Source organism: Enterococcus sp. MSG3299, from assembly GCF_050555765.1.
GTDB lineage: Bacteria > Bacillota > Bacilli > Lactobacillales > Enterococcaceae > Enterococcus > Enterococcus faecalis.
This window is the reverse complement of the sequence record NZ_CP187869.1, coordinates 229,823-287,493: the sequence shown is the minus strand read 5'-3', so window position 1 is coordinate 287,493 and position 57,671 is coordinate 229,823. Positions and strand designations below refer to the sequence as shown.

Genomic DNA, 57,671 nt, shown 5'->3' with positions numbered 1-57,671 from the left:
GGCAGGTACTTCAATTAAACTTTCTACGCCACCTAAACTTTCCGCTAAAGTAAAAATTTCCAACGCTTCTACGAAAGGAACGACTTGCTCATCCTTGGCTAATTCAAAAGAAATCATGCCACTAAATCCCGACATCTGTTTTTGCGCAATTTCGTGACCAGGATGACTCGCTAGTCCTGGATAATACACCGTTGCTACCGCTGGATGCGCTTCTAAAAATTCTGCGATTTTTTGAGCATTTTGGGCATGCGCTGCCATCCGGACGCCTAATGTTTTTAAACTACGTTGGACCAGCCAACTATCATGTGGTCCTAGAACAGCACCAATCGCATTTTGTAAAAAGGCAATCTTTTCTGCGCTTTCTGGATGATTCGTTACGACTAAACCAGAGACTACATCACTATGGCCCCCTAAATATTTTGTCCCGCTGTGAACCACAATATCAGCACCTAACGCTAACGGCCGTTGAAAATAAGGTGTCGCAAATGTATTATCGACAATAGTTAACAACTGATGTTTTTTAGCAAGCTTAGCTGCCGCTTCAATATCTGTAATTTTTAACAGTGGATTACTTGGTGTTTCCAAAAACAAGGCTTTTGTATTTGGCTGAATTGCGGCTTCAATTGTTGATAAGTCGCTGGCGTTTACAATCGTGTAGCTTAACCCATTTGCTACAAATACTTTATCCAATAAACGGAAACTCCCCCCATAGACATCGTCACCTAATAAAATATGATCTTCGGGTCCAAACATAGAAATGATTGCATGGATACCAGCTAAGCCTGAGCTAAACGCAAAGCCATGGCTCCCACCTTCTAACTCAGCGATTAAGGTTTCTAACGCGTGACGTGTGGGATTACCTGAACGAGAATATTCATATTCTTTTGGCTGGCCCACGCCATTTTGTTCAAAGGTTGACGTTTGATAAATAGGAACACTCACTGCACCTGTTGTTGTGTCTTTACTAATGCCGCCATGAATTAATTTGGTATTGAATTTCATAAAAGGTTTCCTCCTAAGAATAAATATTTTTTGATAAATAACGGTCACTACCGTCAGGAAAAATAGTTACAATTGTGCTGCCTGCTGGTAAGCGGCGCGCCTCTCTTAATGCCGCCGCAAACGCTGCGCCGCTGGAGCTTCCCACCAGCAAAGCGCTTTTCTTGGCTAATTGTTTGACCCAGAAAAAACCATCCTCGTCTGAAATGGTATAAAAGCCGTCCACAGGAATCTGTTTAAGAAAAGGCGGCACGAACTCCACGCCAATGCCTTCGATTTCATGTCCGTGTGCAGGTCCGCCATTTAAAATCGAACCTTCTGGCTCCACGCCCCATAATTGCGTCTTACTATTTTGTTCTTTGAGATATCTGCCAACACCTGCAAACGTTCCACCACTGCCTAAACCTGCGACAAAGCTAGTAATCTTCCCGCCTAGGTCTTGAACAATTTCAGGTCCTAATCCTTCGTAGTAAGCAGCAGGATTATCCGGATTTTCAAATTGTAACGGCACGTAACTATTAGGAATTTCCTTGGCTAAGTCTTGGGCACTAGTTATCGCTCCGACAATCCCTTGCTCTGTTGGCGAAGGGACAATTTTAGCACCTAACGCTTGCATCAGCTGTTGTTTTTCCTGACTAAATTTTTCTGGCACAACAAAGATTGTCTTGAGGCCCAGTTGACTGGCAGCTAATGCAAGTCCAATCCCTGTATTCCCAGCTGTCGGTTCAATAATTGTTGTGGCTTGATTTATCTTTCCCGTTTTCATTGCTTCTTTGAGAAGATGCACACCAAGCCGATCTTTGACACTGCCACCTGGATTCAAATATTCTAGTTTCGCATAAATTTTAGTGCCTTCTGGCATAGGATATTGTTCACTTGTAAATTCAAATAATGGTGTTGCTCCGATTGTGTCTAAAATTGACTGAACAATCATAGCGAATTCCTCCTTCTAATACATGTACATAAAACAAAAAGGTGCTGATCGCATCAGCACCTTTTTTGTTTATTTCTGGTTGTCTAGATTCAGAGAGGAATCGTGTTAGGCAATTTTTCAGAAATAACGGAGGTTTTCCCCATCACAAAAGAGTATGCTGCACTATTTTGCACCATACAACAACAGCTTTCCGTTTCTAAAAAAGGGCTAGCTTGTTTTTTCGTCATGGTTGATTTCCTCCTTCGTCATGTGTTGACCAAACTATACCATTTCCCATTTTCTAGTGTCAACGATTCTAACGATTGCTATTTCCTATCACACCAATGGTTTTCTTATAGGCAAAAGAATTAATAGACCAAAAAAAACAGAAGGCTAGCCTTCTGTTTTTCTGCTACTTATTTAGCACGTTTTAAATACGTACCTTCCGCAGTATTGATTTCTAATAATTCGTCTGCTTCAACAAAATCTGGAACGTTAACAACTAATCCTGTTTCCATTGTAGCGGGTTTACCAGAACCAGTTACTGTTGCGCCTTTGATTGAAGGTTGTGTTTCAGTAACACGTAAGATTACCGTTGTTGGTAAAGTTAAACCAATGACTTCTTCACCATAAAATTGAATTTTTACTTCCATATTTTCTAATAAATATTTTAGTTCTTCTTCAATTAAAGCAGTTGGTACTTCATATTGTTCATATGTTTCTAAATCCATGAAAATAGCCATATCATCTTGGCTGTATAAATATTGAACCGGTTTTGTATCGATGTGCGCTTTTTTCACTTTTTCATCTGGGCGCATTGTTGTATCTGTTGTTGAACCCGTACGAACATCTTTTAATTTCATACGCATAACCGTGTTACCTTTACCTGGTTTGTGGTGGCTAGCTTCCATTACTTTAATTAATTTGCCGTCTTGCTCAAAAGTCATACCGGCTTTTAAATCGCTTGCTGCAATCATTGTAATTTCTCCTTTTCTCTGGTTAATTCTTCATTATTGTAGCAAATAACCTAGGATTAATCTAGGAAATCACGTATCTTTTTTAGAAGTTTATCACTCCCCAGACATTGAATTGGGAAATAAAACGAGTTTAACTTGCCTTTTTTCTTGAATTGCGTTAGAATTACCAAGCTTTCATCAATTATTTTCACTTTTTACATAGAAAAAATCAATCATTAAAGGGGGTGATGATATGATACGTCAAACGCTATCTTTATCAAAAACACATGAGGTTGTCTGTCACTAAACATACGTTGGTGAGACAAATTGCCTTTCAGCGTATGTACTCGGTCTATTTGAAAGGAATTTAAAATCATGAACCCAACTATTCAACCTTACCAATTTAACATAATTAAAGAACAAGTCGCTGTGTTACTAAATACCTATACGTCTGTTAACGATGCTACGACTGTCAAAACTGTCCAGGCCCTATGTGTCGAAAAAATCAATGGGTTATTTCCAGAAGAACACCCTGCTGTTACGATTTTGTTGGACAAAGTGATGGATCGTCGTTTAACACGCGCACGTGCTGAAAAATATTTAGATGAATTAAAAGAAACCGTGTTGCCCTTTAAAGAACCTTCAACACCACAAGTCACGAAAGTCTTTCGCAAAGTGAAAAAGTTAAAGATTCCTGAGTGGGAAAACATGGATTTACGGAACAATACCTATGTCGGTTGGAACGACGCTGGGACTCAGAAAAAATTTATCTTAGCTTATCGAGAAAATAAATTAATCGGCGTCCACGGCACCCTTTCACCCACCATTGTTAAAGGTGTTTGCTCCATCTGTCAAACAATCACGAATGTGTCTATGTTCCTAGCTACCACCAAATCAGGCGGCGACGGAACCTACACGAAAAAAGGCAATTACATTTGCCATGATAGCGACACCTGTAACCAACAATTAACACAACCTGAATATTTGGAAGCCTTTATGGAAAATGTTAAGGCTGTGAAATAACAAAAAAGAGCGTGGGACAAAAATCACTTTGGATTTTTGCTCCACGCTCAAAAACTGATAAACGGCGGGAACAGAACCAACTCCTTCGGAAATAAGCCGAAATTCTCCAAAAATTAAAGAGCAATTTTCGGAAATTTCTTCTTATTTCTCGGAGCTAAACGGTTCTGTCCCGACCTCTTTTTTGTTACATCTCTTTCAATTTCCCACGAAATTCTTCAATACTTTCATAACCTTTTGCTGCCATGATTTCTTGTAATTCTTTGGCTAGACGCGCAAAAACTTGTGGACCTTCTTGGTGCAATTGTGTGCCAACTTGTACTAATGTCGCACCACATAAAAGATGCTCAAAAACATCTTTTCCACATGTAATACCGCCCGTTCCAATAATTTTGATTTCTGGTTTCAAACGTTGCGCAAACGCACGAACATTGGCTAACGCTGTTGGTTTGACATATTCGCCGCCCAGTCCACCGAAACCTCCTTTTGGTTTAATGACCACTTCTTCCTTGTCACTGTCAATATATAAACCATTACCGATGCTATTAATACTATTCACGTAAACTAAAGGGAATTTATTTAAAATTTCAGCCATTGCGTCAAAATGTGCAATATCAAAAAATGGGGGTAATTTTACACCTAATGGTTTAGTAAAAAATTGGAAAACTTCTGTTAAAAGCTTTTCTGTTAATTCAAAATCATAAGCAATTTGCGGTTTACCAGGCAAATTGGGACAAGACAAATTAAATTCTGTCACTCCTGTGTATTCACTTTCTTGCACTTTTTTTAAAATAGCGATATTTTCCTCATAATTCATACCAGATACAGATAAAAAGCGTAACTCCTCGGGAAATTCCTTTTGACGTGCAATCTGATAATCTAAATAATAATCAATCCCTAAATTAGGCAAGCCCATTGAGTTAATACTTCCTAATGGTGTATCAAAATACCGAGGCTCCTCATTGCCCTGACGAGGATTAGGTGTTGCCGTCTTAGCGACAAAAGCACCTGCTTGAGAAGCCGCTAACTCGTCCATTTCCTTAATTGTCATACAATGAATGCCTGATGCGTTCATTAACACATTCGCCAATTTATGTCCCGAAAACTCTACTGAAATATCCAAAAGAAAAACCCTCCTGTAAATTGTTTTACTCATAAGCTTACCACCTTCACGTAAGCTTTTTATGATTATAGCATGTTTTTTTGCGTTAGTGTTATTTATATTTGCGACGAGCATTTTTTGTATTTGGTGTTTTTTTGTATTTCTTTTAAACTCTGTTTCATTTGTTCTAGCCACTTCTTTATAAAGTTCTATTAATGTGTTTACAGGTTTAAATTTCAACAGATATTTTTTTCCTAAAATATATATTATTCCTAAGATACATAAACGTATTAACCCTTTACTAAACCAGATTATGTAAAATTCTAGCGAGTCTTCTGGAAAAAAATATAAACTAATTTTATTAATCCAGCCACAAGATTCTAAAATATCTGAAATAACAAATGAACTATAAAGCATTACCGACCATATGACTATTAAAAATTTTGTCCTTCTCCATTTTTTTTGTAAAAAATTTGGTATTTTTATTTCAGTAAGTTCTTCTTGAGCAAAGTAATCTATTCCTTCTTTAGAGTAAAATAACAAAACAAAAGCAGTAAATAATGGTATTACAGTCCACCAATCTCTATCAAAAAAACCTAAACTATACACAACAGCACTTATTTTTAGAATATTTTTCAATTTAATCTTAGGGTCACTTTTTAGTTCATATACTATAAATATTAGAATTATTGATAAAATATAAACTAAGCTGAAATATAGCGTAATTTTGCCGCGTATATTTAAATAATAAGTAACATCTACCAATGCAAAAAATCCCGAAATAATTAAAATCCATATTGCCAAGTCCCCTTTATTCCCTGAAACACTCTTTCTATTTTTCATATACAAAAAAATATAAGTAAACGACAAAATACCGAAAACTATACGATTTAGTCCTTTAGGAATACTCTCAAAAAAATAGTTAAGCGTTCCCCAAAAGACAAATAACAAACCATAGATAACTGTTTGTTTAAAAAATTGAGGTTGTAAGTTTTTCAACATAATTTACCTCCAGCACCTTTTTTTATTAATTTTATCATACCAGAACAAAAAAAGAGCAAGCCTTCACCGCTTGCTCTTTCTAATTATCTTTTTATCGTCCCACAATAAACGTCAATTCACATTCGCAGACCTTTTTATCTTCCACGTAAGCAGTCGCTTTGCCGATGCCGACAAAGTCACGTAATTTGACGATTTCAAAATGTAATTTCAAGACATCACCAGGGACCACTTTTTGACGGAATTTTGCTTTGTTGATACCGCCAATATAGGCCGTTTCACCTTCAAATTGATCCATTTTTAAGATTAAAATCGAACCTACTTGTGCCAATGCTTCAATAATCAAAACGCCTGGCATTGTTGGATTTCCAGGGAAATGTCCTTGGAAAAATTCTTCGTTAATTGTTACATTTTTTGTTGCAATAATCTTTTCATTTGGAATAATTTCATCCACATAATCAATATAACAAATCGGATAGCGATTAGGAATCATTTCCATAATTTCTGTTGCAGTCATTACTTTTTTCATACTAGTTTTCCTCCCATTTCTTCAAGCAAATTACACCATTATGGCCACCAAAGCCAAACGAATTACTAATTGTATAGTCCGCTGTAATGTCACGTGCACCTTCTGTGACATAATCTAAATCACAATCTGGATCAGCAACTTGGTAGCCTACTGTCGGATGAGCTTTTCCTTCTTGCAATGTTTGCACACAAGCGATCGCTTCGATACCGCCAGCCGCGCCCAATAAATGTCCAGTCATACTCTTTGTACTTGAAATTGGAATTTGCGATGCTCGCTCACCAAAGACACGTTTGATGGCCGTTGTTTCCGCAGCGTCATTCGCTGGGGTTGACGTACCATGAGCATTGATATACCCAATTTGTTCCGGTGTAATCCCTGCTTCCGCAATCGCCATTTCCATCGCAGCCGCCGCGCCACTACCGTCTTTTAAAGGAGCGGTCATGTGGCTAGCATCACAGTTGCTGCCATATCCAACAATTTCGCCGTAGATAGTTGCGCCACGTTTCTGTGCATGCTCGAGTTCTTCTAAAACCAGCATTCCTGCGCCTTCACCCATCACAAAACCTTTTCGTTCTTTATCAAAAGGAATCGAAGCCCGAGTCGCATCTTCTGTTGTATTTAAAGCATTCAATGCTGCAAAGCCTGCAATCCCAATTTCACATACTGTGGCTTCTGTCCCCCCAGTTACCATCATGTCCGCTAAACCATATTTAATCGTGCGAAAAGCTTCACCAATCGCATTCGTCGCAGAAGCACAAGCAGTCACGATAGTTTGAGAAGGTCCTTTTGCACCTAGACGAATCGAAATATTTCCCGCTGCCATATTAGCAATTACCATGGGCACGAAAAATGGTGTTACGCGTTTTGCGCCTTTTTTATCCATTACCCGTACTTGGTCTTGTAAGGTAGTCATCCCGCCAATCCCACTACCGACAATCACACCTAAACGAGTCGGGTCAATCGTTGCTTCTGTTAAACCACTCATTTCCCACGCTTCTAAAGCAGCGACCAAGCCATATTGAGAAAATAAGTCCATTCTTTTTTGCTCTTTGCGTTCTAAAACAGCACTTGGGTCAAACTCTTTTACTTCACCAGCCAAAGCTACCCCAGTATCTTCAGAATCAAATTTAGTAATTTTGCCAATTCCTAGCTTGCCATCCACTAGATTATGCCAAAATTCTTTTACGGTATTGCCTAATGGTGTTACGGCACCCATGCCGGTTATGACCACTCTTTTCATACTGTACCTCCGAGTTTATTTTGATTATCAAACTATTATTTCATGCGGTTTCCAGCACTTTTTCTCAAAAAATAAGAAAAATAGTTTGACTTTCAAAGTATTTTGGTTAATAATTCAGACATCAGGAAAAATGTCTGTTTTTTTCAAGATTAGAAAATTGAGAAGATTTTGTTATCATTCTCACACAGATAATACCAGTTGAAATTTTATTCGTCAACTCAATAAATGTAACTTTTACATTTTGATGAAGAAAAGCCTATTCTATCAACAAAAATTTTTTATTAAAGGAGATTTTATATGTTTTTACAAAATAAGAATGTCGTCGTAATGGGTGTTGCCAACAAAAAAAGTATTGCTTGGGGCTGTGCAAAAGCATTAAAAGATCAAGGGGCCAATGTTATTTATACGTATCAAAACGAACGCATGAAAAAGCAAGTGGTTAAATTAGCAGATGAAAATGATTTGTTGGTGGAATGCGATGTTGCTTCTGATGCGTCCATTCAAGCAGCCTTTGAAACAATTAAAAATGAAGTGGGCACGATCGATGGACTAGTCCATGCGATTGCTTTTGCCAAAAAAGAAGAATTGTCTGGAAACGTTAGTGACATCACTCGTGATGGTTTCCTATTAGCACAAGATATTAGTAGCTACTCTCTTTTAGCAGTTACTCATTATGCGAAACCTTTGTTAAATCCTGGTTCAGGAATTGTCACATTGACGTATTTAGGTTCCGAACGTGCGATTCCTAACTACAATATGATGGGGATTGCTAAAGCTTCTTTAGAAACTGCCGTGAAATATTTAGCTTTTGAATTAGCTGCAGATAAAATTCGTGTCAACGGAATCTCCGCAGGAGCGATTAAAACATTGGCTGTGACTGGTGTAAAAGACTACGATCAATTGATTAGTATTTCTAATGAGCGGACACCAGATAAAACAGGTGTAACCATTGAAGAAGTCGGAAACACTTGTGCCTTTTTAGTCAGTGAACTAGCTAGTGGTGTGGTCGGTGACATCATTTATGTCGATAAAGGCGTTCACTTAACTTAATCATTTTTTGTCTTTATTTTCTATTTATACATTAAAAAACAGAGATTGGACAATCTCTTTCACTCATTGATTGTCCAATTTCTGTTCTATTTTTTACTTTATTCTATAATAAAATCGACAGTTTCAATTCCAAAAACAGTTGTTAGAATTTGATTGACTTGTTCAAAAAGTTCTGGTAAATCTTCCAGTTTATTTTTAGATTGGATTTTTTCAGAACCGTTATCGTAGCTTAAATGATTGTACGCTTCTTTAAAGGTTACTGCTGTGTCTTCTTTTCGATAAAGGATATATTCGTCATCTAGCATATCCATTTGCAGCTCCTGTTTAAATCCATTTCTGGCAACAACAGCAGAAACTAGATGAGCAACTGTCAAGCCATCTAACGGAATGTCCACTCCATTCATTGCTAATGTGTAGACGGTATCTTCCACTAAACCACAGGCGTTGCAACCACCACTGGTTAAATCTACTGTACTTGTTATAATTGCCTCTTGCATCGTTTCTTCCCCCATATTGTTTTTTAAAGTTATTCTTTCATTTGTTATTTACGAACGTAATTCACATCATAATCGTCAACTTCAATATAGATATAGATTTTTTTATCAGGCATTTTACTGCGAATGTCTCGTTCAATCGCATTCACAACATCAGGTGCATCTTCTTCCATTGGTTCTACCACATCAATTTTTGCCGCTACTAAAATTTCAGTTGGGCCTAAATGAACGGTTTTTACATCAATTAGTTTTTCAACATCCGCCCGATCAAATGCGGTTTTAATTTTTGCTAAATCTGTAGCGGTCACACTTTCGCCTATAATCAAACTATAAAATTCTTTCGCTAAGAAAATGGCTGCACACATTAATAGTAAACCAATCAGTAAACCACTGATAGCATCAAATGCAGCAATCCCAGTTACCATCGTTAAAAGGGTCCCCACCAAAGCTAAACACAAACCAATAACCGCACAAAAGTCTTCCGTAAAAATAATTAAAATTTCACTGTGACGACTTTCTCGCAAAAATTTTAAGAGCGATAACTTCTCTGTATTCAATTCTTTGATTTCTTTCATCGCTACACGCAAAGAGCTACCTTCCACAAGCAAACCAAAAATTAAAATACCAATGACAATAGCCACATTTTCTACTTCATGAGAGGGATGCAGTAACTTCTGAATAGCCTCCATTACGCCTAACGCGCCCCCACCAAAAAAGAGCATCGTTGCAACAATTGTACTAAAAAAGTATTTTGCACGGCCTTCTCCAAATTGATGTAACGCACTTTGTCCACGAGAAGCGCGCTTATTCCCAAAAAGTAATAACACCTGATTACTACAGTCCACGACACTGTGGATACTTTCATTCATCATAGCGGTACTACCACTTAAAGCAAAACCAACAAATTTACTAATCGCTACTAAAATATTCGCAATCAGTGCGGCAATAACTGCAAACATGCCACTCGATTTTTTTGTCTCCATAATTACCTCCTATATGTAACGTAAAACTAAGATAAACCACCCGTTTATTCATCCATCATTTTACCACTTCTGAGGTATTTGTAAAAAAGAGTTCTCTTAAAATTCAAAAAGAAATGTACTGACTGTTTTAGTTGGCCCTCATTTATCGGTGTCCATCCCACTCTTGATAAAATTCCTCCAGATAAAGTTCCATAAATTGATGACGCTTTTCCGCCAATAAGCGACCATAATTTGTATTCATTTGTTCCTTTAACTTTAAAAGTTTCTCATAAAAATGCATAATGGCAGTATCTTCCCCATTCCGGTATTCTTCTTGGGTTAACTGTTCACGAGGTTGTTTGTGAGGATCGTGAATTAAACGGCCTTTATTTCCCGAATAAGCCATCACCCGTGCAATTCCAATTGCGCCGATGGCATCTAGTCGATCCGCATCCTGGACCACTTTTCCTTCTAATGTAGTAACTGTTTTCCCAGTATTTCCTCCTTTAAAGGACATATTAGCAATAATGGAAAGGATGTGATTCGTTTGCTCTGTTGATACGTTATTTGCTTCCAGCCATTGTTGCACCTTTAGCAAGCCAGCCTCTTCGCTTTCGTTAAATTTTTCATCGCCAATATCATGTAACAATGCTGTTAATATACATAAAAATAAATTTGCTTGTTCTTTCTCTGCAATTGTTTTTGCTAATTGTGTCACCCGATAAATATGCCACCAGTCATGGCCACTTGCTTCGTTGGCTAATTCTTGTTGAACATAACGCGCTGCTGATTGAATAATTGTTTTTTCTTCAAAACTAAGAGATTCATTTTCAAACATCCTAACACTCCTTTATTCTGGATTTAAAATTTCCACCTGGATAATCCCGCTAGCTTTCAGAAACATATTGGTGACAATCGGACCTACAAAAGAAAATCCTCTTTTTTTTAAGTCTTTTGCTACGTTATCTGACAAAAGCTGTGTGCGTGGGACTTGGTATGCTTCTTCATAAATAGATAAAACGGGGACGTTTTTTACAAATTGCCATAGATAATTGGCAAAACTGCCAAATTCTTCTTGTACTTTTAAAATTGCTTGCGCATTTTTAATGGTTGCTTCAATTTTGCGCCGGTTGCGAATCATATCTGGATCAGCTACTATTCGATCGACTTCGTCAGGCAACAGCGCGGCAACTTTTTCCGGCTTCATTTGGCAAAAATTTTTCATGAATGCTACTTTTTTCCCTGCTGCTGCTTTCCAACTTAAACCAACTTGAAAAACACCCACCGTCAACAATAAAAACAGCAAATCATCCTCTCTTGTAGGTTTTCCCCATTGTTCTGTATACCATTGATAGTTGTTCATCGCCGCCTCCTTTTAAGACTGTTCAAATGTTAATAATGCTTGTTTCATTGCTAAACCACCACGGTAACCGGTTAATTGTCCCTTGCTGCCGATGACTCGATGGCAAGGAATGACCATTAATAAAGGATTTTTCCCAATCGCTGTGCCAACTGCTCGAACCGCACGTGGACGCCCAATTTTTTCTGAAATTTCTTGATAGGTTATTGTCTCACCATAAGGTATTTCTTGCAACGCCTGCCAAACTTCTTTTTGAAAGGGCGTTCCTTCGATGTCTATGGGGCAAGCAAACGTTGTCGAATGTTGGTTAAGATAACTTATTAATGCTTCTTTATAAGGCGCAGTTTTCTTTTCAGAAGCTTCTAATTGTGCTTGAGGGTACCAGTTTTTCAGCTCTTCTATCGATTGATTGGCTGAACCTACAAAAGCTAGTCCAGCATCTGTCACACCAAGATAATAGTGATCGTTCTGCCATTCTTGTTGCGCATAATAAATCTTTTTTACCATATGTCTACACTTCTTTCTCGTGTTTTCTTATCTTCATTATAATTCTTTTGGCTTTCAAAATCTTGCGCTCCTATCACTTTTTACTTGTTTTTATTAGGGATTCTTTTACAATGAAGAAAACGGGAGGTGTGCTTACAATGAAAACAACGTATCGACTTACTCAGAAACGTTGGGAAGCCATTCAAAATAATAATACGCAATTTGATGGTGATTTTTTTATGGTGTGACCACAACTAAAATTTTTTGTCGTCCTTCGTGCCCTTCCCGTGTGCCCAACAAGAACCACGTTCTGATCTTCAAAACGGCTCAGGAAGCTTTAACACTTGGTTTTCGTCCATGTAAAAGATGTCAACCAACCGGGCAAGTCGTTCCTAACGAGGAATGGGTTGCTCAAATTAAGCAATTTATTGATCTGCATTCAGCGGAACCTTTAAGTTTAGACTATTTAGCGCAAGCCTGCCACGGTAGTCCCTTTCATTTGCAGCGAACCTTTAAGGAACAGACAAAACAAACCCCATTAGCTTATTTAACAAGCGTCCGAATTAGGCAAGCCCAAGAATTGCTTCTCCATTCACCCCTTACGATTCAACAAATCGCGAAAAAAGTTGGCTTCCAAACCGCAGCATATTTTGCCACCACTTTTAAAAAAGAAACAGGCGTAACCCCCTCTGTTTATCGCAGTAAAAATGAGCCGAAAAAATAACATTTCGGCTCATCGGATTATTTATTGGGGCGTGATTGTAGCCATGCTACAATCAATTGACTGATTTCTGTTTGCTGTTGCTCATTAGAAATTGTCGCTTTGTTGTCTCCTTTTTGGACACCGTAATTACCAAACCCTGCATGGTTACCACCTTTGATAGATACATACTGCGTATCTTTTGGCAAAAACTGTTTGGCTTTTTGGTAGCTAGTCCAATTTAAAACACCATCGTTTGTGGCTGTTATTGACAGAACCGGCAGATCTTGCTTGTTTAGTGCACCTTTTTCGTCAGGATAGCTGGCTAAATAAATCATGCCTTTGATTCGTTGCTCATTTTCCGCTACAAAACGACTAGCCATCACACCACCCAGAGAATGCCCAGCCAAAACGAAGTTTTGTTGTGGATGATCCTTTATAATTTGTTCTGCAGCATTTGGTGCAAGAACCGCTAAATTCAAAGGAAAATGAACAACATAGACATCATAACCTTTCGTAGCAACTTCTTGCGCCCATTCACTATAACTAGCGGGCGCAACCAATGCACCTGGATAAAAAATCAGTGCTGTATCATTTTTTTGCCCGTTTGTATAATAATCATAGTTTTTTTCTTGCGTGGCACTTTGGCTTATTTTTAAGGCTGAATCGGTTGCTTGATACGTACTATTTTTAATAAAAATAGTCAGACCGATGACTAATACCGCTAAAAAAAGCCCGATTCCTAGGACAATTTTTTTCCAGCGTGATTTTGTTCTATTTTTCATCTCATTTCCTCCCAATGAAAAAATTCTTCTTTCTGATTCTACCTTTAATAAAAAAAGAACACAACAATAGGAGTTGGTGAAGCAACCCTTCTGTTGCTCCACCAACTCCTAACTAGACCGTTTCTCGATGCCTTAGATTATTTTGATTCTTTTTCGCCTGCTTCTAAGTAGCTGACATCATTGACTTTATCCAAAGTATATTCGCCATTTTTGTAATGAATTGTTGTGACACTAGCATTCTTCAAACCGCCTTCTGGGACTTTAAAATCATCAAATAAAGTTGCTAACAACGCTGAAATACTCAAGCCATGAGAGACCACTAAAACATTGCCATTCCCAGAATTGGCTGATTCTGTGGCAACAATTTTATCTAAGCCTTTTTTCAAACGTTTAGTAATTGTAGCATAGTCTTCTGCAGGCCAGTTATTCTTGCTTTCCTCGCGCTGTTGATCCAGTTTAGCTACACTATTGGCAAAGGATTCAGGAGTCATGTTTTTCATAAATTCTTCTAAGGAAACACCTTGATCATCAGCAATATCCTGCCACATTGTCTTATTTAAATCCCCTTCATAGCTACCAAAATTAAATTCACGTAAATCTGGGTCACGCACGACTTCAAGGTCTTTGCCTGCTTTATTTTGATCTAAAATAAGTTGAGCAGTTTGCAAGGCGCGGCCACTATCACTACTATATGCATTTTGAAAGGCAACATCTTTCAGACCAATCCCAGTTGCGGTCACAACTTTTTCACCTTCTGGTGTTAAGACCGCATCTGACCATCCTTGTACGCGGTCCGTCGTATTTAACATAGTTTTTCCATGGCGCACAATGTAAAGTGTTAGTTCTTCAGGTTTTGTCTCTTTTTCTTTTGTCGTTGCTTGCTGATTTTTACCACAACCAACCATTACTAAAATGGCCAGAAAAAGCATCCCCACAATCGTCAATCGTTTTTTCATTTTTTATTTCCCCTCATTTTCTACTCAGTTGTTAAGTTTTCACCATTACTAGCGATAACTTGTTTGTACCAATTAAATGATTTTTTCTTAGTTCGTTTCAAGGTTCCCTGACCTTCGTCATCCATGTCTACGTAGATAAAGCCGTAACGTTTTTTCATTTCGCCAGTCCCTGCTGAAACTAAGTCAATACAACCCCATGGCGTATAACCAATTAAGTTAACCCCGTCTTCTTCTACTGCGGTTCTCATGGCTTCAATATGTTGTTTAAAATAATCAATGCGGTAATCATCGACAATCGAGCCATCCTCTTGCAATGTATCCACCGCACCAAACCCGTTTTCAACCACAAACAATGGCATATTGTAACGATCTGACAACTGACACAATGAAATTCTTAACCCTAAAGGATCGACAGCCCAGCCCCATTCAGATTCTTGCAAATAAGGATTTTTAACCGCAGGCATTTGGTTGCCTCCGACATATTTTACTTCTTCGGGATAAGCAGTCGAAACAGTCGACATATAATAACTAAACCCGATATAATCAACTGTTCCTTTTTGAATAATCGCTAAATCATCTGACTCCATTTGAATTGTCATTCCTTCACGCTCAAATTCTTTGAGCTTATGCGCTGAATAATAGCCCTTAGCCTGGACATCCATATAAAATTCTTGCTCTCGGTTAAATTGAACAGCTGCCATCACGTCCTCAGGTTTGCAGGACAAAGGATAACTTGGAATATAAGCCACCATCATACCAATTTGGAAATCTGGATTGATGGAATGTCCTAATTCAACTGCTTTCGCACTTGCTACAAATAGATGATGCGCTGCTTGATATTTACTTTGTTTATCATTATTGTGAATCCCAATTTGCGTCCAACTTCTTAAAAAATTAATTTCATTAAAAGTCATCCAATACTTCACTTTATCCTGATAACGTGTAAAAATGGTTTCGCAAAAGAAAACAAAGAAATCAATCACTTCACGATTTTTCCAACCATCATATTCATCGGCCAAATACATCGGAATATCAAAATGGTTAATCGTCACAACGGGCTCAATTCCATGGCGCAGCAAAGTATCAAAAACTTTATCATAAAAGGCTAAGCCTTCTTCATTAATCTCTTTTGTTCCATTTGGGCAAATCCGGCTCCAGGCGATAGACAGCCGAAAACATTTGAAACCCATTTCTACAAATAAGGCGATATCTTCTTCGTAATGATGGTAAAAGTCCGTCGCTACATGACTAGGGTAGTATAACTCTTCATCGATATAGCCAATCGCTCCTTCGGGTAATGCTTGATCGCGCGTACACGAAGCTTTTTGGCCCTCTTTAGTTAAATACGTAATCCGTCGCGGTTCTGTTTGACTACCACCAGTAATTGCATCTAATGTACTCAGACCTTTGCCTCCTGAAAGGTAGCCACCTTCATATTGGTTAGCAGCTGTTGCGCCGCCCCATAAAAAATTTTCTGGAAATCCCATAAAATCCCTCTTTCCCTCTGTTTTTAGGCATAACAAAGAAACCATCAAGGGAATTGACGCTGGCAGAAGAGTCCTTGTTTTTTCTACCAACGTCAAACGCCCTTTAATAGTTGCTAATTTTATTAATTACTTAAATCTTCACCATTTGTTGCGATTACTTTTTTGTACCAATCAAACGATTTCTTCTTGCTTCGTTTTAACGTACCATTTCCTTCGTTATCGCGATCCACATAGATAAAGCCATAGCGTTTTTTCATTTCACCTGTTCCAGCTGATACTAAATCAATACAGCCCCAAGTCGTATAGCCTAACAAGTCGACACCATCTTGTTCAACAGCATCTTTCATCGCTTGAATATGCGCCGCCAAATAATCGATACGATAATCATCGACTACATAACCATTTTCGTCTGGTGTATCTACCGCTCCTAAGCCATTTTCAACAATGAATAGTGGTTTTTGATAACGATCATATAAGTCATTCATCGTAATTCTCAAACCAAGCGGATCAATTTGCCAACCCCATTCACTGGCTTTTAAATAAGGATTTTTCACAGAGGCAAAGATGTTACCAGCTGTTTGTTCATTAATTTCTGGATCTGTTGATGTGACACGAGAAGAATAATAAGAGAACGAAATGAAGTCCACCGTATGTTCTTTTAAAAGTTCTTCGTCGCCTTCTTCCATTTCAATTTGAATACCTTTACGGGCCATTTCTTTTAAAGCATACGCAGGGTATTCCCCACGTGATTGGACATCAATAAAGAAATAATTTTCACGATCTGCTTGTCGAGCAGCGAAAACATCTTCTGGTTTACAAGTATAAGCGTAGTTGGAACCAGCCGCTAACATACAACCTACTTGGTTTTCAGGATCTACCTCATGAGCAATTTTTGTCGCAATTGCACTTGCTAGTAGTTCATGATGAGCCGCTTGGTATTTCACTTGTTCTTTGTTTTCGCCTTCTTCAAAGTATAGACCTGCTCCCATAAATGGTGCATGTAAAATCATATTAATTTCGTTAAATGTTAACCAATATTTGACTAATCCTTTATATCGGTTGAAAATTACACGGCAAAGATTTTCATAGAAACCTACTAACTTACGACTACGCCAAGCGCCATATTCTTCCACTAAGTGCATTGGACAGTCAAAGTGTGTAATCGTTACTAGTGGCTCAATCCCATATTTATGACATTCTTTGAATAAGTCTTCATAGAACTTCAAGCCTTCTTCATTCGGCTCTGTTTCATCTCCCATTGGAAAAATTCGACTCCAAGCAATGGATAAACGGTATGTTTTAAAACCCATTTCACCAAACAAGGCGATATCTTCTTTATAGCGATGATACATATCAATCGCCTCTTGTGCAGGATAGAAATGTTCCTCATCAAAGTTAAACATTTTCTTTTCACCAGTGATTACTGGAAAACGATCTGGACCAGTTGGCGCTAAGTCGACGTTTGCCAAACCGCGTCCGCCTTCGTTATAGCCACCTTCACATTGATTGGCTGCTGTTGCGCCACCCCATAAAAAGTCTTTTCTAAATGCCATAAATTCTCTTCCTCCACATCTTTTTATATTAAAGCGGTCAGCAAATCATCACTTGTTGAAACTTCATTACTGCCGACTTCCAAAATATCTAAATAATCCGCTGTATTCGTCACAACGATTGGAATTTGTGTACTAAACCCAGCTTTTTTAATTCCTTCTAAATCAAAGGTTACTAATGTTTGACCTTTTTTCACGCGGTCACCTTGTTTTACAAAAGCTTCAAAGCCTTCACCTTCTAATTGAACTGTATCAATCCCAATATGAATCAATAATTCTGTGCCATTATCTGAAATCAAACCTAATGCATGTTTTGTTGGGAATAGTGTGACAATCGTTCCATCAAAGGGTGCAACCACTTTACCTTCCGTTGGTTCAATCACGACCCCATTTCCTAATGCTCCATTCGCAAAAGCAGGATCCTCTGCATTTTTTAAAGATAACACTCGTCCTTTGACTGGACTTGTAATATTTTCTTTTTTAATCGTTGTTTTATCAATAATCACTTCTTCTTCCTCAACTGTATTGTCTTTCCAGAAGAAGAATGTTAGACCAAAACCGACGACCGCTGCAATGGCAATTGCAATAAAGGACTGAATCATCCCACTTGCATCATCACCATTGATAAAGTTTAGCACACCGAAAATTCCTAAACCACCCATTGTATAAGCTGTCACATTGTTGATCATCAAATATAAACCACCGACAGCGCCACCAATCATTGAATAAATAAATGGCCATTTTTTTGGTAAAGTGATTCCATAAATTGCTGGCTCTGTTACACCAAAAATACCAGAGATAATTGCTGGCGGACACAAAGCTTTTAACTTTTTATCTTTCAATTTGAAGAACATCGCTAAAACAACCGCTGTTTGCGCAAAACTAGCTGCAAATGATCCCGTTAATACTTGGCTTGAACCTTCTTGTGTCACTTGCATAATAGCTAATGGCACAACGCTCCAATGTAAACCAAAAATAACTAAGACTTGCCAGAAGAAACCAAGAATCAAACCATACAAAGCTGGTGAGAAACTCATTAATGCTGTAAAGCCAGCGCTTAATAAATCTGTTAGCATGCTAACGATTGGCCCAATTACTAAGAAACCAATTGGTAAGGCAATCAACAAGACGAAAAACGGTACTAAGAACGTTTGAACAACTTCTGGAATAATCCGTTTAAACACTTTTTGAACTTGTGCCGCAAAAGCAATAATGAAGATGATTGGTACGACACTACTTGTATAGTTCGCACCGACCCAAGGAATCCCCATAAATGTATTATAGGCAGGTAAGCCGAATAAATTATACGGTGCTGCGGCTCCGGCACCCGCTGTTGTTTCAAAGGCCGTTTGTAATGCACTTCCTTGAATCGTTGGGTAACATAAAGCTGCGCCAATCACGATCCCTACCATTGGATGCAACCGGAATTTCTTAGCTGCTGTATAACCTAAAATAACTGGCATAAAGTAGAAAATTGCATCGCCAATCCCATTTAACATGGTATAAGTCCCTGACGTAGCCGTATAGAGCTTTAAGAAAACCAATAAGGCATTTAACCCTTTAACCATCCCAGCCGCTGCTAACGCCCCTAAAAAGGGTTGGAAACAACCACTTAAAATATCTATTAAGCGATCAAATAAATTCCCACTGGAAGCTTCTTCTTCACGTTCTCCTGACAAGCCTGCAATACTAACTACTTCTTCGTAAACTGCTGGAACATGGTTCCCAATAACGACTTGGTATTGTCCACCGCTTTTCATAACAGTTACCACACCGTCCATATTTTTTAAGACATCATCATTCGCTTGACTCTCATCTTTTAATTTGAAGCGAAGACGTGTGATACAATGTGTCAAACTATTAATATTCTCTTGCCCACCGACATTTTTTACAATTTTTTCTGCTAGTTCATGATATTTTCCCATCTTTTTTTCCTCCAAAAATTTATTTTCATTTGAAGGTTTAGCCAACTGAATGTCACTATCCAAAGTGGTGCGTTTATTGTTCCGTTGTTTGTACAATTCGTGCAATGTGAATCGTTAGGTACAAGCGTTCTTCATTTGAGACTTGATAGTCATAGTTCTCATTTAAATACAAGCTGATCTTTTCCACGCAACGATAGGCGTTGAGATATTTCTTTTTAATTACCGCATACAGTTCTTCATCATCATTTTCGACAACTTCACGTTGGTGTAATAAGCGATAACAGAAAAATTTTAAATGTGTGCTAAATCGATAAAAGTAAACAGAGTCTTCATCAAAACTTACCTTAAAATAGTATTTGACGATATTTGTAATCTCTTGCATCAACTTTGTCAATTCGTAAATATTACCGACTTCTTCCTCCATCTCCGCATTCACCAAGTGCAATGCGATAAAACCTGCCTCATCCGTTGACAATTCCATTCCTACGCGCTTTTGTACCATTTTTAAAGCATTTACTCCTACTTCGTACTCTTCAGGAAAAAAACGTTTAATATCCCATAATAATAAATTCTTAATTGCAATTCCTTGTTTTTTTCTTTCTAAAGCTGTGTACAAATGATCCGTCAGAGAAATATAAATGGTATCATTCAAACTCTTTTTCAACGTTGATTTTGCATAAACAATAATGTCATCCGAGAGTTTCATCATCTCTAAAGGAATATTTCCTAACAATTCTTGAAACTTAAGTGATGTTTCTTGATTGGCTAAATAAAAAACTTGATCGATACTTTCATCAGGAACCCAATCCCCAATGCGTTTCTTAAAAGCAATTCCTTTGCCCATAACAATTTGCTCTCGTTTATCATCATCTAATGTAATAACCACATTATTGTTTAAAATTTTGTGAATAATCAATGCCCCACCTCCTTTGTGTTTCGTTGAAAAAAGAAAAACCCAATTTCTTCAAAAAGAACGACACGCCTGTCGCTTCATGAAAAAATTAGGTTTAGCTTGTCTTTAAACAATCACTATCCATCTATTTACTTATCCCTACATCCAAAGAATAACATATTTACAACAAATGTCAACGCTTTCAACGACATTTTTTTGTAATAAAAATAAAAAAAGCATACAAACAATGTTTGTATGCTTCACTATGACCCGTACGGGACTCGAACCCGTGTTACCGCCGTGAAAGGGCGGTGTCTTAACCGCTTGACCAACGGGCCATTAAAAAGAAAAAACGGAGAAGGAGGGATTTGAACCCTCGCGCCGGTTTCCCGACCTACACCCTTAGCAGGGGCGCCTCTTCAGCCACTTGAGTACTTCCCCAAGAAATAAATGGGCCTAAATGGACTCGAACCATCGACCTCACGCTTATCAGGCGTGCGCTCTAACCAGCTGAGCTATAGGCCCCAAATAAGAAAAAAGCGGGTGACGAGAATCGAACTCGCGACAACAGCTTGGAAGGCTGTGGTTTTACCACTAAACTACACCCGCAAATTTTTCTTGGATGGCGCGGGACAGAATCGAACTGCCGACACATGGAGCTTCAATCCATTGCTCTACCAACTGAGCTACCGAGCCAAAAACGGTCTGGACGGGACTCGAACCCGCGACCTCCTGCGTGACAGGCAGGCATTCTAACCAGCTGAACTACCAAACCAATTCGTTTTTGCTTTATGCAAATGTATGCTTTAAAAAATAAAAGCAATTGCGGGGGCAGGATTTGAACCTACGACCTTCGGGTTATGAGCCCGACGAGCTACCTGACTGCTCCACCCCGCGATAATTAGACCAAGGAAACTTAATTCCTAAGAAAGGAGGATAAGGGATTCGAACCCTTGCACGGTTTTACCCGCCTGACGGTTTTCAAGACCGTTCCCTTCAGCCGGACTTGGGTAATCCTCCGTAACAAAACTATGACCCGTACGGGACTCGAACCCGTGTTACCGCCGTGAAAGGGCGGTGTCTTAACCGCTTGACCAACGGGCCATTTTATAAAATTATGGGCCTAAATGGACTCGAACCATCGACCTCACGCTTATCAGGCGTGCGCTCTAACCAGCTGAGCTATAGGCCCAAAAAGAAAAGCGGGTGACGAGAATCGAACTCGCGACAACAGCTTGGAAGGCTGTGGTTTTACCACTAAACTACACCCGCATGGCGGTCTGGACGGGACTCGAACCCGCGACCTCCTGCGTGACAGGCAGGCATTCTAACCAGCTGAACTACCAAACCATACTTTTCTTTTTATGTGCTTTTGAAATCAAAAGCAATTGCGGGGGCAGGATTTGAACCTACGACCTTCGGGTTATGAGCCCGACGAGCTACCTGACTGCTCCACCCCGCGATAATTAGACCAAGGAAATTTAATTCCTAAGAAAGGAGGATAAGGGATTCGAACCCTTGCACGGTTTTACCCGCCTGACGGTTTTCAAGACCGTTCCCTTCAGCCGGACTTGGGTAATCCTCCATGATAAAAATAAAACTATAAACAACGTCACAATGGACCTTGTAGGACTCGAACCTACGACCGGACGGTTATGAGCCGTCTGCTCTAACCAACTGAGCTAAAGGTCCAGGCTCTTCCAAATGTATAATCGCGGCGGAGGGGATCGAACCCCCGACCTCCCGGGTATGAACCGGACGCTCTAGCCAGCTGAGCTACACCGCGAAACTCTTATATTAAAATAAGAATGGAGCCTAGCGGGATCGAACCGCTGACCTCCTGCGTGCAAAGCAGGCGCTCTCCCAGCTGAGCTAAGGCCCCATGAAAATTATTATCGGGAAGACAGGATTCGAACCTGCGACCCCTTGGTCCCAAACCAAGTGCTCTACCAAGCTGAGCTACTTCCCGTATATAACTAATGCACCCAAAGGGAGTCGAACCCCTAACCTTTTGATTCGTAGTCAAACACTCTATCCAGTTGAGCTATGGGTGCTAAATATAAAACAATGCCGAGGACCGGAATCGAACCGGTACGGTGATCACTCACCGCAGGATTTTAAGTCCTGTGCGTCTGCCAGTTCCGCCACCCCGGCGTAATGAATTGGCTAAGCGGAAAACGGGGTTCGAACCCGCGACCCCCACCTTGGCAAGGTGGTGCTCTACCACTGAGCTATTTCCGCAAAATGGTGCCGGCTAAAGGACTTGAACCCTCGACCCTCTGATTACAAATCAGATGCTCTACCAACTGAGCTAAGCCGGCTAAATATGCGGGTGAAGGGACTTGAACCCCCACGCCTTGCGGCGCTAGATCCTAAATCTAGTGCGTCTGCCAATTCCGCCACACCCGCAAATGAAATATGAATATGAGCCGTACAGGGCTCGAACCTGTGACCCTCTGATTAAAAGTCAGATGCTCTACCAACTGAGCTAACGGCTCAAAAAATGGAGGTTAACGGGATCGAACCGCTGACCCCCTGCTTGTAAGGCAGGTGCTCTCCCAGCTGAGCTAAACCTCCAAAAACAACAATTCGCGTGGCGACGTCCTACTCTCACAAAGGGAAACCCTTCACTACAATCGGCGCTAAGAAGCTTAACTTCTGTGTTCGGCATGGGAACAGGTGTATCCTTCTCGCTATCGCCACCACACTGGGTGTTGTTTCTTATTGAGTTGAATCTTCATTCACTCAAAACTGGATTGAAGTTTGAATCAAAATAACCAAGTTACTTTTACTTATCCATTCTTTGGTTAAGTCCTCGACCGATTAGTATTGGTCCGCTCCAACTATCACTAGCCTTCCACTTCCAACCTATCTACCTGATCATCTCTCAGGGGTCTTACTTTCTTAAAGAAATGGGAAATCTCATCTTGAGGTGGGCTTCACACTTAGATGCTTTCAGCGTTTATCCCTTCCCTACATAGCTACCCAGCAATGCCCTTGGCAGAACAACTGGTACACCAGCGGTAAGTCCATCCCGGTCCTCTCGTACTAAGGACAGCTCCTCTCAAATTTCCAACGCCCGCGACGGATAGGGACCGAACTGTCTCACGACGTTCTGAACCCAGCTCGCGTGCCGCTTTAATGGGCGAACAGCCCAACCCTTGGGACCGACTACAGCCCCAGGATGCGACGAGCCGACATCGAGGTGCCAAACCTCCCCGTCGATGTGGACTCTTGGGGGAGATAAGCCTGTTATCCCCAGGGTAGCTTTTATCCGTTGAGCGATGGCCCTTCCATGCGGAACCACCGGATCACTAAGCCCGACTTTCGTCCCTGCTCGACTTGTAGGTCTCGCAGTCAAGCTCCCTTCTGCCTTTACACTCTTCGAATGATTTCCAACCATTCTGAGGGAACCTTTGGGCGCCTCCGTTACCTTTTAGGAGGCGACCGCCCCAGTCAAACTGCCCATCTGACACTGTCTCCCACCACGATTAGTGGTGCGGGTTAGAGGGTTCATAACACAAGGGTAGTATCCCACCAGCGCCTCCTCCGAAACTAGCGTTCCGGTCTCATCGGCTCCTACCTATCCTGTACATGTGGTACAAACACTCAATATCAAACTACAGTAAAGCTCCATGGGGTCTTTCCGTCCTGTCGCGGGTAACCTGCATCTTCACAGGTACTAAAATTTCACCGAGTCTCTCGTTGAGACAGTGCCCAAATCGTTACGCCTTTCGTGCGGGTCGGAACTTACCCGACAAGGAATTTCGCTACCTTAGGACCGTTATAGTTACGGCCGCCGTTTACTGGGGCTTCAATTCTGAGCTTCGCCGAAGCTAACCCATCCTCTTAACCTTCCAGCACCGGGCAGGCGTCAGCCCCTATACTTCATCTTACGATTTTGCAGAGACCTGTGTTTTTGATAAACAGTCGCTTGGGCCTATTCACTGCGGCTGACCGAAGTCAGCACCCCTTCTCCCGAAGTTACGGGGTCATTTTGCCGAGTTCCTTAACGAGAGTTCGCTCGCTCACCTTAGGATACTCTCCTCGACTACCTGTGTCGGTTTACGGTACGGGCAGTTGTTTTCTCACTAGAAGCTTTTCTTGGCAGTGTGACATCAGGAACTTCGCTACTATTATTTCGCTCCCCGTCACAACTTGTCCTTAAAGAGTAAAGCATTTAACTCTACTCAAGACTCATTGCTTGGACATGCACTTCCAATCGCATGCATTCCTTAGCCTACTGCGTCCCTCCATTGCTCAAACAAAAACAACTGGTACAGGAATATCAACCTGTTGTCCATCGCCTACGCCTATCGGCCTCGGCTTAGGTCCCGACTAACCCTGGGCGGACGAGCCTTCCCCAGGAAACCTTAGTCATACGGTGGACAGGATTCTCACCTGTCTTTCGCTACTCATACCGGCATTCTCACTTCTAAGCGCTCCAGCCGTCCTCACGATCGACCTTCAACGCCCTTAGAACGCTCTCCTACCACTACACCTAATGGTGTAGTCCACAGCTTCGGTAATATGTTTAGCCCCGGTACATTTTCGGCGCAGGGTCACTCGACTAGTGAGCTATTACGCACTCTTTAAATGGTGGCTGCTTCTAAGCCAACATCCTAGTTGTCTGTGCAACCCCACATCCTTTTCCACTTAACATATATTTTGGGACCTTAGCTGGTGGTCTGGGCTGTTTCCCTTTCGACTACGGATCTTATCACTCGCAGTCTGACTCCCGGATATAAATGAATGGCATTCGGAGTTTATCTGAATTCGGTAACCCGAGATGGGCCCCTAGTCCAAACAGTGCTCTACCTCCATCATTCTCAATTCCGAGGCTAGCCCTAAAGCTATTTCGGAGAGAACCAGCTATCTCCAAGTTCGTTTGGAATTTCTCCGCTACCCACACCTCATCCCCGCACTTTTCAACGTACGTGGGTTCGGTCCTCCAGTGCGTTTTACCGCACCTTCAACCTGGACATGGGTAGATCACATGGTTTCGGGTCTACGACTACATACTCATTCGCCCTATTCAGACTCGCTTTCGCTGCGGCTCCGTCTCTTCGACTTAACCTCGCATGCAATCGTAACTCGCCGGTTCATTCTACAAAAGGCACGCCATCACTCATTAACGAGCTTTGACTTGTTGTAGGCACACGGTTTCAGGATCTATTTCACTCCCCTTCCGGGGTGCTTTTCACCTTTCCCTCACGGTACTGGTTCACTATCGGTCACTAGGGAGTATTTAGCCTTGCGGGATGGTCCCCGCGGATTCCGACGGAATTTCTCGTGTTCCGCCGTACTCAGGATCCTCCTAGGTGTTGTCAGCATTTCGTCTACGGGGCTTTCACCCTCTTTAGCGGAATTTTCCAAATCCTTCAACTATACTAACAGACTACCATATTGGAGTCCTACAACCCCAACAAGCAAGCTTGTTGGTTTGGGCTCTTCCCGTTTCGCTCGCCGCTACTCAGGGAATCGAATTTTCTTTCTCTTCCTGCAGGTACTAAGATGTTTCAGTTCTCTGCGTCTACCTCTAATCAGCTATGTATTCACTGAAAAGTAATATCCTATAAAAGATATTGGGTTCCCCCATTCGGAAATCTCTGGATCATAGCTTACTTACAGCTCCCCAAAGCATATCGGTGTTAGTCCCGTCCTTCATCGGCTCCTAGTGCCAAGGCATCCACCGTGCGCCCTTATTCACTTAACCTTATCAACCTTACGGTTGGGTCTTGATCACTTCTTCTAGCGATAGAAGGTTAATCAATAAATAAGCAATTGAACTTATTAAAAAACTCATTCAACGCGGTGTTCTCGGTTTGTTTTGATTCTTTTTACTTCAATATCCAGTTTTCAATGAACGAATGTTTTGAGAGTAGACCTCTCAAAACTGAACAAAGTAAAGACGAAATGTGTATTTCCGTAATATTCCTTAGAAAGGAGGTGATCCAGCCGCACCTTCCGATACGGCTACCTTGTTACGACTTCACCCCAATCATCTATCCCACCTTAGGCGGCTGGCTCCAAAAAGGTTACCTCACCGACTTCGGGTGTTACAAACTCTCGTGGTGTGACGGGCGGTGTGTACAAGGCCCGGGAACGTATTCACCGCGGCGTGCTGATCCGCGATTACTAGCGATTCCGGCTTCATGCAGGCGAGTTGCAGCCTGCAATCCGAACTGAGAGAAGCTTTAAGAGATTTGCATGACCTCGCGGTCTAGCGACTCGTTGTACTTCCCATTGTAGCACGTGTGTAGCCCAGGTCATAAGGGGCATGATGATTTGACGTCATCCCCACCTTCCTCCGGTTTGTCACCGGCAGTCTCGCTAGAGTGCCCAACTAAATGATGGCAACTAACAATAAGGGTTGCGCTCGTTGCGGGACTTAACCCAACATCTCACGACACGAGCTGACGACAACCATGCACCACCTGTCACTTTGTCCCCGAAGGGAAAGCTCTATCTCTAGAGTGGTCAAAGGATGTCAAGACCTGGTAAGGTTCTTCGCGTTGCTTCGAATTAAACCACATGCTCCACCGCTTGTGCGGGCCCCCGTCAATTCCTTTGAGTTTCAACCTTGCGGTCGTACTCCCCAGGCGGAGTGCTTAATGCGTTTGCTGCAGCACTGAAGGGCGGAAACCCTCCAACACTTAGCACTCATCGTTTACGGCGTGGACTACCAGGGTATCTAATCCTGTTTGCTCCCCACGCTTTCGAGCCTCAGCGTCAGTTACAGACCAGAGAGCCGCCTTCGCCACTGGTGTTCCTCCATATATCTACGCATTTCACCGCTACACATGGAATTCCACTCTCCTCTTCTGCACTCAAGTCTCCCAGTTTCCAATGACCCTCCCCGGTTGAGCCGGGGGCTTTCACATCAGACTTAAGAAACCGCCTGCGCTCGCTTTACGCCCAATAAATCCGGACAACGCTTGCCACCTACGTATTACCGCGGCTGCTGGCACGTAGTTAGCCGTGGCTTTCTGGTTAGATACCGTCAGGGGACGTTCAGTTACTAACGTCCTTGTTCTTCTCTAACAACAGAGTTTTACGATCCGAAAACCTTCTTCACTCACGCGGCGTTGCTCGGTCAGACTTTCGTCCATTGCCGAAGATTCCCTACTGCTGCCTCCCGTAGGAGTCTGGGCCGTGTCTCAGTCCCAGTGTGGCCGATCACCCTCTCAGGTCGGCTATGCATCGTGGCCTTGGTGAGCCGTTACCTCACCAACTAGCTAATGCACCGCGGGTCCATCCATCAGCGACACCCGAAAGCGCCTTTCACTCTTATGCCATGCGGCATAAACTGTTATGCGGTATTAGCACCTGTTTCCAAGTGTTATCCCCCTCTGATGGGTAGGTTACCCACGTGTTACTCACCCGTCCGCCACTCCTCTTTCCAATTGAGTGCAAGCACTCGGGAGGAAAGAAGCGTTCGACTTGCATGTATTAGGCACGCCGCCAGCGTTCGTCCTGAGCCAGGATCAAACTCTCATAATAAAAGTTAGAACAATCTTGCGATTGTTAAGCTCAATTTGTTTGCTAGCATATTGCTTGCTTGTTAAAAATGTTTGTTGTCTTGAATTGAATCAAGACGCCCTACACATTTGGTTCGTCTATTCTTTGTTCAGTTTTCAAAGGTCTACGTTACCTCGCAGCAACTTTTATATCATAACAAACTTTCGTTTGAATGTCAAGAACTTTTTTAAAAAAGTTTTTTAAGTTGTTTTGCTCGGTTGTTGTTGTCTGTTGTGACAACTTCTATATCTTATCATCTCGTTTGTTATTTGTCAACAACTTTTTTGTTGTTTTTTCAAACTTTTTTCGAGATATTTGAAATCAAGAATTGTTATTTAATTATTGATTTCTGAATCGCTCAGCTGTGTGACTCGCCTTGCGACATGTAATAATATACCAAGATTTCAAGCATTGGTCAATCATTATTTTCACTTTTTTTAAAATTTTTTTCAATACCGATTATTCTTTCTTATCCGATTAGATAAAGTTCGTTTTTTTATCAGATTACCCATTCTTTTTATTACTCATCTTCGATTTTTTTAGAAAAAAAGAATTGGTTTCAATTGTTTTTCTATTCTTTTTTTATTTAATTTTTTGCGAATACAAAAAAAAGATGCCCTTAAGGGCATCTTTTTTTATCTCATTGTTGGGAATAATAATACATCACGAATTGATTGTGCATCAGTTAATAACATAACTAGTCGATCAATCCCAATACCTAATCCTCCGGTTGGTGGTAAGCCATATTCTAAGGCTTCGATGAAATCTTCATCTACTCCGTGTGCTTCATCATTTCCTTGTTCCCGTTCTTTTTCTTGTTCTTCAAAACGTTCACGTTGGTCAATTGGATCATTTAATTCTGTAAATGCATTAGCAAACTCTTTTCCGATAATAAACAGTTCAAAGCGGTCAGTGAAACGACCATCTTCTGGATTTTTCTTCGCTAATGGTGAAACAGCTACTGGGTGACCATAAATAAATGTTGGTTGTTGCAACGTATCTTCTACAAATGTTTCGAAAAATTCATTAATGATATGACCGACTGTCATGGCATCTGTAATTTCAACATTATGTTCTTTAGCCAACGCACGGGCTTCTTCTATCGTCATCTCTTGCCAAAAATCTACGCCCGTTTGTTCTTTGACCGCATCTACCATGTGTAGACGTTTGAAAGGACTTCCTAAGTCAACAGCTTGACCATCGTACGTGATATCAGTAGTTCCTAAGACTTTTTCCGCAGCATTACGAATAATTCCCTCTGTTAAATCCATCACATCTTGATAATCAGTATAAGCAGTATAAGCTTCTAGCATTGTAAATTCTGGGTTATGAGTGGTATCGATTCCTTCATTACGGAAGACACGACCAATTTCATATACTTTTTCCATGCCACCGACAATTAAACGTTTTAAATGTAACTCTAGGGCAATGCGTAAGTATAAGTCCATATCTAATGCATTATGGTGTGTGATAAATGGACGAGCAGCAGCTCCTCCTGCTTCGTTATGCAAGACAGGCGTTTCTACTTCGACATAGCCATTGCCATCTAGATAACGACGGATTTCGCTAATAATTTGACTGCGTTTCATGAAACGATCAAAGCTTTCTTTGTTACTGATTAAATCCAAATAGCGTTGACGATAGCGTTGTTCCACATTCGTTAATCCATGGTATTTATCTGGCAATGGACGCAAAGCTTTAGTTAATAACGTAATTGTTTGAGCTTTAACAGTAACTTCCCCCGTATTGGTTTTCATTACTTGACCTGTCACACCAAAGAAGTCGCCTAAGTCAGCATGTTTAAATAGTTCATAGGCTTCGTCTCCAACTTGGTCCTTCCGAACATAAATTTGAATTTGGCCTTCACGGTCTTGCAAATGGGCGAAACCAGCTTTTCCTTTACCACGTTTTGTCACCATACGTCCAGCAATGCTGACTTCTGTATTCATTTCACTAAGTTCTTCTTTTGTATGATTATCATATTGTTCATGAAGTTCTGCTGAATTATGAGTGCGATCGAAACGTTTACCGAAAGGATCAATCCCTTCTTCACGTAAAGCTTCCATTTTTTCGCGGCGCACGAGCATTTGATCATTTAAATCCTCTAAATGCGCTTGTTGTTCTTCTGCCACTGTTGTTCCTCCATTCTTGATTTTAACCTATCCTAATAATGCCACAGTAATTCGAAAAAAAGCAAGCCGAATTTTACTTTCGGCTTGAATTTTTTATTCTTCTATAGTAGTTACAGCAACTTTGGAAATCTTCTCTACAAAGGCATCAAGTAAATCGACAACTGCTTGTTGTGTTTCAACTTGGTTAATCGCAACTTTCACTTTGGCTGCTCGCGAAATTCCTTTTAGATAGTAAGAAGCATGTTGGCGAAACTCACGGACCGCAATTTTTTCGCCTTTTAAATCCACTAATCGTTGTAAATGAACTTTTGCAATGTTAATTTTTTCAGATGGTGAAGGCTCAGACATCAATTCGCCCGTTTCCAAGTATTCTTTCATCCGTTGAATCATCCAAGGATTGCCCAAAGCAGCTCGACCAACCATCACACCATCCGCTCCAACATATTCTAACATGCGTTTAGCATCTTCAGGCGTTTTGACATCGCCATTTCCCATAAAAGGAATGGTTAAATGCTTTTTCACTTCCTTTAAAACGTCCCAGTTGGCTGTCCCTTCGTACATTTGGACACGTGTCCGACCATGCATAGCAATTGCCGAAGCACCTGCTTGTTCGGCAGCCAAAGCGTTGTCTACAGCATATAGATGATCTTCATCCCAGCCTGTTCGCATTTTTACAGTGACAGGCAAAGAAACTGCCGAAGAGACTGCGTGAACCATCTCATGCACTTTATTCGGATCCAGCAACCATTTCGCACCAGCTTCAGCTTTAATTATTTTATTGACAGGGCAACCCATGTTAATATCAATAATCGCCGCTTGCGTATTTTCTTCCACAAACTTAGCAGCTTCCACTAATGTTTCTTTATCTCCACCAAAAATTTGTACACTTAAAGGATATTCTCGCTCATCAATATATAGCATTTCTAAGGTTTTTTTGTTTCTTAATTTAATTCCTTTATCACTAATCATTTCACAAACGACTAATCCTGCGCCAAATTCTTTTACAGTCACACGAAAAGCGGCGTTACTAATACCCGCCATCGGAGCTACGACAACACGGTTGGGGATTTCAACGTCTCCAATTTTCCACATAGTCTTTCCTCCTACTTTTGTTTCGTATTGCGAATCGCTTCATCGCGAAGTTCAATTAATTCTTCTTCACTATAGTGATATTTATTGTTACAGAATTGACAAACTGCTTCCGCTCCATGATCTTCATCAATCATCGCATTTAATTCATCGATCCCAACGGCAATCAAAGCGGTCGCAAATTTTTCTTTGGAACAGTCACATTTAAATTGTACAGGCATTTTTTCTAAAATTTCTACTTCGTCTTCTCCTAATAACCGATACAAGACTTGTTCAGGTGTTTCTCCATTTTCTAGTAATTGTGAAATTGGTGGCACTTCCGCTAGACGCTGTTCAATAAAATCAATGGTACTTTCATCGGCACCTGGCATTACTTGAATCATAAAACCACCGGCTGCTTTCACCGATTCATCCGTGTCCACCAATACACCTAAACCGATAGCTGAAGGAACTTGTTCAGAGACCGCCATAAAATATGTAAAGTCTTCACCGATTTCACCAGAAACAATAGGTGTTTGTCCAGAAAAGGTTTCTTTTAATCCTAAATCTTTAATGACTGTGAAAATTCCTTCGTTACCGACAGCGCCACGTACATCAATTTTACCTGTTGCATTCAACTTTAAGCTGACATGTGGATTTTTAATGTAGCCTTTTGTTTCTCCACGGCCATTACTATCGACAATAATAGCGCCAGCTGGGCCATTTCCTTGTACTTTTACAGTTAATTTATCGTCACCTTTTAAAGTCGCTCCTAGTAAAAGGGCTCCAATCAATGTGCGCCCTAACGCTGCAGTAGAAGAACTCCATGTATCATGTCTTCTTTGCGCTTCGCTAACAGTTTCAGTGGCACTGATGGCATATGCTCGTATTGAACCTTTATAACAAAGGGCTTTTACTAAATAATCTTCCATTCTTTTTCCTCTTCTCTTGGTGCTTTTTTGTCCATTAGTCAGATAATACTAGGAATCAGGTGTTTTTTCAACCAAATAATCTTCCTTCTATAGAATATCTTAATATTATAGAAGGTGCAGTATTCGTCAACTCGACAAATACTGCACCTTCTACTAATTGGTTATTTATAACGATCTTCGTAGTTATTGCGATCATATTCAGAATTGGAATCTGAATCTTTTTTCTCTTCAGATTGAACTTCTTTTTCTGTTTGTTCGCTTTCTACTTTGACTTCTTCTGTTTCATCATGTAATTCTTTTTTCGCTTCTTCAAAGTCTTGCTTTTCTTCAACTTGTTTTTGCGCTTCTTTTTCTTCTAAAGCACGTTTTGCTTCTTCGAATGTTTGCGCTTCTTTTTCACTAGGATAGTCGCTGTCAGCACCTTCAGGCATTTTACCTGTTTCAAATAATGATTTGATTGCTTTTGCATCTAATGTTTCATATTCTAATAGTTTTTCAGCGATTAGTTTATGTTGTTCACGGTGCGCTTCGATAATTTCATGCGCTTTTGTATGAGCATCCATTAAGATACGACGAACTTCCTGATCGATTTCAAACGCCACTTGTTCTGAGTAAGCTTTTGTTTGACCATAATCACGACCGACAAAGACTTGATGGTTTCCTTCATATTGAACAGGTCCTAATTTGTCACTCATTCCATATTCCGTTACCATGCTACGGGCAATCCCTGTTGCTTGTTCAAAGTCATTTGAAGCCCCTGTTGATTGAACGCCAAAGATAATTTCTTCTGCTGTACGTCCACCAAGTAAGCCAACGATTTGTTCAAACATATCTTCTTTAGTCATTAAGAATTGATCTTCTTTTGGTAAAGCAATCATATAACCGCCTGCGCGACCACGAGGGATAATTGTTACTTTATGGACAACACGGGCACGGCTTAAGACTAAACCAACGATTGTGTGTCCCGCTTCATGGTAAGCCACCATTTCGCGTTCTTTTTTATTAATCACGCGATCTTTTTTAGCTGGACCAGCAATTACGCGGTCTTCGGCTTCATCCACATCAGAAGCATCAATTTTTTTCTTGTTACGACGAGCGGCAACTAAGGCTGCTTCGTTTAAGACATTTTCTAAATCAGCACCAGCAAAACCTGGTGTTTGTTGTGCAACAACTTTCAAATCAACGTCATCAGCTAACGGTTTGTTTTTCGCATGAACACGTAAAATCGCTTCACGACCTTTGACATCTGGACGTCCTACCAAGATTTGGCGGTCAAAACGACCTGGACGTAACAACGCTGGGTCTAACACGTCTGAACGGTTCGTTGCAGCAATTACGATAACTCCTTCATTGCCATCAAAACCATCCATCTCAACTAATAATTGGTTAAGGGTTTGTTCACGTTCGTCGTGTCCGCCACCCATACCAGCACCACGTTGACGACCAACTGCATCGATTTCATCGATAAAGATAATCGCAGGCGCGTTTTTCTTCGCTGTTTCAAATAAATCCCGGACACGGCTAGCACCGACCCCGACAAACATTTCAACGAAATCTGAACCTGAGATTGAGTAAAATGGCACACCTGCTTCACCTGCTACGGCTTTAGCAAGTAACGTTTTACCAGTCCCTGGAGGTCCTTCTAATAGTACGCCCGCAGGAATCCGTGCGCCTAATTCAGCGAAACGACGTGGATCTTTTAAGAATTCCACTACTTCAACTAATTCTTGTTTTTCTTCTTCCGCACCAGCTACATCTGAGAAGCGGACACGGTTAGCTTTTTTATCGGCTTCTTTGGCTTTGGATTTACCGAAGTTCATCACACGGCCACCGCCGCCACCGCCACCGCCTTGTTGGCTCATCATCATGTAGAAGAAGAAGAAAATAATCACTAATGGTAAGAAACTAAACAACAGTGACAACCAAGCGCCACTTGTTGATTGTTCTTTGACAACTAGCTTCACCTTGTTATTTTGTGCCGCATCTTGAATGCCAGCTAAGGTTGTATCACTAGGTAAAACGGTTGTTGTGAAGCCTTTTGACGACGCTTGCGTTGAGCCCCACAATGACAAACCACCTGTGTCTTTCACTTCTTGTTTTTCTTTATACTGACCTTCAATCCGATAAACCCCATTGGTTGGTTGAATGGTCATGTCTTTGACTTTTCCGTCTTCCAATTGTTGTTGGAAGGTTGAGTAATCGATGTCTGGCGATTGTTGGTTGTTATTTCCAAAAATGAAATAGACAACCATGACCATGGCAAGTACTACTAAGACGTAGTATAAACCATTTTTCATGCCATTATTCTTTTTGTTCATGCCTGTCCTCCTTATGCTCATCATTACAATTCATGTTATTCTTTTATCAATCCTGACCTTTACATTGTAACACAATTAATTCCTTGATAGATATTAATTTGATTCGTAAACTTCAGGTTTTAAAACGCCAATATAAGGCAAGTTGCGGTACGTTTCTGCATAGTCTAATCCGTAACCGACCACAAACTCATTGGGCACATCAAACCCTACGTAGTCAGCTTTAATGTCTACTACACGGCCTTCTGGTTTATCTAATAAGGTAACAATTTTCACGGATGCAGCTTTACGGTATCTAAACAAATCTACTAAATACGCTAATGTACGACCACTATCGATGATATCTTCTACGATTAAAATATGTCTACCTTCGACATTTGTGTCTAAGTCTTTGACAATTTTTACTTCGCCTGAAGAAACTGTCGCGTTGCCGTAGCTAGATACATCCATAAAGTCCAATTCTAAATAAGTATTGATTTCACGAGTCAAATCAGCCATAAATGGTACTGCACCTTTTAAAATACCGACCACTAAAGGATTTTTCCCTTGATATTCTTCTGTCAGTTGCTTGCCAAGCTCTGCAGCCTTCGCAAGAATTTCTTCTTTGGAGATTAGGACTTTCTCAATATCTTTTTCTATCATAGTGCGCTCCTTTCAGCATTACTCCTTTGTCTTAAAAAGGAGTCTGTAGTGTATTTTATCAGTTTCTAAAGGAATACTCAAATAGGAATTTGCAAATTTTGGTACCCAAATGATTTCCTCTTGCTCATCCGTAATGACCCAAGCACTCTCTCTCGCTTCATTTGGCACTTTTTGATCAATAAAAACTCTGCTTAATTTTTTCGTAAACCCTGGTTTTAATGTAATCCGATCACCACTTTGGCGATGACGAACGGTCAAAGGTGTGGCTGTGGTCAATGGAATTGCTAACAACTGACCCGTCCATTGATTAATCTCTTCAGGAAGAGGAAACGGTTTGTCTGTCGCAATTAATCCTAGCCATTCGGTTTCCGATAAATAAATCCCCGCACCAGGTACTAATAAATGTGTAACTTCTTCTCGCAGTGCAACCTGTTTTTGTTCTAAGCATAGCCAATCATAACTTTTAGCTAGTTGCCATTGCTGCTCTAACATAACCGAGCCTTGCGGTTGGCGTTCATCATTCAAAACTTTTAAAATTTGTGTCATCTGGCGTTGGTTTAACGAAACCCCTAATGGCACTAATGTTTTTTGGAAAAACGCGGTTAAAAAGAAGTGCTGGTACGCAGGCGTTTCTTTTAATAATCTCTTCAAAGGAATGCGCCAGCCTTGTTTGGTCGGTTCTACGGCTTCAGATAATTGAGGCTCAATTTGTTCTTGAATAAATTCTTGGGCAAAACGTTGTTCATTACTAAAAGAAGCAATCTGATCTAAGAATTGCGGGTTTTCCTGCTTTAATAGCGGCAAAACCTGATTACGGAGCCGATTTCTCAAATATTCATTGGTTTGGTTCGTTTCGTCCTCAAAATAAACGAATGCTTGGCGCTGTGCAAATTGATACAATTCTTCTTTTGGATAAATGAGTAACGGACGAATCAATTCCCCTGTCGCAAAAGGACGTCTCTCTTTAATGCCTGCGGAATGGGAAAAATTAGTTCCTCGAATCAGCTTCATTAAAATCGTTTCCGCTTGATCGTCTAGATGATGTGCCGTCATTAAGACCGCCGCACCTTCAATTTCCATGACTTCTTTAAAAAATTCATAACGAAATGTGCGCGCTTTTGCTTCTAAATTCCGTTGCTTTTCAGGGTCTTCCCAACGCGTTTCATAATACGTCAGCTCTCGCTGCTGACAATAGGTAGCGAGATATTGCGCTTCCTGTGCCGACGCTTCTCGCAATTGATGATTGACGTGTGCAACAACCAATTGTAATTGTTCTTTTTCTGCCACCTGTTCCATTAACGTCAAAAGGGCCATGGAGTCTACACCACCAGAAACGGCGACCACGATTGTTTGATGCGGTTGCCAAAATCCTTGTTCTTTTCCTCGTTTATAAAACTGCCAAAACATTGTTCGCCCTTCTTTCTTCCTTAGAATAAAAGAGGAACCGAGAAATAACCCATTCGTTATCCCCAGTCCCCCTATTTGTTTGTGCTTAGCCGCGACGTCCGCCACGTCCGCCACGTTTGCCTTCAGTATTACGTTTTAATGAAGATAAACGGTCATCACTATCTTTCAAGAAAGAGCTCATCAATGAGTCAAAATCTTGTTTATTGTTATTGTTATTTGCTTGTGGTTTATTGAAAGGCTTTTTGCCCCCTGCGCGTGGATTACGGTCACGATTCTCATAATTGTTTTCACGACGTTGAAATTCACGTTTTGGTTGTTGCCCTTCTGCTGGCTCTTGCGCTTTACGGATCGATAAGCCAATTTTGCCGTCGTCACCAACTGAGGTTACTTTCACTGTTACTTCGTCACCTACTGTTAATACATCATGAATATCTTTAACGAATCCATTAGACACTTCACTGATGTGTACTAACCCAGTTTTTCCTTCTCCTAAATCAATAAATGCACCAAAGTTAGTAATCCCTGACACTTTTCCTGGCAATTTAGCTCCTACTTCGATTGACATAAAAAAATTGTTCCTCCTATTTTTTCCCTAATTATAATTGCAGTTTATTCAGCTGAAGACTTAGTTGTTTCAGTTGAAGACTGTGATTGACTATTTTTTTCTGAACTGCTCTTGCTTTCTTCCGCTCCAGAAGTCTGTGTTTTTTTCATTTGTTCTGGTGTGGGATAAATCTGTTCGCCTTCTTTTGAGAGAAGGAAACGGCTACGTGCTAATTTTGCCACATAATCATCATCTTTTAACAAAGCAACGTCTTTTTTTAGATCCTTGACCTTCTTATCAACTGCTACGGATTCAGCAATTGCATCTGCTCGTTCTTGTTTGAAAGCACCTAAGCGATGATAATCTTTCATCAATTGGATGCCAGAAAAGGCAAAAATAATGAAGGCCACGAGAAAAATCGCTGCCAAGCGTCTGCGTCTAAAAATCAATTGTTTCTGTTGTTTTTGGAATTCGACATACTGTTCTTTCGTGTAGTCATTTTCCAATGCCGCAACTTTCTTCGAGTTTTTTTCATTCTTTCCCATCGTCTCGCTCCACTCGCTTTGGATTGTCCGTTTTATTATACCAACATCTAAGAACCTTGTCTAATGTTAATTTCAGAGAAGTTAAAGAAAATCAAGCTTTTTTCTAAAATATTCTTTGCTTTTGAAATAACAGCGGTTGATTTATTAATTTTTTTCAAAAGCGGCGCGTCTGTTTCATTAAAACGCTGAAAGGATGAAGCGCTTGGAATATTCATCTTTTCAATGAACTTGCCAAGCGCTTCATCCTCACCTGCTTATTCTTCAGAGACGCGTGTTTCTGATTTTATCTCATACATTTTTGTGGCATCTTCTTTTTTCGTAGAGTCATTCAGTTGCAGGACTTCTACTTCTAAAATTCTGTTCCCAAATTGAATTTTGACAAGGTCACCAATCTTCACAGTACTAGAAGATTTGGCTAAGACTCCGTTGATTTGAATCCGACCTTTATCAGCGACTTCTTTGGCAACTGTTCTTCTTTTAATAATGCGAGAAACTTTTAAAAATTTATCTAACCGCATCACATTCACCTCTTTTATTTTTTTTGTCTCATCCGTAAAATTTTTGCGCCATACGGTAAACTTAACCATTCACGTATCGTAAATAATTCTAACTTAATGATGGTGCTAATAAAAACTGTACCGCCCACTGCAACACCTATAACTGTAACGAAAAACGCTTGACTTCGGTGATGCACACCTTGGAACAAGATGGAGATAATTCCTTGATAGACCAGTAATGACAGCATCATGATTGCTAAACTAAGCAACAGTTTTTTCAAAAAGTTTCGTTCTCGAACAAAACAATTAATCGCTGCATCCGATTGTCGGACTAAAACGAATAACGTCGCTAGTAACCCAAGAATAGTAGACCAACTAGCGCCTAATGTTCCCCAACGAATGGTGAAAAAGCCCGTTGTCAGTAACTTCACTAATAAGCCCACACCAGCTGCCACTAAAGGACCTTTAAAACGATTGCGACTTTGTTCAATACTTTGGTAGGCCTGAATAATGGCCATAAAAGCGATGGATAAAACATACACCCCTAAAACATCATTGCCTTTATAATCTTTAAAAAGTGTAAAGTTCATGTACGGCAATAACATCATCAGACCAATCGAAGCCGCCGATGCCAAGGTTGTGGTAAGACGCAAAAAGATTTTTGCAACTTGTAAAAATTGTTGACGGTCTTTTTTCATAAAATATTTTGTCAAACCTGGTAAAAAGGTCGAGCTTAAAGCTAAAGCAATTACCAATCCTAATTGAACTAGTGGTTGTCCTCTATCATAGACCCCTTTGTCAACTTTCGCAGCTAAATCAGAGAGCCCGAAAAGCATGAGAGCATTTTTTACTTTAAAGGAATCAATTAATTGAAATAGAATCAGAAAAGCACTATATAAAGAGACCAAACCACCCTCAATCATTAAACGTTTAAATAGTCCTATGGTTTGAGGCATAATCTTCCATTGATGCAAGTATTCCGTACTTCCACTAAGAATTTTTCGATTGTAGTACCATAAGACAAGTACCGCTAAGACACCGCCAGCCAACGCACCACTCATGGCCACCGTCCCCGTTTGGTAAATGGAGCCACCAAAGTAATGATAGGACAACGCAGCTACTAGAATAACCCCGACACGCACAAACTGTTCCATCACCTGTGAAATACCACTAGGCACCATCAACAAATGCCCTTGAAAATTCCCACGATAGAAGGAAAGAATTGGAACGAGTAAAAAGGTAAAGGAAACAACTTCCATTAATGGTTGGAGTGCAGCATCCCCCATACTAATAGCAATTTCTTGACTACCAAAGAAAAAGAAGGCCCAACAAGCAATTGCTAACCATAACACATAGGGATACAGTTGGCGCAACACTTGTTTTTGACTCCGAATATCTGGTTGTTCAGCAACAATTTTGGAAATAAATTGCGGTAAGCCTGACAATGCTAATGTCATCGCAATCCCATAGATTGGATAAACTTGCTGATACACGTAAAATCCTTCATCCCCTACAAAGTTCTGAAAAGGAACGCGATAAAACGCACTCAACACTTTTGCAATGAAGGAAGCAATGGTTAACACAACGGCACCTTGCATCATTCGCTGCATTTCTTTTTGTGCCATCTTCTAGGCCTCCTTTTAAAGGGAATCCGTTTCTTGCGAATGTTTGTATTTTTCTTGTCGTAATGCGGTTGTAAAAGCAGCAATTTCTTGAATCCAAACAGCTTCTTTACAATCTTTCGGCAACTTCAAGGAAATAGTCATTTGTTCTTTCTCAACTGCTAGATCCGCTTTTAAGCTGGTGGCCGATAACGCTTCAAACAACTGCTCCACAGAGTATGTTTTTGTGCCAATTTTACTTAACACAAACTTGACTTTTTGATCGCGTTTACGAATACTTTCTAACAAGGCACGGTCGCCATCCATTTTGATACGGCCAGTGGTTAATAAATGCGCCACTTCGTCAGGATACTCTCCAAAGCGGTCTAACAAGTCCGCTTCTAATTCTTCGTACATATCCATATTTTCTAATTGACGAATCCGTTTATAAATTTCAATTTTTTGTCGTTCGTCTGTAATGTACGTTCCTGGAATATAAGCATCAATGCCCAAATCAATTTCAACAGACGTTTTTTGGTCTTGGATATTTTTCCCTTGTTTACGAGCAACTGCCTCAGATAACATCTGTGAGTACATATCAAACCCAACCGAATCAATGAAGCCATGTTGTTGGGCACCAAGAAGGTTTCCGGCCCCTCGAATGGAAAGGTCACGCATCGCAATTTTGAACCCAGAACCTAATTCCGTAAAGTCTTTAATTGCTTCTAAACGTTTCTCGCTAACTTCGTTTAGGATTTTTTGCTGTTCGTACATAAAATAAGCATAGGCCACTCGATTGCTACGCCCCACACGACCACGTAATTGATACAACGTAGATAAGCCCATGTAGTCCGCATTTTCTACAAACAAGGTATTAGCATTAGGAATATCTACTCCTGTTTCAATAATTGTTGTAGTGACTAATATATCATATTGTCCTTCAATAAAATCAAACAAAGTATTCTCCAGTTGTACTTCTGTCATTTGACCATGTGCATACGCAATTCGTGCATCTGGAACTAGTGCTTGTAACTCTTCAACTTTTCGTTCAATCGTATCTACTCGATTGTATAAATAAAAGACTTGACCATCTCGGGCCATTTCTCGCTCAATCGCTTCCCGAATCGCCCCAGGATTATTTTCCATGACATACGTTTGGATCGGATAACGATTCTCTGGTGGGGTTTCGATGACGGATAAATCACGGACACCTAACATAGACATATGAAGGGTCCTTGGGATTGGCGTTGCTGTTAACGTCAAGACATCCACTTGTGAACGCAATTGTTTTAGTCGTTCTTTATGTTTCACTCCAAACCGTTGTTCCTCATCAATAATCAACAAGCCTAAATCACTAAAATTAATATCTTGCGACAATAAACGATGGGTACCAATCACAATATCTACTTGGCCATGTTTAATTTTTTCAATTGTTTCATTTTGCTGTTTTTTCGTGCGGAAACGACTTAATAAACCAATTTCTACAGGAAAGCCCTCAAACCGCTCTTGAATCGTTTCGTAATGTTGTTGCGCTAAAATAGTTGTTGGCACTAAGAAGGCAACCTGTTTATTGTTGCTAACAGCTTTGAAAGCCGCTCGTAAAGCCACTTCTGTTTTACCAAACCCTACATCGCCAACTAACAAACGATCCATTGGTCGAGATTTTTCCATGTCGTGTTTAATTTCGGCAGCACTACGTAATTGATCATCTGTTTCAGAATACGGAAAAGCCTCTTCAAATTCTTTTTGATACGCATCATCTGGCGGAAAAGCATAACCTTTTTCCGATTCTCTTGTCGCATAAAGTAAGATTAAATCATCCGCGATATCTTCAATTTTCGAAGCAACTTTTCGTTTGGTTTTCGTCCATTCACTGCCGCCTAGCTTGTTAATTTTCGGCGTTTTAGACTCGGAAGCAACGAACTTTTGAATCAAGTTCAATTGTGTTACTGGAATAAATAACTTGTCATCATTTTGGTACAAGATAGTCATGTAATCTTGATGGACCCCATCAACTTCTAAGGTTTCCATACCAATATATTTACCAATCCCGTGATTCGCATGAACGACATAATCGCCCGTTTTTAAGTCGCTATAACTTTTCAAACGTTCCGCATTAGAGATTGTTTGACGACGTGCCCGTTTTTTGGTCGTTGTATGAAAAATTTCTTTTTCCGTAATCGCCACGAGCTTGTTTTTAGGTAATTCAAACCCTGTTTGTAATGCCCCTTGGACAATTTGGACATGCCCATCTAACAACTGATCCCAATTGCTTACTACACTAGGTATGTCAAAGTCCTGAAATAGCTCTTCGACTTTTTGAATCCGTTCTTTCGTAGGAACAAAAACAACGACCGTTTGGTTTTGCTTTTGCCAACGGTCCACTTCCGCTTTTAGCAACGGCATTTGACCGAAGAATTGTTGCATTGAACGATATTGGAAATTATGGACTTCTTGGAAACGAAGATTCCCCATTCCTTTTTGAAAAAGTGAAAAGAAGGTCGTATTTCGTGCAGTTTTTCGCAATTGATCATGAAAGTCTACGCCAAAAGTTTGTTCAGAAAACACGCGCATTTCTTCAATTTTCAGGGTTTGCCATTCCGCTTCCTCTCTAGCGATTTCTCGCTCCGTTTCCATCATACGAGAATAATCATCCACAAAAAGCAAACTATTTTCTGGTAAATAATCTAACAGCGTAGTTTGTTGTTGGTACAGAAAATCTGTATAATAGTGAGCATTTTCTGTAGGAATCCCTTGTTCCCAAGAAGACAGCAACTGACCAAAATATTCTTCTAAAAAATCGGTCTCCGTTTGATCTTTAGCTGTCGCTAAACGTTTTTCTAGAGCATCTTGTAACCTCGTCATGCCATGATTCATATCTGCCTTTGAGAATACTAAATCAGTCATTGGTGAAATCGTTACTTCTTCAAGATTTTCTAATGAGCGTTGAGTATCCGCTTCAAAATAACGGATTGAGTCGATTTCAACATCAAACAGTTCCACCCGAACAGGGTATTCGGCATTTAGCGGATAGACATCAATAATGCTTCCGCGAATACTAAATTCGCCAGGCTTCCCGACCATCGATTGGCGTTCATAGCCCATTAACACTAAGCGTTGCGCGAGGATTTCAGGTTCTACCTCTGTCCCGATTTCCCAATGAAGTTGCGCATTTTGCCACGTTTCTTTCGTTGGCAAATACTTTCGTAGTCCAGCTACTGGCACGACCACGATTCCTGCATTCGCTGTCATCAGGAAATTTAACGCACTCACTCGATCTGCGCGCGCTTCTGGTGAAGAAAAGGCCATTTCGGCGGATAACACTTCATCTACTGGAAATAGATGAACTTGTTCTGAAGGTAAAATATTTAAAAAATCATCTACTAATTGATTGGCATAGTATAGGTTTGGGACCGCAATAACAATTTTTTGATGCGTCTTTTGTAAAGCGCCTGCCATCAGTAATGTTTTAGCAGAGCCTGATAACCCAGTAATTAGTTGGCGCGTTCCTGTTGTCATTAGTTGACTGCGCCATGATTTAGCAATTTCTGTTTGGCTAATTCGTTCGATAATATTCAAACAAGGGCCCTCCTTTCTGCTATTTTCCATTAAATTGATTCATTGTTTCAACAAACGTATGTCCTTCGCATGCATATAAAGCGGCATCGGCTGCTTTTTTTACAGCAAGTAACATCTCTTCGTGTGTTTCTTTGGGAAAAGTACTTAGTACATGGTGGATAACTGTATCATTTTTTGAGGGCCGACCAATGCCAATTTTAATTCTAGGAAAGACATTAGTTCCTAAATGGGCAATCAGACTTTTTATCCCATTGTGGCCGCCAGCACTACCTTTTTGCCGTAAACGAATTTTACCGACCTCTAAGTCTAAGTCATCATAAATAACAATCAAGTCTTCCTCATCTACCCCAAAGTAGGTCAACAACGGACCAACAGAGCGACCTGATTCATTCATAAATGTTAATGGTTTCACTAACAATACTTTCTCAGTCCCTATAAAAAACTCTGCAATATCTGCTTCAAAATTACTATTATTAAACGAAACATTTTGCCGATACGCAATTTCATCTAGCGTAATAAAGCCAATGTTGTGTTTTGTTTCTTTGTATTTACTACCGGGATTTCCCAGTCCTACGATTACTTTCATCTTTCATTCTCCTTGGATTATAAGCTTGCCAACACAAAATGGCTGGGAAGCGTATGCGCTACCCAGTTTTATTCATTATACCATAGAAATAAAAAAACTCGCAGTCTTTGAAGATTAAGAAAGATGTAAAAAAATTTTTTAGAAATTTAAATATGCGCAAGATAGTGAAATTACGCACATGTAAGAGCTACCATTTTGAAACAGGTCTGAAAACTGTATCATTTTTACAATCAAAGTTCGTGACATTTTTTACAAACCATGTTACTATCACTTTAGCAACAGGAAATAAAAACTCGTTGCTCATGAAAAAGAATGTAGAGGAAGGAATGGTACACATGACTGCAGCTGCAGGGAATAAAGATCACCAAAAAGTAATTTTAGTCGGGGACGGTGCCGTAGGTTCTAGCTATGCCTTTGCTTTAGTAACTCAGAATATTGCTCAAGAAGTTGGGATTATTGATATTAATGTACCAAAAACTGAAGGAGACGCGTTGGACTTATCTCACGCATTAGCATTTACTTCTCCTAAAAAAATCTATGCTGCTACTTATGACGATTGCCATGATGCAGACTTAGTTGTCTTAACAGCTGGTGCGCCTCAAAAACCAGGCGAAACTCGTTTAGACTTAGTTCATAAAAACTTGAAAATTAATAAAGAAATCGTTACAACAATTGTTGATTCTGGTTTTAATGGTATCTTCTTAGTTGCCGCAAACCCAGTCGACATTTTGACTTATTCAACTTGGAAATTCTCTGGCTTCCCGAAAGAACGAGTAATCGGTTCAGGAACTTCACTAGATTCTGCTCGTTTCCGTCAAGCAATTGCCGAATTAGTTGATGTTGATGCACGAAATGTCCATGCCTACATCTTAGGGGAACACGGAGATACAGAATTCCCAGTTTGGTCACATGCGAATGTCGCTGGCTTACAAATTTACGAATGGGTGAAAAATAATCCTGACGTCGATGAAGAAGCAATGGTTAATTTATTCTTCAACGTACGCGACGCTGCTTACACAATCATCGAGAAAAAAGGAGCTACTTTCTATGGAATCGCGGTTGCACTAGCGCGTATCACTAAAGCTATCCTAAACGATGAAAACTCTGTGTTACCATTATCTGTTTATTTAGAAGGTGAATATGGTCAAAACGATATTTATATCGGTGCACCAGCGATCATCAACCGCCAAGGAGTTAAACAAGTCATTGAAATTCCATTAACAGATGCTGAACAAGAAAAAATGGAAGCTTCTGCTTCTGCATTAAAAGAAGTTATTGAAACAGCTTTTGCTAAATTTGAAGCAGAAGAAGCAAAATAACTCCTTCTATAATAGTCGAAAATTTAAAACAACCAAGAGTGGCCACTATTGTTACTCCGCTTTAAAGCCTGGTACAAAAATCCAAAGTGATTTTTGCACCAGGCTTTACTTTTAATCTGTTTTACTTTACTCATCACTCAACTTTTTAAAAAAATTATTGTTTTGTTTAGCCCGAAAAATAACAATAGCCAAAAAATAAGTTTGTTATCTAAAATTCACTACACTACTTAATACAGTCCATCTGCTTCTTCTTTTGTCACAATGTAAATATTTTTCATTTGCGTATAAGCATCTAGCATTGATTTATGCGTTTCTCGACCAATTCCTGATTTTTTATAACCGCCAAATGGCGCGCCCGCAGGCAATTGATTGTATGTGTTGACCCACATCCGACCTGTCCGTACACCACGAGCAACCCGTAATGCCACATTGATATCTTGAGAAAAGACGGCACCACCTAGACCATATTCAGAATCATTAGCTAAACGAATGACTTCTTCTTCCGTTTCAAATTTAATCACTGTTGCAACAGGACCAAAGATTTCTTCTTGGGCCACGCACATTGTATTCGTTCCATTCGCTAATAACGTAGGTGCTAAAAACGCCCCCTTGTCTAGCCCATTTTCTGTTAAACGTTGCCCACCAGTAATCAGTGTAGCTCCTTCCTTCACACCAATTTCGACATATTTTAAAATTTCTTCCAATTGATGCTCATTGATCTGAGCGCCCATTTCAACATCTTTTTCCCACGGGAAACCAACGTTCACTTGTTCAAATTTTTCCTTTAAAGCTTCTACAAATTGATCATAAATACCTGACTGAACGAACACACGCGACCCAGCACAACAAACTTGCCCTTGATTGAATAAAATCCCTAACTGCACGCCTTCTAATGCACGTTCCCAATTGGCATCTTCAAAAATAATGTTGGCTGATTTTCCGCCAAGTTCTAAAGTGGCTGGAATTAGGCGGTCGGCCGCCGCTTTAGCGACAGTGTACCCCACCTCTGTTGAACCTGTAAAAGCTAGCTTATCAAACCCTGGATGTGCCAACATATAATTTCCTGAATCAGAACCACGACCGGTGATTAAATTCACTACTCCTTTCGGCAAGACTTGATCAAAAATCTTAAACAATTCCAACAAACTTAATGATGTGCTCGAGGACGGATGAATCACAACCGTATTACCTGCTGCCAACGCTGGTGCTAATTTCCAAGCACCCATTAATAAGGGGAAATTCCACGGAATAATTTGACCCACAACACCGATGGGTTCTTTCACAACAATGGATAACGTATCCTTATCAAATTCTTTGACAGATCCTTCTTCTCCACGAATCACACTAGCAAAATACCGAAAATGGTCTGCACTGGCAGGAACATCAATCGATTGCGTTTCCCGAAGCGGTTTTCCATTATCTAAAGTCTCCACCATAGCCAAATGTTCTTGATTTTCTTCAATCAAATCAGCAATTTTTAACAAAAGATTGCTTCTTGTTACAACGTCAACATCTTTCCATGTCTGAAACGCTTCTTGAGCTGCTTCTACAGCTCGATCTACATCTGCATTTGTGGCATCAACAAATTCTGCTAATTTTTCGCCATTACTAGGATTGTAACTAGCAATCATTTTGTTACCACTACCTGTTGTCCACTCTCCATTAATATACAATTGATAGCTACTGGCAACTACTTGATTTATTTCTTTTTTACTCATTTACCCACCTCTTTTTTTATTTTTGTATCCGCTTACAATTATAAGACATCTTTCACCTAAAAGTAAATGATTCTACCTAAAAAAAATATAGCTATCAGCGACTGTTGCTAACTCATCCCGACCTGAAACTGCCTGGCAATAACTGAATGTATTAAACTTTATTGGAGAGAACTTTTGCCACAAAAAAAGCTAGCACTGAAGAATTAAAATTGCTTCTTCAGTGCTAGCTTTGATTTTTCCAACTCATCCGTTCTTATTGACAAAGAGCTGATTTTTTTATTTATCTTTTGGAACGATATAGTTCATTAAATGTGTTTCATCAGCTGAGATTGTACGTGTCGAAACAACGTTTAATCCCTTCACGTTCATTTCAGAAATTAAGATGCTACCATCTTTAAAGACTTTTTCCACAAACGCGACATGACCATAAGTATTGTCTGCGCCTAAAACACCAGCTGGGAAGGAAACCGCTGCACCTGCTTTTGGTGTACGACTTACTTTGTACCCGCGTGCACGACCTGTTTCGCCCCAATCTTGACCATTCCCCATTGTTAAGTCCACACGTTTACCTAATTGCGTAATACGGTTGTAGACATATTGTGTACAGTTGCCCCAAGCATAACTATTAAAGGTGTCATAGTTTTTGCCATTATAGGCTGGGAAATTTGATTCCATTGGTTCAACGGTTGCTTTTTCTTTATCATAATAAGTTAAATCGTATGTTTTAATTAACGCATTTAATTTCTTATGGTAATCTTTGTCCGTTGCATATTTTCCTGTTAGGAAACGAGTCGCTTCTTTGTATGATTTGGCTTCCGTTTTCCAGACACCATGATAGAAATCTTTATTGGAATCTAAACCATTTTTCAATAATTTCGCATAATCTTCCATTGATTCTTTATACGTTGGATATTGACGGAATTTTGCTTCTACTGTGTATAGGTTACCGAAACCATTGTCTTCATAGGTAATAAAAGAAACAGATTGACCTTTGTAATCGCCTTTAATACCAAACAAATTGTAGTTTGGTTTCTGGCTTAATTTACTATTGCCGCTGCCACTTTCTAAAATTGCTTGAGCAATCATCACACTAGCATATAAGTTTTTGTCCTTGGCCACTTTCCGAGCAGATTCACCGATTTCTTGAATAAACTCTTCTGTCTTCTTCGTTTTGCTGACCGTAAACGTCTCATCGTCTTCCACTAACCCAACCGTTTCATTTGTAACTGGTGGGACTATTTCAGGCTGCGGTGTTGACGCTGCTGGTTGCTCTACTGGCTTTTCAGCTGGTGCTGTTGGTGTCACTGGTTTCGCCGGCTGTTTTGATTCAGAAGTACTCGTGCCAGGTTTTGGCTGTTCTTTAGAAGAACTTGGTGTGGTCGTCGGCGTGGTACTTGATTCAGTTGTACTTGTTGACGTAGAATCTGTGGTTGACTCTGTTGTACTCATTGAGGTGGAGTCAGTAGTCGATTCTGTCGTACTTGTGGATGTTGAATCCGTTGTGGAATCTGTCGTTTCGGTTCCTGACGTTTCCGTGGACTCCGTGGTTGTAGATTCACTTGATTCGGTTGAACTTTCTGTTTCAGTTGTTGATTCTTCTGTCGCTTCTGTTGTTTCAGTAGTCGCTGTCGTTTCAGTGTCTTCAGCAGTTGTTGCTTCTGCGGTTGTTTCTGCAACAGAACTATTTTCAGCTACCAAGTTATTACCTTCTGCAAATGCACCTACTGGCATTGATGAACCTAAAAGTAATAAGGTAGAGAACAGGGCAAATTGTTTTTTCATACTCATTCTCCTTTTTTATTTTTCTCCATTTATTTTTATGTACCAACATATATAATTGACATAGTTATTGTTTAAATGGCTCCTTTTTTAATAGTATACTGTTTCATAAAAAATTTCTAGCAAAAAGTTAAAAAAATAGAAGAAAATTCACAAATTCTTCTATCTTTTTTTGGTAATTTTCTAAGAAAAAAAAGAAAGGGCTTGAACAAACATCAACGTCCTCTCTTTTTCTCATTATCCTTCAAACAAAATACTTTTTTTTCGAAGTGCCTCTTTGATTTCTTGGAAAGTTTCTTCGTCTGCACAGCGAATAGTATGCAGATGGACGCCTCCTGTTAAAACTGATAGTAATGTAGCATGCTCTTTTTGATACTTGTCCATAAATTTATCAATATCTTTCTCTGATTGAATGCGCAAACTGCCAATTAATTCCCCATAAAGCGGATGTGCAATACTCACATCTACCACTTCTCCACCTTTGGCAACAATGACTGACAATTCTTCTCTCGTTTGTTCAGGTGTATGTTGACAAGCAATTTTCCGTTCAATTCCTTCTAAAGGTTGTTCCAGCATATACCCTCGAGCTGTTGCGACAATTTCGACCCCTGTCGCCCGTAATAGAGCGACATCTCCTACAATAATTTGTCTGCTGACATCAAAAGCTTTTGCAAAACGAGTGGCACTAATTGGCTTTTCGGTCTCTCTTAATCTTTTAACAATCTCTCTTCTTCTGATTTCTCCATCCACGACCTTCGCCTCACTCTCCTAAATGTTTTTCTTGGAAACGTTTAGAGGCGTCCATAATTCCCTGGAAAGTCTCAGATAATGTTTCTTCATACTCGGCATTTTCAACATGATTCAGAATAGTTTCTAATACTTGTTGTTCTCTTTCAGAATCAAAAACCGCATGACCTGCTTTCTTTTTCACTGCAGCAATCTCTGCGACGACGTCCATCCGCTGTTCTAATAAACGGACCAGTTCCTTATCGATTTGGTTAATCTTTGCTCGTTGTTGTTCTAAAGAAGTTGTTGGGGCGTCATCTTCAGTCAATTCTTTAATTATCCGTGCTGGATTACCTGCGATCACACAGTTTTCTGGGAACGATTTGGTCACAACAGCGCCTGCTGCTACCACTACATTATCACCTAATGTTACGCCAGGAAGGACAATCGCTCCACCGCCAATCCAAACATTGTTGCCAATGATAATTCGTTTCCCTGATTCCATTCCGCTATTACGCTTGGCCGCTTGTAATGGATGCTCGGCTGTATAGAGTTGCACATTGGGGCCAAACATACAGTTATCGCCAATTTCGATTGGACAAACATCTAAAAAAACGTTATTAAAATTGGCATAGAAATTTTTCCCCACAGAAATGTTGTAGCCGTAATCAAATTGAATCATCGGTTCGATGTACGTCCCGACACCCACTTTTCCAAACGTTTCTTCTATTAATTGACGACGAATATATGTGTCTGGTTGTTGGTTAATTAACGCCATTTGTTCACGGGCTTTTTTGCGATCAGCCACTAATTCAGGATCTGAGGCAAAATATAGTGCACCTGCGATCATTTTTTCTTTTTCTGATTTAAATTCTTCCATTCCGTTACTCCTTTATCGTTAATTCTGCAAATATCGTTTCGGCTTTCGCTTCTAAAAAATAATAAGGTTGTTGTAAAAATAGCGGCGTTTGATTAATGGCTAAAATAGCTGCCGTTGGTTGTTTATAATGAATCAAATCGCAAAATGGATGCACTTGAAAACTCGTGCCGACAATCACGATTAAGTCGGCAGAAGCAACGGCCTGAATGGCTTTTTCGATTGCCTCTTCGGATAACCCTTCTTCATACAAAGTAATAGCTGGACGGATTTGTCCACGACAATCAGCGTGCCGATCACTAAGCAAATAGTCTTGCCAAGGAACCGTTGCACCACAAGTTTGGCAATAACATTCATATAAATTACCATGAAAGTCCACCACTTCTTGGCTACCTGCTTTTCGATGAAGCCCATCAATATTTTGTGAAACAATTTTTCCCCGTTTCATTTGCTCTAATTGGGCCATTTTCTGGTGAATGATATTAGGTTGTGCATCTGGATGATAGAGCGTTTTAACGAATTGATAAAACTTTTCTGGCTCTGTTTTTAAGCAAGTCCGGCTCAATAAGTATTCCGGTTGCTGGATTCCTTGATAGACACCTTTTAAGGAACGATAATCTGGCACACCTGAGGCTGTCGAGATACCCGCACCTGTTAAAAATGTGATTTTTTGTTGGGTTGCCAACCAATGAATTGCCTCGGCTTGCGTGATATCTTGCATATCGATTCAGCTCCTAATCTTCTATATTATAACGTATTTTAACATTAGCACCAAAAGTTTTTCCACTTTTTGAAAACTTCTTACCTATATATTGATTTATCTTGAAAGAGTTTGTGACAAATTTCTCAACTCGTGGTAAAATATGCATGAGTAAAAGTGAGGTGAAACAACAATGGTCGCATTTATTATTTATTGGGCTGCAATTATTGCCTGCATCGCTTGGGGCGTTTTAAGCATTTGGTTCTCTGTTTTTTATCTTTCTCGTAAAGAAAACGGAAATCTTTGGGCTTTTGCGTTCTTCAACGTTATCGCTATTATCGCCTTAGCAATTGTTTTATTAGTTTACAAAACTTGGGATTTCGGTATCTTAACTTACTCAAGTCTAATTTATACAATTTTAGCTTCTTTAGGTGTATTGACTGTTCTTCAAGCTATTTTAGGTCGTGAACCAAAAGCTGTCAAAGCTTAAGTAAAAAGCAACTGTTCCTTTAGGAATGGTTGCTTTTTTCGTATTAGTTTCTATTTCGTAGGGAAAATGTTACGCTAATTTCATGGTGTTTGTGTCCTCTTGATAAATTCCTTTGCTGGAACATATTGACTTTCTTCTGGATTTATCCTAAAATTAATAACTGAATTTAATAACTGAATAGTGCCTCAAAAAAGAGGTAGAGGTCGCGGTTTTTATTACGCTTGTGGAGTGAGAGGACACTGGGAAGCAAGTTTAGGATCAATCGCCGAAATGCATAACGGAGCCTCTTCTGTTGTGTGTTGGGACGTAAGTTAAGAGCTTGCGGACTGTCTTAGTAGTGATGCTAAGTTGTGCTATGTTTCGTTGAGGAATTTTTTTCGACATTACCTAGCAACCTTACATCTGTTTGGTTGTTTTTTTGTATTCAAAAATAGGTTGTGACAGAAGTATTCTCCTTTAAAAAGACAGAATCGCTTTTGCTCAGCTGATTATCAAAGCTTGTTGATTGAAAAAAGACAAAACGATCAATCAGACAAGAAATTTAAAGGAGAGAAAAAGATGAACAAAAAAGTTTTTTCATTCAGTCTACTACTTGTCACGCTATTTTCGTTACTTGGCATGACAACCAACGCTTCGGCGGAGGAAAATGGTGAATTTCGTGTCGGCATGGAAGCTGGCTACGCCCCTTTTAACTGGTCACAGAAAAATGACGCACATGGCGCAGTGCCTATTCAAGGCAACTCTTATGCAGGCGGCTATGATGTTCAAATTTCTAAAAAAATTGCCGATGGTTTAGGTCGTAAATTAGTAATCGTCCAAACCAAATGGGATGGCTTGGCGCCCGCCTTACAATCTGGAAAAATTGATGCCATTATCGCCGGAATGAGCCCAACCGCTGAACGAAAAAAAGAAATTGCTTTTACAAACCCTTATTATGAATCACAATTTGTCGTAATTGTAAAAAAAGATGGCAAATACGCTAATGCAAAAAGCTTGAAAGATTTAGCTGATGCTAAAATTACGGCTCAACTAAATACATTCCACTACGGATTAATTGATCAAATTCCAAATGTCAATAAACAGCAAGCAATGGATAACTTTTCAGCTATGCGAACAGCACTTGCTTCTGGCATGATTGACGGGTATGTTAGTGAACGCCCTGAAGGCATAACAGCAACTAGTGTCAATAAAGAATTAAAAATGTTAGAATTTCCAAAAGAAAATGGCTTTGATGCTAGCGCTGAAGACTCGCAAGTAGCAGTCGGCATGCGTAAAGGCGATCCAGACATTGAAAAAGTAAACAAAATTTTAGCAGGTATTTCTCAAGATGAACGGACAAAAATTATGGACCAAGCAATCAAGGATCAACCTGCAGCAACAGATAGTGATGAACAAAAAACAGGACTTATTAACGATTTCAAAAATATTTGGAATCAATATGGCGACATGTTTTTACGTGGTGCTGGTTTAACGCTATTTATCGCGTTAATTGGGACAGTTGTCGGAACAACCCTTGGTTTACTAATTGGTGTCTTCCGTACAATTCCAGATTCTGAAAACCCAGTCGCTCGTTTCTTCCAAAAATTAGGAAATTTAATTCTTTCTATTTATATTGAAGTTTTCCGTGGCACACCAATGATGGTTCAAGCAATGGTTATTTTCTATGGTTTAGCTCTAGCTTTTGGCATCTCTTTAGACCGAACAGTGGCCGCACTATTTATCGTTTCTGTGAATACTGGTGCCTATATGTCTGAAATTGTTCGCGGAGGTATTTTCGCAGTAGATAAAGGACAATTCGAGGCAGCACAAGCGATTGGGATGACCCATGGACAAACAATGCGTAAAGTCGTTATTCCCCAAGTATTACGTAATATTTTACCTGCAACAGGGAATGAATTTGTCATTAATATCAAAGATACGGCCGTGTTAAGTGTTATCGGTGTTGCAGATTTATTCTTCCAAGGGAATGCTGCTTCTGGCGCAAACTTCCAGTTCTTCCAAACCTTTACAATTGTCGGCATCATGTACTTGGTAATGACTTTTGTGATCACACGAATCTTACGTGTTGTGGAACGTAAAATGGATGGCCCTTCTGCTTACGTTAAAGTAGAAGAATTAACTGAAGAAGGAAAAGAAAGCTAGGAGGCAAACAGATGAGTGCAATTATTGAAATTGAACATTTACGAAAAAGCTTTGGCGAAAACGAAGTATTAAAAGATATCAATATGAACGTCAATAAAGGAGAAGTTGTCACCATTATCGGTTCTTCTGGTTCTGGTAAATCAACGTTATTACGTTGTATTAATTTGTTAGAAAAACCAACAGATGGCAAAATCATCTATAATGGTAAAAATGTTTTAGAACGTGGTTATAGTTTGCCCAAATATCGGACCCATTTAGGCATGGTTTTCCAATCATTCAATTTATTTAATAACATGAATGTCTTAGAAAACTGTACTTCTGGTCAGATGACTGTCCTAAAAAGAAACAAAGAAGAAGCCAAAAAAATTGCCTTAGAAAATTTAGAAAAAGTTGGCATGGCTCGTTTTATTGATGCCAAACCTGCTCAATTGTCTGGTGGACAAAAGCAACGGGTAGCCATTGCTCGAGCATTATCAATGGATCCAGATGTTTTACTTTTCGATGAACCAACTTCTGCATTGGATCCTGAAATGGTTGGCGAAGTGCTAAAAACAATGAAAAATCTTGCCCATACAGGGCTAACAATGGTGATTGTAACACATGAAATGGAATTTGCGCGGGACGTATCCGATCGTGTTATTTTCATGGATAAAGGTGTCATTGCCGAAGAAGGGACCGCTGAAGATATTTTTGTCCATCCAAAAGAAGCTCGGACAAAAGAGTTCTTACATCGGATTTTAACGAAAAACTAGTAAAAAAGAGGCAGTCATTCTGATTAGAGTGACTGCCTCTTTTGTTATTTTTTGTATTGACGAATCATTGGCGGTTCATAGGAATCAATAAATGCACCAATTTCTTCTAAGGAATCTGAAATGAAAATTTTAGCTCGATCCGCCGCTGTTAAGAAATTAGTTTCTACCATTTTATCAAAAAAAGCAGCTAATAAATCATAGTAACCATTCACGTTGTATAAAATACAAGGGTTCATATGTTCACCGACTCGGCCCCAAGAGATCACCTCGCTAATTTCTTCTAGTGTGCCGGGACCACCGGGTAAAGCTAAATACACATCTGATAATTCAATCATCTTTTTCTTGCGCGCATGCATATCGCTAACTGTATGCATCTTTGTAATGCCATTATGTGCAATCTCCCGCTCCATTAAAAAAGTGGGCATAACACCAATTACCTCTCCACCTTCTGCTAAAAGCGTGTCAGCCACCGTGCCCATTAGACCAACATTGCCACCGCCATAAACTAGATCATAGTGATTTTCTTTCATCCAAGCGGCTAACGCTACTGCAGCTTGCTGATAGATTGGCTCATTCCCCAGACTGGCGCCACAATATACTGCCATTTTTTTCACAAACATACCCTCCATTTAGATAGATTCTTTTTTACCATCTATCCTCTGGTAGCTATGGTAGCATATTTTGATTTTCTCGAAAAGGTGCAGCCATTTTTCTTTTCGTTTTAAAAGTATTTGAATTTTCAGACAATAAATGCTATAGTCTTTTTATATTTTAAAATTTCAGAAAAAGGAGCCCTATTATCTTGTCTACCTCACTCACTATTCGCTTAGTTGCCGAAGCAGATTGGCCCGCATTACATGCCTTGGACCAAATCATTTGGACAAAAAAGAATACCCCTGCCGAGATACAACCACTCTCGCTTGCGGCATATCAGGAAAAAATGAAAGATGAAACGATTTTTGTTGCCATCAGCGGACAACAACTCGCTGGATTTATTGAAGTCCATCCGCCCACTTCGTTAGCAGCTCATCAAAAGCAATGGCTACTAAGTATTGGCGTTTCGCCAGATTTCCAAGGACAAGGGATTGGCGGTTCTTTGCTGTCGTATGTCAAAGATATGGCCCAGATAAGCGGGATTCATAAGCTGAGTTTGCGAGTAATGGCTACCAATCAAGAAGCCATTCGATTCTATGAAAAACATGGTTTTGTGCAGGAAGCACATTTTAAAGAAGAATTTTATATAAATGGACACTATTGTGATGATTATCAGTATGCTTATTTCATAGAAAAATAAGAAAACTAATGTTTTCTATAAAAACTGGTTGCTCTCTGTTTCTTCTTCTGTTATTTTAAATAATAAGACAATATTAAGGAGTGTGAATCTATGCAAAAAAAGTTAGTTTGGCGTGATTATCTATACGTTGGTTCAATGTTATTCGGTTTGTTTTTCGGTGCTGGAAATTTAATTTTCCCTGTACATATGGGACAAGAAGCGGGGGCTTCCGTCTTTTTAGCAAACTTGGGCTTCTTAGCTACTGGAATTGGCTTACCTTTTCTTGGTGTCATTGCTATGGGTGTTTCTAAAAGTTCAGGTGTTTTTGACTTAGCTTCTCGGATTAATCGTCGTTATGCTCTTATTTTTACCTTACTATTATATTTAACGATTGGTCCTTTCTTTGCTTTACCAAGGTTAGCAACTACTTCTTTTGAGATTGGTCTTGCACCATTTGTTCCTAAAGACTTGCAATGGCTGGTTCTTGCTGGTTTTTCCGCATTATTTTTCTTAGCCGTTTGGCTCTTCTCTAGAAAGCCAAGTAAAATCTTAGATTATGTGGGTAAATTTTTAAATCCGTTATTTTTAGCATTGCTAGGAATTTTGATTGTTTTAGCCTTTGTAAAACCATTAGGTCATGTGGCCAGTGCCGCTGTTGGTGAAAATTATATTTCAAGTCCTTTCTTTAAAGGATTTACAGAAGGTTATAATACGTTGGATGCTTTAGCTTCATTAGCTTTTGGGATTGTTGTCGTTTCCACTTTACGAAATATGGGCGTCGAAAAACCAGGAGATATCGCTAAAGGAATGATTAAATCAGGTGCTTTCAGTGTTGTATTGATGGGGATTATCTATACCTTACTTGCTTATATGGGAACAATGAGTATCGGGGCTTTTCCAATCAGTGAAAACGGCGGGATTGCCTTAGCCCAAATTGCCAATTACTATTTAGGCCTACCAGGGAGTATTTTACTGGCTTTTATCGTAGTTCTTGCTTGTTTAAAAACCGGTATCGGCTTAAGCACAGCCTTTTCTGAGACTTTTGAAGAAATGTTTCCGAAAGTTTCCTATCAAAAATTCTTGGCAATTGTTGTTATTTTACCAGCTATTTTTGCAAATGTCGGCTTAACCAACATCATTCAATTTGCCGTTCCAGTCTTGATGTTCCTTTATCCATTGGCGATTACTTTAATGCTTTTGGTAATCATCAGTCCTATTTTCAAACATCGACGGGAAGTCTATCAAGCAACGACCTATATCACATTGATTGCTGCTGTTTTAGATGCATTAAATAGCGCGCCTGCCTTTATCAAAGATACGGCGTTTGTAACAACGCTTTTAGAAAAAGCCGGCCAATACTTACCATTGTTCACTATTGGCATGGGCTGGGTCGTTCCAGCAACGGTTGCTTTTCTAATTAGTTGGGTTTGGGTCATGATTTCTAAAAAAGATCCTATTCTTGATTAATTCTTACCAAAACGACACTAGAAAAAATGCGGAAGCGCATCTTTTCTAGTGTCGTTTTTATGTATATTCGTTGTACCAAACTCTTGACTATGGTAAATTGAAGTTACCAACAAGTACTGGAGGAAATTGCCCATGTTAGTTACAACAACCGAGAGAATTAGCGGTCAAGAATATGAAATTATTGGAGAAGTTTTCGGGTTAACCACACGTTCTAAAAATATGTTTAAAGATTTAGGTGCTGGACTAAAAAGCGTAGTTGGCGGTGAAATCAAAGGTTACACTGATATGCAACGAGAAGCACGCGACCAAGCAATCGAACGTTTAAAAGCAGAAGCCTCTAAATTAGGTGCAGATGCCGTTGTGATGATGCGTTTTGATTCTGGCACAATTGGCACAGACATGCAATCTGTCGTGGCTTACGGAACAGCTGTTAAATACATCTAAATTTTGCAACTAAAAAGACGCAGACCTTTTCTTGTAAGGTCTACGTCTTTTTAGTTTTCATATTTCACTTCTGCTAAATACAATCCTTCTGGATGAGCAGTCGGACCTGCTAAATTTCGATCTTTGGCTGCGATAATTGCTGGAATCGCGGTTGGTTCCAGCCGCCCATTGCCGATTTTCAATAGCGTACCAACTAAAATCCGAATCATT

The 57,671-nt window shown here is 40.0% G+C and carries 47 protein-coding genes, 25 tRNA genes, 3 rRNA genes, 1 pseudogene and 1 riboswitch (2 of these 77 running past the window's edge); of the genes and pseudogenes, 10 read left to right on the top strand and 66 right to left on the bottom strand.

Annotation, left to right across the window (positions count from 1 at the left end; translation table 11 throughout):
- From IGL23_RS01595 to efp, 4 genes are all read right to left on the bottom strand, one after another.
- Window positions 1-1,002: the 5' portion of a cystathionine gamma-synthase gene (locus IGL23_RS01595; RefSeq protein WP_002358342.1), read on the bottom strand. Its footprint begins 135 nt before the window's first position; the window shows 1,002 of its 1,137 coding nt (coding positions 1-1,002); the start codon lies at window positions 1,000-1,002; its stop codon lies off the left edge, out of view.
- A 13-nt stretch (window positions 1,003-1,015) separates the two neighbouring features.
- Window positions 1,016-1,933: a PLP-dependent cysteine synthase family protein gene (locus IGL23_RS01590; protein WP_002361143.1), complete on the bottom strand. Its 918-nt coding sequence runs from the start codon at window positions 1,931-1,933 to the stop codon at window positions 1,016-1,018.
- An 89-nt stretch (window positions 1,934-2,022) separates the two neighbouring features.
- Window positions 2,023-2,160, bottom strand: a complete 138-nt coding sequence (locus IGL23_RS01585; protein ID WP_002355203.1) for a hypothetical protein — start codon at window positions 2,158-2,160, stop codon at window positions 2,023-2,025.
- Window positions 2,161-2,328: 168 nt separating this feature from the next.
- Window positions 2,329-2,889, bottom strand: a complete 561-nt coding sequence (gene efp / locus IGL23_RS01580; RefSeq protein WP_033594663.1) for an elongation factor P — start codon at window positions 2,887-2,889, stop codon at window positions 2,329-2,331.
- Between the two features lie 354 nt (window positions 2,890-3,243).
- Here efp and IGL23_RS01575 point away from each other — a divergent pair, with 354 nt between their 5' ends.
- Window positions 3,244-3,891 carry a FusB/FusC family EF-G-binding protein gene (locus IGL23_RS01575; RefSeq protein ID WP_002361142.1) on the top strand — a complete coding sequence of 216 codons (648 nt, stop codon included), beginning with the start codon at window positions 3,244-3,246 and terminating at the stop codon, window positions 3,889-3,891.
- Window positions 3,892-4,075: 184 nt separating this feature from the next.
- On the opposite strand, the gene IGL23_RS01570 is transcribed toward IGL23_RS01575, so the two are convergent.
- The 3 genes from IGL23_RS01570 to fabF all read right to left on the bottom strand — a co-directional run bounded on the left by IGL23_RS01570 (window position 4,076) and on the right by fabF (window position 7,758).
- Window positions 4,076-5,044, bottom strand: a complete 969-nt coding sequence (locus IGL23_RS01570) for a dihydroorotate oxidase (RefSeq protein ID WP_002404623.1) — start codon at window positions 5,042-5,044, stop codon at window positions 4,076-4,078.
- Window positions 5,045-6,083: 1,039 nt separating this feature from the next.
- Complete coding sequence (fabZ, locus tag IGL23_RS01565; protein ID WP_002355197.1) at window positions 6,084-6,518, bottom strand: 3-hydroxyacyl-ACP dehydratase FabZ; 435 nt, start codon at window positions 6,516-6,518, stop codon at window positions 6,084-6,086.
- 1 nt (window position 6,519) lies between these two features.
- The gene (fabF, locus tag IGL23_RS01560) at window positions 6,520-7,758 is read right to left on the bottom strand and encodes a beta-ketoacyl-ACP synthase II (protein ID WP_002358339.1); all 1,239 of its coding nucleotides are present in this window, start codon (window positions 7,756-7,758) and stop codon (window positions 6,520-6,522) included.
- Between the two features lie 297 nt (window positions 7,759-8,055).
- Here fabF and fabI point away from each other — a divergent pair, with 297 nt between their 5' ends.
- Complete coding sequence (fabI, locus tag IGL23_RS01555) at window positions 8,056-8,808, top strand: enoyl-ACP reductase FabI (RefSeq protein WP_002358338.1); 753 nt, start codon at window positions 8,056-8,058, stop codon at window positions 8,806-8,808.
- A gap of 98 nt (window positions 8,809-8,906) precedes the next feature.
- On the opposite strand, the gene IGL23_RS01550 is transcribed toward fabI, so the two are convergent.
- The 5 genes from IGL23_RS01550 to IGL23_RS01530 all read right to left on the bottom strand — a co-directional run bounded on the left by IGL23_RS01550 (window position 8,907) and on the right by IGL23_RS01530 (window position 12,131).
- Window positions 8,907-9,320, bottom strand: a complete 414-nt coding sequence (locus IGL23_RS01550; protein ID WP_033595372.1) for a DUF4809 family protein — start codon at window positions 9,318-9,320, stop codon at window positions 8,907-8,909.
- Between the two features lie 29 nt (window positions 9,321-9,349).
- Complete coding sequence (locus tag IGL23_RS01545; RefSeq protein ID WP_002355191.1) at window positions 9,350-10,285, bottom strand: cation diffusion facilitator family transporter; 936 nt, start codon at window positions 10,283-10,285, stop codon at window positions 9,350-9,352.
- A 142-nt stretch (window positions 10,286-10,427) separates the two neighbouring features.
- On the bottom strand, window positions 10,428-11,102 hold the full coding sequence (locus tag IGL23_RS01540) for an HD domain-containing protein (RefSeq protein ID WP_033595374.1): 675 nt from the start codon (window positions 11,100-11,102) through the stop codon (window positions 10,428-10,430).
- Window positions 11,103-11,114: 12 nt separating this feature from the next.
- Window positions 11,115-11,627: a DNA-3-methyladenine glycosylase I gene (locus IGL23_RS01535; protein WP_002355189.1), complete on the bottom strand. Its 513-nt coding sequence runs from the start codon at window positions 11,625-11,627 to the stop codon at window positions 11,115-11,117.
- A 12-nt stretch (window positions 11,628-11,639) separates the two neighbouring features.
- The gene (locus IGL23_RS01530) at window positions 11,640-12,131 is read right to left on the bottom strand and encodes a methylated-DNA--[protein]-cysteine S-methyltransferase (RefSeq protein WP_033595376.1); all 492 of its coding nucleotides are present in this window, start codon (window positions 12,129-12,131) and stop codon (window positions 11,640-11,642) included.
- Window positions 12,132-12,241: 110 nt separating this feature from the next.
- On the opposite strand from IGL23_RS01530, the pseudogene IGL23_RS01525 reads away from it, so the two are divergent.
- A pseudogene (locus tag IGL23_RS01525) lies at window positions 12,242-12,834 on the top strand (bifunctional transcriptional activator/DNA repair enzyme AdaA).
- A 17-nt stretch (window positions 12,835-12,851) separates the two neighbouring features.
- Here IGL23_RS01525 and IGL23_RS01520 read toward each other — a convergent pair.
- The 47 genes from IGL23_RS01520 to pth all read right to left on the bottom strand — a co-directional run bounded on the left by IGL23_RS01520 (window position 12,852) and on the right by pth (window position 43,774).
- On the bottom strand, window positions 12,852-13,595 hold the full coding sequence (locus tag IGL23_RS01520) for an alpha/beta hydrolase (protein ID WP_002364998.1): 744 nt from the start codon (window positions 13,593-13,595) through the stop codon (window positions 12,852-12,854).
- A 137-nt stretch (window positions 13,596-13,732) separates the two neighbouring features.
- Window positions 13,733-14,551 carry a histidine phosphatase family protein gene (locus tag IGL23_RS01515; protein ID WP_002355185.1) on the bottom strand — a complete coding sequence of 273 codons (819 nt, stop codon included), beginning with the start codon at window positions 14,549-14,551 and terminating at the stop codon, window positions 13,733-13,735.
- A gap of 20 nt (window positions 14,552-14,571) precedes the next feature.
- Complete coding sequence (locus tag IGL23_RS01510) at window positions 14,572-16,038, bottom strand: glycoside hydrolase family 1 protein (RefSeq protein WP_430619668.1); 1,467 nt, start codon at window positions 16,036-16,038, stop codon at window positions 14,572-14,574.
- Between the two features lie 122 nt (window positions 16,039-16,160).
- Window positions 16,161-17,591, bottom strand: a complete 1,431-nt coding sequence (locus IGL23_RS01505) for a 6-phospho-beta-glucosidase (protein ID WP_002355183.1) — start codon at window positions 17,589-17,591, stop codon at window positions 16,161-16,163.
- A gap of 23 nt (window positions 17,592-17,614) precedes the next feature.
- Window positions 17,615-19,513: a beta-glucoside-specific PTS transporter subunit IIABC gene (locus tag IGL23_RS01500; protein ID WP_002358327.1), complete on the bottom strand. Its 1,899-nt coding sequence runs from the start codon at window positions 19,511-19,513 to the stop codon at window positions 17,615-17,617.
- Between the two features lie 73 nt (window positions 19,514-19,586).
- Window positions 19,587-20,429 carry a BglG family transcription antiterminator LicT gene (licT, locus tag IGL23_RS01495; RefSeq protein ID WP_002355181.1) on the bottom strand — a complete coding sequence of 281 codons (843 nt, stop codon included), beginning with the start codon at window positions 20,427-20,429 and terminating at the stop codon, window positions 19,587-19,589.
- A 242-nt stretch (window positions 20,430-20,671) separates the two neighbouring features.
- Window positions 20,672-20,743: transfer RNA gene (locus IGL23_RS01490), tRNA-Glu, on the bottom strand.
- 15 nt (window positions 20,744-20,758) lie between these two features.
- Window positions 20,759-20,846, bottom strand: a tRNA-Ser gene (locus IGL23_RS01485).
- Window positions 20,847-20,856: 10 nt separating this feature from the next.
- Window positions 20,857-20,930: transfer RNA gene (locus IGL23_RS01480), tRNA-Ile, on the bottom strand.
- Between the two features lie 13 nt (window positions 20,931-20,943).
- Window positions 20,944-21,014: transfer RNA gene (locus tag IGL23_RS01475), tRNA-Gly, on the bottom strand.
- A gap of 14 nt (window positions 21,015-21,028) precedes the next feature.
- Window positions 21,029-21,101 (bottom strand) — tRNA-Phe (locus IGL23_RS01470).
- Between the two features lie 5 nt (window positions 21,102-21,106).
- Window positions 21,107-21,180 (bottom strand) — tRNA-Asp (locus IGL23_RS01465).
- 48 nt (window positions 21,181-21,228) lie between these two features.
- Window positions 21,229-21,302, bottom strand: a tRNA-Met gene (locus tag IGL23_RS01460).
- A 33-nt stretch (window positions 21,303-21,335) separates the two neighbouring features.
- Window positions 21,336-21,425: transfer RNA gene (locus IGL23_RS01455), tRNA-Ser, on the bottom strand.
- 12 nt (window positions 21,426-21,437) lie between these two features.
- Window positions 21,438-21,509: transfer RNA gene (locus IGL23_RS01450), tRNA-Glu, on the bottom strand.
- 14 nt (window positions 21,510-21,523) lie between these two features.
- Window positions 21,524-21,597, bottom strand: a tRNA-Ile gene (locus tag IGL23_RS01445).
- 9 nt (window positions 21,598-21,606) lie between these two features.
- Window positions 21,607-21,677 (bottom strand) — tRNA-Gly (locus IGL23_RS01440).
- A gap of 1 nt (window position 21,678) precedes the next feature.
- A tRNA-Asp gene (locus IGL23_RS01435) sits at window positions 21,679-21,755 on the bottom strand.
- Between the two features lie 38 nt (window positions 21,756-21,793).
- Window positions 21,794-21,867, bottom strand: a tRNA-Met gene (locus IGL23_RS01430).
- 33 nt (window positions 21,868-21,900) lie between these two features.
- A tRNA-Ser gene (locus IGL23_RS01425) sits at window positions 21,901-21,990 on the bottom strand.
- 33 nt (window positions 21,991-22,023) lie between these two features.
- Window positions 22,024-22,097, bottom strand: a tRNA-Ile gene (locus IGL23_RS01420).
- 20 nt (window positions 22,098-22,117) lie between these two features.
- A tRNA-Met gene (locus IGL23_RS01415) sits at window positions 22,118-22,191 on the bottom strand.
- Between the two features lie 23 nt (window positions 22,192-22,214).
- A tRNA-Ala gene (locus IGL23_RS01410) sits at window positions 22,215-22,287 on the bottom strand.
- A gap of 13 nt (window positions 22,288-22,300) precedes the next feature.
- A tRNA-Pro gene (locus IGL23_RS01405) sits at window positions 22,301-22,374 on the bottom strand.
- An 11-nt stretch (window positions 22,375-22,385) separates the two neighbouring features.
- Window positions 22,386-22,459 (bottom strand) — tRNA-Arg (locus IGL23_RS01400).
- Between the two features lie 14 nt (window positions 22,460-22,473).
- Window positions 22,474-22,559, bottom strand: a tRNA-Leu gene (locus tag IGL23_RS01395).
- 15 nt (window positions 22,560-22,574) lie between these two features.
- Window positions 22,575-22,646 (bottom strand) — tRNA-Gly (locus tag IGL23_RS01390).
- Window positions 22,647-22,650: 4 nt separating this feature from the next.
- Window positions 22,651-22,726, bottom strand: a tRNA-Thr gene (locus tag IGL23_RS01385).
- 6 nt (window positions 22,727-22,732) lie between these two features.
- Window positions 22,733-22,814, bottom strand: a tRNA-Leu gene (locus IGL23_RS01380).
- A gap of 16 nt (window positions 22,815-22,830) precedes the next feature.
- Window positions 22,831-22,903: transfer RNA gene (locus tag IGL23_RS01375), tRNA-Lys, on the bottom strand.
- A 6-nt stretch (window positions 22,904-22,909) separates the two neighbouring features.
- Window positions 22,910-22,982: transfer RNA gene (locus IGL23_RS01370), tRNA-Val, on the bottom strand.
- Between the two features lie 14 nt (window positions 22,983-22,996).
- Window positions 22,997-23,112: ribosomal RNA gene (gene rrf / locus IGL23_RS01365) — 5S ribosomal RNA — on the bottom strand.
- Between the two features lie 96 nt (window positions 23,113-23,208).
- Window positions 23,209-26,121: ribosomal RNA gene (locus IGL23_RS01360) — 23S ribosomal RNA — on the bottom strand.
- A gap of 226 nt (window positions 26,122-26,347) precedes the next feature.
- A 16S ribosomal RNA gene (locus IGL23_RS01355) occupies window positions 26,348-27,908 on the bottom strand.
- Together the 16S, 23S and 5S rRNA genes with 25 tRNA genes alongside form the textbook arrangement of a ribosomal RNA operon.
- Before the next feature lie 653 nt (window positions 27,909-28,561).
- Window positions 28,562-30,058, bottom strand: coding sequence for a lysine--tRNA ligase (lysS, locus tag IGL23_RS01350; RefSeq protein ID WP_430619667.1), 1,497 nt, complete (start codon window positions 30,056-30,058; stop codon window positions 28,562-28,564).
- 93 nt (window positions 30,059-30,151) lie between these two features.
- Window positions 30,152-31,150, bottom strand: coding sequence for a tRNA dihydrouridine synthase DusB (dusB, locus tag IGL23_RS01345; protein ID WP_033594636.1), 999 nt, complete (start codon window positions 31,148-31,150; stop codon window positions 30,152-30,154).
- Between the two features lie 11 nt (window positions 31,151-31,161).
- The gene (gene hslO, locus IGL23_RS01340; protein ID WP_002359370.1) at window positions 31,162-32,058 is read right to left on the bottom strand and encodes an Hsp33 family molecular chaperone HslO; all 897 of its coding nucleotides are present in this window, start codon (window positions 32,056-32,058) and stop codon (window positions 31,162-31,164) included.
- Window positions 32,059-32,219: 161 nt separating this feature from the next.
- The gene (gene ftsH, locus IGL23_RS01335; protein WP_033594633.1) at window positions 32,220-34,376 is read right to left on the bottom strand and encodes an ATP-dependent zinc metalloprotease FtsH; all 2,157 of its coding nucleotides are present in this window, start codon (window positions 34,374-34,376) and stop codon (window positions 32,220-32,222) included.
- A 93-nt stretch (window positions 34,377-34,469) separates the two neighbouring features.
- Window positions 34,470-35,015, bottom strand: a complete 546-nt coding sequence (gene hpt / locus IGL23_RS01330; protein WP_002386336.1) for a hypoxanthine phosphoribosyltransferase — start codon at window positions 35,013-35,015, stop codon at window positions 34,470-34,472.
- Between the two features lie 18 nt (window positions 35,016-35,033).
- The gene (gene tilS, locus IGL23_RS01325; RefSeq protein ID WP_002367649.1) at window positions 35,034-36,422 is read right to left on the bottom strand and encodes a tRNA lysidine(34) synthetase TilS; all 1,389 of its coding nucleotides are present in this window, start codon (window positions 36,420-36,422) and stop codon (window positions 35,034-35,036) included.
- Window positions 36,423-36,507: 85 nt separating this feature from the next.
- Window positions 36,508-36,987, bottom strand: a complete 480-nt coding sequence (locus IGL23_RS01320) for a S1 domain-containing RNA-binding protein (protein ID WP_002356258.1) — start codon at window positions 36,985-36,987, stop codon at window positions 36,508-36,510.
- Between the two features lie 44 nt (window positions 36,988-37,031).
- A complete protein-coding gene (locus IGL23_RS01315) occupies window positions 37,032-37,511 on the bottom strand; it encodes an FtsB family cell division protein (protein WP_002356257.1) in 480 nt (159 codons plus the stop codon).
- Between the two features lie 47 nt (window positions 37,512-37,558).
- Window positions 37,559-37,726 (bottom strand): hypothetical protein, encoded by a 168-nt coding sequence (locus IGL23_RS01310; RefSeq protein WP_002356256.1) that lies wholly within the window; start codon window positions 37,724-37,726, stop codon window positions 37,559-37,561.
- A gap of 39 nt (window positions 37,727-37,765) precedes the next feature.
- Window positions 37,766-38,029 carry an RNA-binding S4 domain-containing protein gene (locus tag IGL23_RS01305; protein ID WP_002356255.1) on the bottom strand — a complete coding sequence of 88 codons (264 nt, stop codon included), beginning with the start codon at window positions 38,027-38,029 and terminating at the stop codon, window positions 37,766-37,768.
- Window positions 38,030-38,043: 14 nt separating this feature from the next.
- Window positions 38,044-39,633 (bottom strand): putative polysaccharide biosynthesis protein, encoded by a 1,590-nt coding sequence (locus IGL23_RS01300; RefSeq protein WP_016626546.1) that lies wholly within the window; start codon window positions 39,631-39,633, stop codon window positions 38,044-38,046.
- 15 nt (window positions 39,634-39,648) lie between these two features.
- Window positions 39,649-43,188 (bottom strand): transcription-repair coupling factor, encoded by a 3,540-nt coding sequence (gene mfd / locus IGL23_RS01295; protein ID WP_033594631.1) that lies wholly within the window; start codon window positions 43,186-43,188, stop codon window positions 39,649-39,651.
- Window positions 43,189-43,207: 19 nt separating this feature from the next.
- Entirely contained in the window at window positions 43,208-43,774 is a 567-nt protein-coding gene (gene pth / locus IGL23_RS01290; RefSeq protein WP_002361556.1) for an aminoacyl-tRNA hydrolase, read from the bottom strand.
- 335 nt (window positions 43,775-44,109) lie between these two features.
- Here pth and IGL23_RS01285 point away from each other — a divergent pair, with 335 nt between their 5' ends.
- Window positions 44,110-45,093 (top strand): L-lactate dehydrogenase, encoded by a 984-nt coding sequence (locus IGL23_RS01285; protein ID WP_002356251.1) that lies wholly within the window; start codon window positions 44,110-44,112, stop codon window positions 45,091-45,093.
- A 227-nt stretch (window positions 45,094-45,320) separates the two neighbouring features.
- On the opposite strand, the gene IGL23_RS01280 is transcribed toward IGL23_RS01285, so the two are convergent.
- The 5 genes from IGL23_RS01280 to IGL23_RS01260 all read right to left on the bottom strand — a co-directional run bounded on the left by IGL23_RS01280 (window position 45,321) and on the right by IGL23_RS01260 (window position 50,914).
- Window positions 45,321-46,811, bottom strand: coding sequence for an aldehyde dehydrogenase family protein (locus IGL23_RS01280; RefSeq protein WP_002361555.1), 1,491 nt, complete (start codon window positions 46,809-46,811; stop codon window positions 45,321-45,323).
- 276 nt (window positions 46,812-47,087) lie between these two features.
- Window positions 47,088-48,599: a glucosaminidase domain-containing protein gene (locus tag IGL23_RS01275; RefSeq protein ID WP_033594629.1), complete on the bottom strand. Its 1,512-nt coding sequence runs from the start codon at window positions 48,597-48,599 to the stop codon at window positions 47,088-47,090.
- Window positions 48,600-48,827: 228 nt separating this feature from the next.
- Entirely contained in the window at window positions 48,828-49,340 is a 513-nt protein-coding gene (locus IGL23_RS01270; RefSeq protein WP_002356248.1) for a transcription repressor NadR, read from the bottom strand.
- Between the two features lie 10 nt (window positions 49,341-49,350).
- The gene (locus tag IGL23_RS01265) at window positions 49,351-50,196 is read right to left on the bottom strand and encodes a chorismate mutase (protein WP_002363448.1); all 846 of its coding nucleotides are present in this window, start codon (window positions 50,194-50,196) and stop codon (window positions 49,351-49,353) included.
- Between the two features lie 4 nt (window positions 50,197-50,200).
- Entirely contained in the window at window positions 50,201-50,914 is a 714-nt protein-coding gene (locus IGL23_RS01260; protein ID WP_016622144.1) for an NAD-dependent protein deacylase, read from the bottom strand.
- Window positions 50,915-51,086: 172 nt separating this feature from the next.
- Between IGL23_RS01260 and IGL23_RS01255 the strand changes: the two genes are divergently transcribed.
- The 3 genes from IGL23_RS01255 to IGL23_RS01245 all read left to right on the top strand — a co-directional run bounded on the left by IGL23_RS01255 (window position 51,087) and on the right by IGL23_RS01245 (window position 54,277).
- Window positions 51,087-51,383, top strand: coding sequence for a hypothetical protein (locus tag IGL23_RS01255; RefSeq protein WP_002356244.1), 297 nt, complete (start codon window positions 51,087-51,089; stop codon window positions 51,381-51,383).
- 189 nt (window positions 51,384-51,572) lie between these two features.
- Window positions 51,573-51,747, top strand: a riboswitch (Lysine riboswitch).
- A 194-nt stretch (window positions 51,748-51,941) separates the two neighbouring features.
- The gene (locus IGL23_RS01250; RefSeq protein ID WP_002381368.1) at window positions 51,942-53,525 is read left to right on the top strand and encodes an ABC transporter substrate-binding protein/permease; all 1,584 of its coding nucleotides are present in this window, start codon (window positions 51,942-51,944) and stop codon (window positions 53,523-53,525) included.
- A gap of 11 nt (window positions 53,526-53,536) precedes the next feature.
- A complete protein-coding gene (locus tag IGL23_RS01245) occupies window positions 53,537-54,277 on the top strand; it encodes an amino acid ABC transporter ATP-binding protein (protein ID WP_002356242.1) in 741 nt (246 codons plus the stop codon).
- A gap of 44 nt (window positions 54,278-54,321) precedes the next feature.
- Here the strand turns inward: IGL23_RS01245 and IGL23_RS01240 are convergent, their stop codons facing one another.
- Window positions 54,322-54,906 carry a TIGR00730 family Rossman fold protein gene (locus tag IGL23_RS01240; protein ID WP_033594627.1) on the bottom strand — a complete coding sequence of 195 codons (585 nt, stop codon included), beginning with the start codon at window positions 54,904-54,906 and terminating at the stop codon, window positions 54,322-54,324.
- Between the two features lie 173 nt (window positions 54,907-55,079).
- Here IGL23_RS01240 and IGL23_RS01235 point away from each other — a divergent pair, with 173 nt between their 5' ends.
- The 3 genes from IGL23_RS01235 to IGL23_RS01225 all read left to right on the top strand — a co-directional run bounded on the left by IGL23_RS01235 (window position 55,080) and on the right by IGL23_RS01225 (window position 57,461).
- Window positions 55,080-55,571 carry a GNAT family N-acetyltransferase gene (locus IGL23_RS01235; protein ID WP_002367642.1) on the top strand — a complete coding sequence of 164 codons (492 nt, stop codon included), beginning with the start codon at window positions 55,080-55,082 and terminating at the stop codon, window positions 55,569-55,571.
- A 90-nt stretch (window positions 55,572-55,661) separates the two neighbouring features.
- A complete protein-coding gene (gene brnQ, locus IGL23_RS01230; protein ID WP_002361550.1) occupies window positions 55,662-57,017 on the top strand; it encodes a branched-chain amino acid transport system II carrier protein in 1,356 nt (451 codons plus the stop codon).
- Between the two features lie 132 nt (window positions 57,018-57,149).
- Window positions 57,150-57,461, top strand: coding sequence for a heavy metal-binding domain-containing protein (locus IGL23_RS01225; protein WP_002381365.1), 312 nt, complete (start codon window positions 57,150-57,152; stop codon window positions 57,459-57,461).
- A 50-nt stretch (window positions 57,462-57,511) separates the two neighbouring features.
- Here IGL23_RS01225 and truA read toward each other — a convergent pair whose 3' ends face one another.
- On the bottom strand, window positions 57,512-57,671 hold the end of the coding sequence (gene truA / locus IGL23_RS01220; RefSeq protein WP_002370657.1) for a tRNA pseudouridine(38-40) synthase TruA. 590 nt of this gene lie beyond the right edge of the window; 160 of the gene's 750 nt are visible here — the last part of the coding sequence; its start codon lies beyond the right edge, outside the window; it ends in the stop codon at window positions 57,512-57,514.

What these genes read in the sequence shown, in the direction of transcription:
- IGL23_RS01590 (WP_002361143.1), bottom strand. Translation starts at nt 1,933, where the DNA reads ATGATTGTTCAGTCAATTTTAGACACAATCGGAGCAACACCATTATTT.
- IGL23_RS01585 (WP_002355203.1), bottom strand. Translation starts at nt 2,160, where the DNA reads ATGACGAAAAAACAAGCTAGCCCTTTTTTAGAAACGGAAAGCTGTTGT.
- efp (WP_033594663.1), bottom strand. Translation starts at nt 2,889, where the DNA reads ATGATTGCAGCAAGCGATTTAAAAGCCGGTATGACTTTTGAGCAAGAC.
- IGL23_RS01575 (WP_002361142.1), top strand. Translation starts at nt 3,244, where the DNA reads ATGAACCCAACTATTCAACCTTACCAATTTAACATAATTAAAGAACAA.
- IGL23_RS01570 (WP_002404623.1), bottom strand. Translation starts at nt 5,044, where the DNA reads ATGAGTAAAACAATTTACAGGAGGGTTTTTCTTTTGGATATTTCAGTA.
- fabZ (WP_002355197.1), bottom strand. Translation starts at nt 6,518, where the DNA reads ATGAAAAAAGTAATGACTGCAACAGAAATTATGGAAATGATTCCTAAT.
- fabF (WP_002358339.1), bottom strand. Translation starts at nt 7,758, where the DNA reads ATGAAAAGAGTGGTCATAACCGGCATGGGTGCCGTAACACCATTAGGC.
- fabI (WP_002358338.1), top strand. Translation starts at nt 8,056, where the DNA reads ATGTTTTTACAAAATAAGAATGTCGTCGTAATGGGTGTTGCCAACAAA.
- IGL23_RS01550 (WP_033595372.1), bottom strand. Translation starts at nt 9,320, where the DNA reads ATGGGGGAAGAAACGATGCAAGAGGCAATTATAACAAGTACAGTAGAT.
- IGL23_RS01545 (WP_002355191.1), bottom strand. Translation starts at nt 10,285, where the DNA reads ATGGAGACAAAAAAATCGAGTGGCATGTTTGCAGTTATTGCCGCACTG.
- IGL23_RS01540 (WP_033595374.1), bottom strand. Translation starts at nt 11,102, where the DNA reads ATGTTTGAAAATGAATCTCTTAGTTTTGAAGAAAAAACAATTATTCAA.
- IGL23_RS01535 (WP_002355189.1), bottom strand. Translation starts at nt 11,627, where the DNA reads ATGAACAACTATCAATGGTATACAGAACAATGGGGAAAACCTACAAGA.
- IGL23_RS01530 (WP_033595376.1), bottom strand. Translation starts at nt 12,131, where the DNA reads ATGGTAAAAAAGATTTATTATGCGCAACAAGAATGGCAGAACGATCAC.
- IGL23_RS01520 (WP_002364998.1), bottom strand. Translation starts at nt 13,595, where the DNA reads ATGAAAAATAGAACAAAATCACGCTGGAAAAAAATTGTCCTAGGAATC.
- IGL23_RS01515 (WP_002355185.1), bottom strand. Translation starts at nt 14,551, where the DNA reads ATGAAAAAACGATTGACGATTGTGGGGATGCTTTTTCTGGCCATTTTA.
- IGL23_RS01510 (WP_430619668.1), bottom strand. Translation starts at nt 16,038, where the DNA reads ATGGGATTTCCAGAAAATTTTTTATGGGGCGGCGCAACAGCTGCTAAC.
- IGL23_RS01505 (WP_002355183.1), bottom strand. Translation starts at nt 17,591, where the DNA reads ATGGCATTTAGAAAAGACTTTTTATGGGGTGGCGCAACAGCAGCCAAT.
- IGL23_RS01500 (WP_002358327.1), bottom strand. Translation starts at nt 19,513, where the DNA reads ATGGGAAAATATCATGAACTAGCAGAAAAAATTGTAAAAAATGTCGGT.
- dusB (WP_033594636.1), bottom strand. Translation starts at nt 31,150, where the DNA reads ATGTGGAAAATTGGAGACGTTGAAATCCCCAACCGTGTTGTCGTAGCT.
- hslO (WP_002359370.1), bottom strand. Translation starts at nt 32,058, where the DNA reads ATGGAAGATTATTTAGTAAAAGCCCTTTGTTATAAAGGTTCAATACGA.
- ftsH (WP_033594633.1), bottom strand. Translation starts at nt 34,376, where the DNA reads ATGAACAAAAAGAATAATGGCATGAAAAATGGTTTATACTACGTCTTA.
- hpt (WP_002386336.1), bottom strand. Translation starts at nt 35,015, where the DNA reads ATGATAGAAAAAGATATTGAGAAAGTCCTAATCTCCAAAGAAGAAATT.
- tilS (WP_002367649.1), bottom strand. Translation starts at nt 36,422, where the DNA reads ATGTTTTGGCAGTTTTATAAACGAGGAAAAGAACAAGGATTTTGGCAA.
- IGL23_RS01320 (WP_002356258.1), bottom strand. Translation starts at nt 36,987, where the DNA reads ATGTCAATCGAAGTAGGAGCTAAATTGCCAGGAAAAGTGTCAGGGATT.
- IGL23_RS01315 (WP_002356257.1), bottom strand. Translation starts at nt 37,511, where the DNA reads ATGGGAAAGAATGAAAAAAACTCGAAGAAAGTTGCGGCATTGGAAAAT.
- IGL23_RS01310 (WP_002356256.1), bottom strand. Translation starts at nt 37,726, where the DNA reads ATGAATATTCCAAGCGCTTCATCCTTTCAGCGTTTTAATGAAACAGAC.
- IGL23_RS01305 (WP_002356255.1), bottom strand. Translation starts at nt 38,029, where the DNA reads ATGCGGTTAGATAAATTTTTAAAAGTTTCTCGCATTATTAAAAGAAGA.
- IGL23_RS01300 (WP_016626546.1), bottom strand. Translation starts at nt 39,633, where the DNA reads ATGGCACAAAAAGAAATGCAGCGAATGATGCAAGGTGCCGTTGTGTTA.
- pth (WP_002361556.1), bottom strand. Translation starts at nt 43,774, where the DNA reads ATGAAAGTAATCGTAGGACTGGGAAATCCCGGTAGTAAATACAAAGAA.
- IGL23_RS01285 (WP_002356251.1), top strand. Translation starts at nt 44,110, where the DNA reads ATGACTGCAGCTGCAGGGAATAAAGATCACCAAAAAGTAATTTTAGTC.
- IGL23_RS01280 (WP_002361555.1), bottom strand. Translation starts at nt 46,811, where the DNA reads ATGAGTAAAAAAGAAATAAATCAAGTAGTTGCCAGTAGCTATCAATTG.
- IGL23_RS01275 (WP_033594629.1), bottom strand. Translation starts at nt 48,599, where the DNA reads ATGAGTATGAAAAAACAATTTGCCCTGTTCTCTACCTTATTACTTTTA.
- IGL23_RS01265 (WP_002363448.1), bottom strand. Translation starts at nt 50,196, where the DNA reads ATGGAAGAATTTAAATCAGAAAAAGAAAAAATGATCGCAGGTGCACTA.
- IGL23_RS01260 (WP_016622144.1), bottom strand. Translation starts at nt 50,914, where the DNA reads ATGCAAGATATCACGCAAGCCGAGGCAATTCATTGGTTGGCAACCCAA.
- IGL23_RS01255 (WP_002356244.1), top strand. Translation starts at nt 51,087, where the DNA reads ATGGTCGCATTTATTATTTATTGGGCTGCAATTATTGCCTGCATCGCT.
- IGL23_RS01250 (WP_002381368.1), top strand. Translation starts at nt 51,942, where the DNA reads ATGAACAAAAAAGTTTTTTCATTCAGTCTACTACTTGTCACGCTATTT.
- IGL23_RS01245 (WP_002356242.1), top strand. Translation starts at nt 53,537, where the DNA reads ATGAGTGCAATTATTGAAATTGAACATTTACGAAAAAGCTTTGGCGAA.
- IGL23_RS01240 (WP_033594627.1), bottom strand. Translation starts at nt 54,906, where the DNA reads ATGGAGGGTATGTTTGTGAAAAAAATGGCAGTATATTGTGGCGCCAGT.
- brnQ (WP_002361550.1), top strand. Translation starts at nt 55,662, where the DNA reads ATGCAAAAAAAGTTAGTTTGGCGTGATTATCTATACGTTGGTTCAATG.
- IGL23_RS01225 (WP_002381365.1), top strand. Translation starts at nt 57,150, where the DNA reads ATGTTAGTTACAACAACCGAGAGAATTAGCGGTCAAGAATATGAAATT.